This window comes from Alteromonas sp. KUL106 (genome assembly GCF_009811415.1).
In the GTDB taxonomy this organism is placed as follows: domain Bacteria; phylum Pseudomonadota; class Gammaproteobacteria; order Enterobacterales; family Alteromonadaceae; genus Alteromonas.
Genome location: NZ_BLIG01000008.1, coordinates 1 through 57,671 on the forward strand (window position 1 = coordinate 1; position 57,671 = coordinate 57,671).

The following is a 57,671-nucleotide window of genomic DNA, read 5'->3' on the forward strand; positions in this document are numbered from 1 at the left end:
TCTTATCGGCTAGTGGTAGCAGCAAAGCTGCGTACGTTCATTTGTACGCCTAACAAAACGCTGTTGGCACTCCCTTCGGTCGCTGGGACACATTCATGCGGGGCGGCTTCGCCATTATGCCCCACATGCCTGCGCCCCTTATTTAAAAGTTAAGTCTCACGGAGGAGTAATATGAAAAATTTATATCTCATTGTCTTTATATGCCTAACAAGTAACTTTTCATTTGCTAAAGATGATTACTTCAGTCTGCGTCAAGAACTAAATCAGATGATGGAACTGGATCAAAGTACATTACACGGAAAAACTGATAGGGATTTCGAAAAACTTCGCATAGAGCAAGCTAATAGAATCGAAGAAATTGTTACTGAATTTGGCTGGCCCACTATCGATATGGTCGGAAAAGATGCTTCGCAGGCGGCATGGATAATTGTTCAACATGCCGACTACAACAAAGAGTTTCAAGACAAAATGCTTAAAATCATGCGCCCTTTAGCGTTAGAAGGAAAGATTAATCCTGCTAACTACGCATACCTTTATGATAGGACTCATCGCCCACAGCTTTACGGAACCCAAGGCAAATGTGATGGCACTGATTTCACACCATTTCCTATTCAGGACATTGAAGATATTGATAATAGAAGGCGTGAAATGAAAATGACTACAGCTCAAGCCTATTGGAATATGGCATCAGAGAGAATGTGTGGTCGTAAGTGAGACTTAACAACGCGCTTAAGTCACTCCCTGCCGTCGCTGGGACACATACGCGGGGCCGCTTCGCGATTATAGCACCACATATGTGCCCCATAGCTTAATTTTAGGCCTATAGAGGTAAAACATGATTTCAGAGGCAGATTGGAAACACTTCAAACAAGTTAAGGCAGATGCATTAGATAAATGCTGCCAGCAAGTTTTGGACGATGTGCGTAAAGGAATCGATGATCCCGAACTTTCAAATCATGCAAAATATCTTTATTTGTATAAATTGATGGAAAACAGCGACAAACGTATCGTCAACATATTCGATTACAATGCAAGGTCTAAAGCTATGCTGCAACTTGCATTAATGAAATCAGACGGCCTTCTAGAAGCTAAACAAATTAGTGGCTTCTCAGATGAGTTACAAAGTTTTATTAATAGCCGTGACTAACTTATCAGCACGGCCTAACAAACAAATTATGGCACTCGCTGTCGCTCGCTGGGACGCAAACACGTGCGCGGCTTCGCCATATTAGTAAGTTATGTGCTATTTGTAGCAAGAAATTTCGTAAAAAGCGCTTAATCAAAAAAAACTTATTTTTAGATGAGTAAAACAAGGATATTAACTCAATGAAAAAGAAAATTTTTATAATTTCAATGTTGTGCTCTTCGAGCGCTTTAGCAAAAAATGCTGTAATAGAGGAAGTACTAGCACTTGAGGATGAGTCAGTTTCTACAGTGTTACTTCAATCGTGCGACGTTGAAATAGCTAGCGCCAATAATGACGAACTTAGAAACAAATCTAAAACGAAAAGATTATTACAAGTAAAAGCCGCTAATAATGTCTATTATGCTCCAAGTATTGCATTATTTGAAAGAGATCAAGGTAACTGCGAATTAGTAATTAAAGGCTTGTTACATAAAGAGACTTCGTGACAACCTAACAATGTCAAATTTTGTAAAACGCTGGTCATTTGGGGAAGCACATGACAATCGCAAGCAGCGGACGAATGTCTTCGAAAAGCAATTTCATATTAATGGCTGAATACAATAAATGGATGAACGCATCTATTTATTCTGCTGCGTCGAATTTAGGCTCAGAGGAACTTGCCAAGGATAGAGGGGCTTTCTTTGATTCTATCATTGGTACACTCAATCATATTTTGGTGGCAGATATAATTTGGCTTAAACGTTTTGCCACTCATTCTAAAACTTTTACTGCATTAGATTCGTTAGCATCGAAGCCTAAGCCTGAAAAACTAGACTCACTTTTGTTCTCAGAGCTCGCCCTGCTTAAACAAGAAAGAGTAAGTCTGGACAACACAATCTTGAATTTTGTTAATCAGCTTTCCGAGGGCATTTTAGCAAGTAACCTAAACTATCAAAATATGAGAGGCGTCTCGCATTCAAAATGCTTCGCACATCTACTGCTGCACTTCTTTAACCATCAAACTCATCATCGTGGACAGGTTTCTACACTGTTGTCACAACTTAGTGTAGATTTAGGCGTCACGGATTTGCTGGTTAAAATACCCAACGCTTAAAGGGTATAACAAGCCACTAAAGGCGCTCGCGCTGATCGCTGGGGCGCTAATACATGGGCTGCGTCACTTCGATCCTAATTTAAGCCCATGTATTATCGCCGCTTAGTGGGGTGTTACCACCGTCCGCTTATGGCACAACTCGGTCGTTTGTAGCCCAAACAATGAAGTTCCGTTCCTCGTCTTTTACTGCATTTAAAGTTAGATATGAGCCAGTGACTTAACTCCAACTCATTTTATTGATTTGGCAAGGTTTCTTTCAAGGTCTCTTTTATCATTGATAAATACTTGATTGCCTTTTTGGGAGTAGTTTCTTCGGCTTTAAACCCCTGTTTATCTCTACCACATGACTTGCAAAAAGAATCATCTACGTCATTTTCTTTTTGGCTACACATGCATTCCCAAAGCTCTTTTTCCTTACCTAACAGACCTTTTTTCTTTCTAAAGACAGCGATTGTAGGAAACGACGCTTCAACAGTACCTATTAAATCATTGAGGGTATTAATATCGTCACTCGAATAAAGCCGTTTGGGCTTAATGATAGTGTTGAGCACGGCTTTTTTATGCGTAAGACTGTCTGACTTGGATTTCAACAGACTAATTGAGCGGTGGTAATCTACGAGAACCATCTTATTGATCACCTTTTGAATTGTCCTAAGCTCACTCTCCTTGCTTGCTTTCTCAAAAAGTTGGTACCCCAGCGCAACACTATCGTCGAAGTCTATTGAGGCTGCATAGGCAAATAAGCGCTCTTCTTTTAGACCACTACTTATCATTTCCCATTCAATAAAATCACCCATTTCAGGCACTTTGAGTTCGAGAAGTCTACACCATTCATCATTAGTCATCTCAAGTGGTGCTGACTTGTGTTGTTCGATAAGTATTCTTTTCTCTATTACATCAGCTACGACGTTACCTGTCACTAGGTCAGTCTTCGTATCCTCGGAGTTTTCAATGTACACTCTGTCTAGCGTTACTGCGGTGCCATAAGCAGTGATCATGAACATTGATTTTCCGCCGCCAGATACTTCATCGACGTCTATCGACACACTGATAACAGCATTGGCTCCAAGTTCAATAGCTTCATATTTGAGGTCAGTCAGCGCCTGTGCTTTTATCCTACTTATTTGGTCAGCGTAAGTTGCAGAGCGTCCACCGAAAAAGTCACTTAACCCAGCAGTAAAATCTGAAAAAACGTTTGTCCCCGCAACAACGTGCGCACTAACTATTCCGAAATATTGTTTTATTTTTGCGCCGTCTAGCGTGCTACTAGTTGTAATAAGTACATCCATATAATTATTCACTATTCGAATTTTCCTTTTTTCGCTTAACTTTAACCATAAAACAATAACATAAGTTAGGAATAAACTTGCTAGCTTTGTAGAAGCAAACTACGTTTGTCGCTCTAATCTGCCTTTAAAAATGATTCTCCCCAAGGATGCTTCACACTTACTTTTGATAGTGAAATAGAGTCCAGTTTCTTCAACGAGACTTTAAGTTGAAATTTAAGCTATACTACTTTTGAGGTTGTGTATTATCGCGATACACAGGGGGAGAAACGCTACCTACGTTTCTCTCCCTCTTTATTTGTGTTCGTCTTAAATGACACTACAGCTTCGCCAGTCATTAATTGTAATTGCTCTTGGCCTGTCAGTTGACGCTCGACTATCATTCCGACATAGGCCCACTGCTCTATTTGCTCACTGGGTGTTTTCGGGTAACTAGCTATCGCTTGCTTTGCGTCATCTATCAAAGAGCTATCAAGTTGCAACTTAACATTCCTCTGACTCGCTCTATTACTTTCAGATTTTTTTGTCATTCGCTCTTCCCTTCATTGCTCTGTGTTATTTTGAACTTGACCATGTCATACATGCGCTTGCACCTCGAAAGCTTAGTAAAATTGCATGTAAACCAGCGATGATTACCAAATGCTTTGTCTAACGCATATTTACTAGGCAATTTATTGGTTGTTTCTAATTGTTGTTTAAGGAACTCTTTGAATTTTGGAAAAAGAGATGTGTCTCGCTTCTCCCAAATTTTTGCACTGTGATTGGCATGGTTGCCTTGGATGGGAAAGGTAACATCAAGCCACGTTTTGTCGTATTGATATGCCCAGTTCAAAGCGTTTCCTTGATGCTCTTTTAACTCTGACCGATTAAGTAGGCCACGGCGTTTTCTCTCCTCGATTAAAGTCGCTCTTACGGCATCCCGCTTTTCATACATTCTTAAATATTGACGCCATAGGCTTAGCCCATCAACAGACTGAACTACTCCAGTAATCGATGGTTCTGACACACCAAGTTTGGCTGCAATATCTTTACAACTCACATTTTCGATTGCCATTTTTATTGCTTGTCGCTCTATGTCAGCGGTGACAACTTGTTTTCGCTCTGTTGTCTTTACGCCAATTCGGTTGGCTAATTGTTTTACGTAGCCATGACTCACTTTCAAGCGTCTGCTTATCTCCGCAACGTTAAATTGATAACTTTGTAATAGCGCTATTGCTTGTGACTCAATGGTCTCAGACATTTTAAGGGGTTTAGGAGCAGGTATTGGGGGAGGCGCTGATTCTTCGCGCAGTCCTTTTACTACAAATTCAAGCAAAATAGGTTTCAATGGATGAATGCTTAAATCGTGTTCGAAAACTATTCGACGAATACTTCTGGTATTCAACACACTGGGGAGACAAAGCGCTTCAGCTACCTCGTTATAGCGCACTAACACCGTAGACATCCGAATATGCATTTGCGATGTGAACAGCCCTCGTGAGTGAAATAGACTTTTAAAGTATTGCTGACCAACATTTTCATTATTGTTGCTACGTAACTTTTGCACAATATGCTTTGCGAATTCTATCTGCTGTGCATTAGCGTCTGAAGGAATAACAGAGTGTATTGACTTAAAATAACGTGGGAGCCGATATTTTCGATGGTTAAAAGGAACACTGGTTAATTCACACCCATGTTTGAAGCATGCATTCACTCCCCACAATTGGTGTGACAAATGCCAATAAGCGATACCTATTTTAGTCATATCTTCTTTAGCACATTCTGGGCAGTAATTGCTTTGCACTAAAGAGCCAAATGCCAACTGAGGTGAGCATGAAAGGTTTGCTATGTTCATATCACCAGCTCCACACATTGCCGCCTTCAGTGCTTCATGGCGGGCATTATAAAGAACATGCAAAGGGTAAGCTGTGTGGTTATGTAAGAGATAGTCTATACCGTATTCAGAGTGACAAGAGATATCCTGAATATGGCTAGGAAGAAGCTGATTTAAACACCCCCCTTCATAGCCGAACCATTCCAACGAAGTAGCCGTGTATGAGATATCACCCCATAGCCAATGACACCGAGCAACATACGAAAACAAAGTTTCATCAGGTTGAATTCGAGGTGTGTACAAGATTCTACTCATGGTCGATATTCATGCAGGTAGAAAAACTTGAATAACAAAAACATTAAAGGATGAATGCTGCCATTTTCAGCCATCATAGCACTGGCTTTGAATGCAGTGTTGTTAGCTGTGACTTCAGCAAAACGTTGTAAATTTGGAAACAATACAGTGAAGTATCTTTGGAGCGCACTTTGCCATTGCTTGTTGAGAGTAACGCTCACTTTACTTGGAGAATGGGAATAGAAGCTGCTCTCCATAAACACACGCTTGTGAAGTTCGACTTGCTCCCGCTGATATTCAACACCTCTTCTCATCAGCAGCTTGGTTTCCCAATCAAGCCAACGATGAAAAAGTGTAATATGAGGAGTGCTAAAAAAAGATTTATCAAAAAAATCGCCTGAGCATTCAAACCCATTAAACTCGCTCACTAAACGTTGCCTCAGCGCGGTATTATGCTGATGACAAATAAAAGCAGTCATTGCTTGATGATCTGCTCTCCAAATAGCAAAGCCCTTGGCTCTTATTTCTTCATCATGGCACTTTGAGCAGTATTTTAGAGACTGATAAGGCATTAGTAGCTTTTCAGCATTAAACAGTACGCGTCCCGTTGCCTTGTCATTCAATTGAGTTTTCACATGTGCATTTAATACATCACGAGAGATGAATCCTTGCCAATATTTGCCCACCATATTATCAGTCAATACATCCTCGAATCTTTTTCTTCCATAGGCTTGTACGGCAAACTTCACTGCCCACCTTGGCATGGTCTCTCCTATCAAACGGGGACTTGATATTTGAAAAAGGCTTAAAAATTCCTTTGGAGCGAAAAAGTCTGCATACTCCTTGAGTCGATAGAAATAGGTCGGAAGATACTCACCGGGTTTGATGTTAATATTCTCTAGTATTATGGATGAAAGACTGGTGTTCAACATGAGTTCACTCGTCCCCCATATCTAGGGCTTGAAGTCGTTTTATCCGATCAATGCGTTCTTGCTTTTTTGAGTCCTTTTTCTGCGTATTTTTATCAACTATTTGCGCTGTTTTTTCCGCAGAATAGGCGGGCGTGACATCAACTTTAGGTAGCTTCGGTTTAATCGATTCTTTGCGTATGTGAGTGGCCACATGCGCTGTATACAAAGAGTTAAATCGATTACTTTTGGTCATACTCAAATTCGCACTTAGTATATGATTTACTAGTCGCTTCAACTTGCTTATGTTTCCTTCACAATAATAAAAAATTGCATGTTCAAACTCCTTATCAACTAACTTCTCGCCCATACCTAAAAAGTTCGTACTTAAGGCTTTAACCATTGTCTTCCATGTTATGTGTTCAATAGAGTGATCACTTAGAATAAACTTACCATCACTGATTAAACGCCGCTCAGACTGCTCGCTCTGTTCAGGAGCACTGAAAAGGTCGCCAGCTTCAGGCGTACCAATGAAAATCATTGGCACGCCTAAGTCGTTGAAAAACTCTTCTAAAAAAACATTAGTAACAACCTTGTTATCCTTCGTGGTTTTAGAGTTTAAAACCCATTGGACATCATCTATTACAAGTAAACCAAGGCCAACCATTCGACATATTTTAATGACATAAATAACCTGCTCACCAACAGTGTCTCTGCTTGGAAGCTTTGCAGTGAAATGACTATTGAGCTTTTTATCGATGGCATTAAGAATTGAAACTAAGAAAGCTTTTTTACTTGTCGCACTTTTAATATAAGTTTTTACAAACATGACCTGCGGTAGTCGTCTAAATCCAGTGTTTTCAGAAGGGGGATGAAAGTTATCAACAGGATTAAACGTTTCTAACAACTTATCATGAACGGTAGTTTTACCATGCCCAGAGCGCCCCATACAAAGCATGGCAGTTCCAGCGTCTATTAGAGTATTTGGTGCAGGCAAGTCTTTTACCGAAACCTCGCCGTTTTCAACTAAGTTGAGATATTTATCGTAATCGTCTGTCTTAGGGTGGCGATTGAGATAACCAATAAGGATCATGTGATGAATTTGATTATACAAATCAAATGTATACTCTGGCGGAACATAAAATCGTTTAGCCAAACCAATACGTTTGATACCGTTTGATAATGTAGAATAATTGGGAGTAATATCGTCCCTTGCCGATAGTCGAGATATCAATTCAGATTCAGTTAGCTTCAGCATCTGAAGCGATGTAATAAATGGATTATCATCAATCCATTGTTCAAGCAGAAGGGTCGCTTCAGTCATCACTGCCTCCTTCACTATTTAACGATGGAGTATCAAAGTAATCTGCGGATGAATCAATTGCACTAGTGCCAAACACATTTCGAGTTTCAATAACATCTCTGGCGTTTTCTGATATCTGTGCTTGCCTGAAGTTGTCCTGTATTCCGGCAACGATGCCTTTGCGGTCTGGAGGTCTGGTAGAAGTGTTTTCGTTTGATAACTCACGTTCTTTAGCTATCGATGCTTGCAAGGCAACGTTTGCCATTCTTCGGTCTTTACGATTGATAGACATCCTTTGCTTTTCGATTTGTTTTTGCTGCTTAATTTCTTCAGCAGTTAAATCTTCAAACCTTTCATCATGCGACGCCAGTGTGAATTCGATGATTTCCGTACCAAACTGTTTTGATAAGTACCATGCGTAACGCGGGTCATCCTTGTTTACACGCACTTTTATTAAAGGCTTCTCCTGACCACTAAAGCTGATCTTTTGTTGCCAATCTTGGAAACCTTTGTGGGATGTTCTATATGTAAGCTCACTCGATAAAATGAGTATACCGTCGATGGATACTTTTGCTTCCTCTTGTTCCAACATCGCGTACATCACTAGTTTTTTGGGGCGACGATTTCCAGAAGCCATTCTTTTAGAAATGTGCTTATTCCATAGCGCTAAAGGCGTCGGCTTAACACCTTCAAACACATCAAAAGATTGTAACCGTGTGTGGTTCATTCTTTGACGATTAAACGACAAAATCGATTCAATAATTAGTCGATTTAACGAGTCAATATCATGTATGGCGAAGTTTGAAGGGTGAACGGCATCTTTTGCAGGATTCGGCTTTACACTCCCGTCCAATCGCTGAAACAGAATTTTGTCTTGAGAATCAAAATTTACCTCTACAGTCCCCTTTTTTTTACTTAAGTAAGAAGTTGCAAAGGTAATGGTTTCTAATTTCAAGTCTGCTGCCAGCATGTCATCATAAAGACTAGTGGTATATTCTCCCCCTCTATCGCAGAACAACCTTACGCATACGTGTTGGCAAGGCCAATCATCTTCGTCGATTTGAATTCCGTACCTTGCACAAAAATCAACTTTATTCGTAAAAGCATTGTAAAGTGCTTTTTTGACTGCGGAAACGCCGCGCTGATAAGTAATGCAATAGCCTACGATAACCCCCGAAAAGGTATCAACTACGAAGTACAAGTACGGGCGACCAATCACCTCTTTCGCTGTATAATCGCCCCTGCTGTTGATTCTCGATACCACGTAAATATTCAGTGTAGTGGCATCAATTTCATAGGTGTCACTTGGCCCAATAGAGTTTTCTTGTGCTTTACCACGTGTAATGTCTTGATTATTTTGAACTGCCTTTACACTCGTTTTAAGCTCTTCCCACTTCTTCCAATCTACATGCTTTTGAAAGTGAGCCGTAAATTGATCAATAGAAATATACTTACGAAAGTCAAGGTAGCGCTCTTTACGTCCATATACGTCAGCCGATGAATAACAAAGGCGTTGGCAAAACTCGCTATGTAACGAAGTATATTTGTGGTCAGAAACTTTAGATAAATGCTTTTTTATGAATTGTTTAATTCGCTTTATGTCTTCTTGCGTAGCATCTCGTCTTAAATATTCGTCGGAATCGCCTTTTGCGCCAATAAACGTTCCACCTCGTTTAGCTCTCTTCGCTTCAGCCTCTTCACTATTTAAAGGTAACTTTCGATTAGTTCCACAAAGATACGTTAGTGGTAATAGCGCTAAAGGGTGAGAACCAAATGCTAAGTATTGATTGAGATAGTTATACAACGACTGAGGGGTTATATTGGCTTGCTTGGCGTAAGCATCAAAAGATTTTCTGGATAAATCGCCTTTGATATATAATTCTATGTCATTAGATTCGATTAGTGGTCTTATTTTTGAGTATCTCTCATACGCCGTGGCTACACGACTTTCTGTGGCAGACAAATAATGTCTAGACGAACTAAATGTATTAGGCGTTCTTTCAAACATATCCCATGCTCGCCCTTCGATATCATCGCCAACTTTAACTAGAATAGGCTTAATAGGTTTTTTACGTTGTAGAGATAGCGCAACTACTTTTGATTCAGGAAAAGTATACGCAACGGTATATTCGAGTTCTTTCTCATCTGTATTTTTAGCTTTTATGATTTCGTTAATTGAATAATCAAATGCCTCTTCTGTCGGAAGACCTACCATTCCCATGCGTAGTCCTCCTTAGCATTAAAGACAAAACTTGCATCAGCGAGCGGACGAAATAGGTCTACCTGTAAGCCTTTATGCCAGATGAGATACCAAAATACGCCGTATGTTTTTTCAAACGAGATAGACATTTTTTTGGATACCAAAAAAACCAAATCTGCCAATCGATGACGCTTTCTACCAGTAAGGAATTCTAAAAAATGAACTTGAAAAGACTTAAGAATAATATGGGGAACATCAAGGTTACGATGCCTTCTAGCTATTGCAAGATTTTTGACCAAGTTCGGACTCAACGTCCAATGTGAAGATGTAATTAAACGATACTCTTGCTGCTTTTCATCTTCCCAATAAGCTTGTTCGATTTTCAGCTTATCTTGTGTGCGGCCAGTAACAGCATCACCACTATCTACTATAAGCACTTCATCATTGTATTTTAACGAGACAGCAATCTTTTTTGTTTCACCTGTCATAATATCGACATATTGAAAACAGAAATCTGTAGTCATGATAGATGCTTGATACCCTTGATTAGCATCTTTTACCAATCCACGTTTTGGTGCAAAACGGGGATGGGCGATATTAAGACGAGTCGCAACCGCTAATGTTGTATCAACATCTATTAAAGGATATTGCGTCTTTACCTTAGAGACGTTTTTTAAATAACTGAGTGTCAATCCAAAATGCCGTTCCATGTCTGAAAAGTATTCATGACGTTGTGTTTCTTGGCCTAGTTGCTCAGTGGAGGCATTTCCCATGCTTGAGAACTGACGAGCGGTTTTATACGGAATGTACTTACCTTCGAATTCTCTCCGGGTTAAGTAATCGTCAATTTTATTTTCAGTTAACTCAGTAACTGTTGGCTGTTTAATTTTAGGTGAGTTTGCATTTTTCATAACTTACTTTCCAATGGCTACAAGTCGGAAAATAGTCTTGAATATTGAAATTGACAAGGAAAAGCACAAAAACCACGAAAAGTTATTGGTAAAGTCAATAAATTCGTTGAAAACAAAAAAAATAACTAACCACAAACAGCTAGAATATGTAACTATTAAAGGTTTTTATTTATAAAAATGAGAGGCTGAACTGAATTTCACTTCGAAACTCACTTTATCGTAACAAATAAATCAACTTTGTCAACAAAGGCCTTACTTGACGGGGAACTCATGCATTACTAAAATTTTAAAATTTACAAATTACTCAACATTTGCATAATGAGAATCACAGAAGAAAAATTGATTGAATTTGAGTTATTTCTGAAGTCATTTAACAAAAGCAACAAACTAGCGTTTGAGCACTTCGTAAAGCAACGTCAATTCGCTGAAAATGAGACTAGAAAAATATCAAAAAGCTCAAAAAAAAGTTCGTCTCAAGAGTAAATATAAAACTTCCGCGTTTAGTAAGGGCTACTTTAGTTAACTAATTGCTATCAATGCGATAAGCATTCTTGTTCGAAATGTCCTTTTACAATATCCTCATTGTTAGCCTACTCAAAAATCGTTATAGCTGTCTTTTACAGAGCCAGTTAAACTCGCTGATTTTTCTGCAAAAACTAGATAAGAATAAAATCAAGGACAAGGAATGATCCCAAATTATCAGCAATTCATGCGGCCGTTTTTAGAGGTTGTACAAGCAAACAATGGCAATGAAGTTAAACTTCGAGACGTTATCAATCAGCTTGCTGATACATTTGACTTAACTGACGAAGAGCGTAACGAAACTCTGCCAAGTGGACGGCAAAGCGTTTTAGATAATCGTATTGGCTGGGCACGAACCTACCTCACAAAAGCTGGCCTTTTAAAAGCCACCAAAAGAGCACACTTTGTCATCACTGAACGTGGTATCAAGGCATTGCAAGATACAAATGCAACTATTAATAACGATTACCTCAAGCAATTTGATGAATTTGTGGCCTTTAAAGAGCAAAAGAACGACAGCAGCGCCCCTCAGCCGCTAAATACAGAAGAATCTAGTAAACCATTAGCATCAAATGAAATAACGCCTGACGAAGCGTTACTGGACGCTTATAAAGCCATTAACGACGCACTGGCGTTAGAGCTTATTTCTCGCACACGTGAGGTAACGCCAGCTTTTTTTGAAGACTTGCTTATCGAATTGTTGCTAGCAATGGGCTATGGCGGCACAGGCGAAGGCGCGGCACACGCACTCGGGAAATCGGGTGATAACGGTATAGACGGTGTTATTGACCAAGATCCATTAGGCGTTGACCAAATTTATATTCAAGCTAAACGCTACTCAGAGGGCAATAACGTCGGCTCTGGTGATATCCGTGATTTCTTTGGTGCACTCAATTTAAAGAAAGCGCAAAAAGGTATTTTCATTACCACATCGGATTTTACGCCATCAGCTATACAAACAGCTAAAGACCTTGGCATGAGAATAGTCCTAATTAACGGTAAAGAATTAGCCAAACTCATGCTGCGTTACAACATCGGCAGCAGAGACGAACAGGTCTTGCACCTGAAGAAGATCGACGAAGAATTTTTTGACGTGAATTAAAGTTAGCTTGGAATCATTTATGGATATTGACGGATTAAAACCAGAAACAAAGGCTCGCTTATCAATAGACGAGCAATTGAAGCTCGCTGGTTGGACAGTACAAACTTGGCCTAACGCAAACCTTGGCGAAAGCTTAGGTGTTGTAATACGTGAATATCCTACCGATACTGGCCCTGCGGATTATCTACTATTTGTAAATCGCGAAGCAGTAGGCGTGATTGAAGCCAAAAAAGACGAAACCATTTTATCCAATGTTGAAGATCAAACACTTCGTTACGCCACCAGTAAGATCAAATTTCGCAAAGACAAAGCGCCGCTATCGTTTCTGTTTGAAGCAACCAGTAAAGTCATTCAGTTTACCGACTTAAGAGATCCTGCCCCTAGGTCTAGAGAAATTTTCCATTTTTTTAAGCCCGAAACACTGCAAGAATGGATGAAGCAAGATAGTTCACTGCGCAGCAACCTTAAAAACAACATTCCAGCACTACCAAAAGCTAACTTACGAGATTGTCAAATAAGCGCAATTACAGGTTTAGAAACATCCCTTGCCGATAGCAGACCTCGCTCATTAATTCATATGGCTACAGGTGCTGGCAAAACGTTTACAGCAATTAACTCAGTATACCGATTACTAAATAATGGTGGCGCTAAACGAATCTTGTTTTTGGTTGATACCAGAAACCTTGGTAAGCAGGCACAACAAGAGTTTCATGCTTTTAAACCGCATGGTAAAGAAACCTTTTTTCATGAAAATCACATAGTACAGCGACTCAATAGCGGCACCATAGATGATGCCGCTGAAGTTTGTATTTGCACTATACAAAGGATGTATTCGATTCTAAGTGGTAAACCAATAGATGAAAGCGCAGAAGATTTATCACTACATGAAGTAAAGCAAAATAAACAACAAGCAAAGTTGGTGAAGTATAACCCAGAAGTTCCAATTGAAACCTTTGACTTTATTATTGTTGATGAATGTCACCGCTCTATTTATAACCTTTGGAAACAAGTTCTCGATTATTTCGATGCTTTCATTATTGGTCTTACTGCCACACCTGATAAACGCACATTAGGCTTTTTCAACGAAAACATCGTTGCAGAATACAGTTATGAAGATTCAGTACTTGATGGCGTAAATGTGGGTTACGATGTTTATGAAATTGAAACTGAGATCGGCAACAAAGGCGCTAAACTAAAAGCCAAAGAATGGCTAGATCACCGAGACAAATTAACTCGCAAAAAACGCTGGGCACAAGCAGAAGAAGATAACACATACACTAGCAAAGAGCTTGACCGCTCAGTGGTCAATAAAAGCCAAATCCGCCAAGTCATTAGAGCAATGAAAAAGGCGGTAGAAACTGAAATATTTCCTAACCGCAAAGAAGTGCCAAAAACACTTATATTCGCCAAAACAGACAGCCACGCTGATGACATTATTCAAATTGTTCGTGAAGAGTACGGGCAAGGAAATGAGTTTTGTAAAAAGGTTACATACAGTGCCAAAGACCCTGATGGCATATTGAATGATTTTCGTAATGACTTTAACCCTCGCATCACGGTAACTGTTGACATGATCGCGACAGGAACAGACGTAAAACCATTAGAAGTTCTACTTTTTATGCGCGATGTTCGTAGCAAAGGCTATTACGAACAAATGAAAGGCCGTGGGGTAAGAAGTTTGGGGTTTGAAGATCTTCGCAATGTCAGTAAAAGTGCAACGAGTGCCAAAGATAGATTTGTACTAATCGATGCAGTAGGGGTTGAAAAGTCTCAAAAAACAGAGAGCCGGCCGTTAGAACGCAACCCTAACCTTTCAATGAAAGACTTACTTCAAGGCGTGGCTATGGGTCATCGAGATGATGACACAATACAAAGTTTGGCAAACCGCTTAACCCGTCTAGGTAAACAAATTGATACTCGCGGTCACAAGAAAATAGAGAAACTTACGGGTAAACCCGTTGCTCAATTAGCAAGAGAACTATTAACCTCGATAGATCCTGACGCAATCAATCAAAAAGCATTAGAAAATGCCAAGGCGAAAGGTATTACACGAAGTGAAGAAACACTTACCGATAATGAGCGCGAAACCGCAAAACAACAACTCATTGATAAAGCATGTGAAAGTTTTGATAACCCTGATGCGAGAGATGTGATCGAGTCTGCCAGAAGAGAACGCGAACAAGTTATCGACCACATCAACTTAGATACGGTGACTTACTCCGGCTACAGTGCCCAAGCAGAAGAAGAAGCAGAAAAGGTTATACAAAGCTTCAAAGAGTTTATTGAGCAGCATAAAGACGATATTCAAGCGCTCAGCTTTTTCTACCAGCAACCTTACCAGCGCAGACCATTAACCTTTTCTATGCTAGAAGAACTGCACAAAGCGTTAAATAATCCCCCGTTGTTATTAACAACGGAAAAACTATGGACTGCTTATGAGCGCATAAATTCAGCAAACCCTCTCAATAAAAGCAGCAGTAAAGGTAAAAAGGTCAACACCCAAAGGCAACTAACCGATATAATTTCGCTAGTAAAATATGCTATTGGTTTAGAGGCAGAGCTTAGGCCCTTTGCAGATCAAGTAGACGCTAAATTTAAAAAATGGATCTTCCGCCATAATGCCCAAAGAAAAACTGCATTTACCGAAGAACAAACCACATGGCTAAGATTAATAAAAGACCATATTGCAGCTAGCTGTTCTATTGAACGCGATGACTTTGACTATAGCCCTTTCTCAGATCGCGGTGGCTTACAAAAAGCATGGGGCTTGTTTAACACCGAAGCTAAGAACGAATTAGATAGCCTTATGGCTGAAATGAATCAGGAATTAATTGCGTGAACCAGAATTTAGAGTTACCTGAATCTTGGAAAAGAGTGAAGTTGATTGAAATTTCACAAATTTTCATGGGGCAGTCGCCTAAAGCGTCCGAGATCAACAGTGAGGGTAAAGGTTTACCTTTTTTTCAAGGGAAAACCGAATTCACAGACGTCTACCCAGTCATTAATAAACACTGTGAGCAGCCGAGTAGAATTGCTGAGCAAAATGATATTCTTTTGTCTGTAAGAGCGCCTGTCGGCCCTGTAAATTTAGCAAGCGAAAAAAGTGGCTTCGGTCGTGGCCTTTGTGCTATCAGAGCTTTTTCTGGAGTATCATTTAAATATCTGTTTTACCAGTTAAAAGGATTAGAAAATTACATTGCGTCATTTGGCACGGGTTCTACTTTTGCAGGAATAAATAGAGATAAAGTCGAAAGTTTAAGTATCAATATAGCTCCAGAAAAAGAACAACAAAGAATAGTCGAAAAGTTAGATGAGCTACTTTCAGAATTAGACTTTGGTGTCCAAGAATTAAAAACAGCTCAAGTTAAACTTAAACATTATCGTCAGTCCTTACTTAAAAGTGCGGTAGAAGGCGCACTTACCCAAAAGTGGCGAGATGATAATAAACATCAAATTGAAGAAACAGGCGAAGCGCTTTTAAAGCGAATTCTTGTTGAGCGTAAGCAGCGCTGGGAACAGAATAAACTCGAAGAGTTTAAAGAAAAAGGCAAAACCCCTCCTAAAAACTGGCAAGACAAATATCCAGAACCAGTCCAGCCGGATATAACTGATTTACCTGAACTACCTGAAGGGTGGGTGTGGGCCAGTTTGGATATGCTAGGTGAGATAGTTTCTGGCGTTACTAAGGGCACAAAACGCAAGATTGAAGTGAAAAAAAGGCTAGTTCCTTATTTACGCGTAGCAAATGTTCAGAGAGGCTACCTCGACTTGTCTGAAGTCAAAACTATTGAAGCAACTGAAACTGATATTAAAAAATATACCCTTGAATATGGTGATATTTTGTTTAATGAAGGTGGTGATCGGGATAAGTTGGGAAGAGGTTGGGTTTGGTACGGTGAAGTCGATAATTGCATTCATCAAAACCATGTTTTCCGTATGAGGTCATTTATAAAAGATTTAGTCCCTGAATTTATTTCCCATCATGGAAATACATTTGGCAAATTATGGTTTCAACATGCGGGAAAGCAAACTACAAATTTAGCTTCGATAAATAAAGGAATACTGCAATCCTTTCCAGTTCCTTTAGCACCAATTGAAGAACAAAAGGTTGTCATTGAGTTGCTTGATGAAGAATTAGCGCTATTAGATAAACAAGAAGAGTATTCACTTAATGCGCTAATTTCAGCAGAAGCTCAGCGTAAAAACATCTTAAAAAGTGCATTTTCAGGGGAGCTTGTTCCACAGGAAGAGAATGACGTGCCAGCCTCTGTATTGTTAGAAAAAATCAAAAAAGAACGTGAAGAATTGGCGAAGCAAGCTAAGCCTAAGAAGAAACGCCAACCTAAAAAAAAAGTTGATGTGATGAGTACATTATTAGAAGTGTTAACAGCCGAAGATAGATGGATTGATGCTCAAGAAGCATTTAAAAAATGCGGCATTGTAGATGGTACATCCATAGACCGCGTTGAAGAAATTTATGCTGAATTACGAAAGCTTGAAAAGTCTGGTCAAATTGAAATTGATCGCAATGGTAGTTATGACCAGATAAGGTTTATCAAGCAAGAAGTTAAGGAAGATTAATGCGATTAGCCTCATTTACCATTGGCTCGGAGCGAGGTGGTATTCGACAACAGTTTAAAAATCTTAAAAACGTTACCATCGACTTTGAAGAAGAAGAATGGATCACGCTAGTTATTGGTTGGAATGGCACAGGTAAATCAAATGTACTTGAAGCATTAGCAGTTTTATTTCGCGATCTTATTATGGGTAAGAATGAGAGAGGAGAAAAAGATAAACCAACGTTTTCTTACGTCCTTCGTTATTTTTGCCATGAAAAAGAGATCGAAATAGACGCTGACCCTGAGCGCGTTAAAGAAGCCTATAAAATCAGTTACAGAGATTTAGGAGAAGATAAATCAGAGGAGTCTGCCCAAGCAGATTTATTGAGTGTGCTAACGGGAAAGAAAGAGTTAGCTGAAATTACATTTAGTAAGTTCAAAAAACGACAAGATGATTTTTTACCTAAATATGTGTTTGGTTATTATTCTGGTCATAGCGATAGGATGCAGTCCGTTTTTAGGCCGTACCTTCAGCAATATGATAAAAAGCTTCGAAGTGCAAAATCTGAAGATCCGGGTTTAAGGCGTTTATTTTATGCGTTACCTGTACATAGCCAATTTGTATTGCTCGCCTTTGTATTAAGACAAGATGACTTAGTCAGGCATTTTCTAGACACTCAATTAGGTTTAGAAACTGATGAAAATGCGGAAAGTATTGATTCTGTCTTATTAGAGTTGAACGAGCCTTCTTGGAACCTAAATAAAAGTAAAACACCTAAAGGTAGCTACGATGCGTGCCAAGATACTCCAGATATATTCTGGGGAGCGGAAGGGATTGTTCGTGACTTTTTAGATCGTGTCCATGAAGTTTCTACTGCACCTATAAAAATTAAGCGCAAAGATGAAGCAACTTTATGGAATAAAAAAGAGCGTGAATATCTTTATATGTTTATCAAAGATATTCACAAGCTAGAGGATCTGGTTGGAGAGCAAGAGCCAAGAGAATTTTTCCGTGATCTTGAAAGTACCTACGTTTCAGAGTTAATTAGCGAAGTTCGCATCAGAGTTAAGCTTAAAAAGAATGATGGCAGCGTTACGTTCAGAGAGTTAAGTGAAGGCGAGCAACAATTGCTCACAGTGTTAGGTCTATTAAGGTTTACCGCTGAAGAAGAAAGCCTATTTTTACTTGATGAACCAGACACTCACTTAAACCCTAAATGGAGTGTTGACTACATTGATTACCTGAACAAATTCGTGACCTCTGGTTCTAAAGGTGAAAACAATAGTCATATTGTTCTCACTACACATAATCCAATTGCAATTGCTGAACTAACACGCGATCAAGTACAAATCTTAAATCGCGATGAAGAAACCAGAGTTATAGAGTCACATAAGCCGCATTACGATCCTCAAGGAATGGGATATGCGGGAATAATCACAAGTGATATGTTCGGATTAGGCTCTTCTCTTGACAAGAGAACTCAGAGAAGGCTTGAAAAATATAGAGCACTAGCGAGTATAGAAAACAAAAGTAAGTTTGAAGAATTGCGTTTACAGGTCATTTCGGAGTGGTTGGAGAATGACAGGTTTACGATGACACAAAGAGATGATGATTACGAAAGATATATAAAAATCCGAAATGCGTTACTGAAAGAAAGGTCAGGCTCCGAAAATATAAAAGAGCTTGTAGATTATGCACTAAGCCTATCACAACAAGAGCGTGATCAAGTTGCGGCTGACGCGATTAAAGCGTTGCTTGATGAGGACGAGTGATGAGGTTCGTTGACAATACTTTTATTGATTTACCTGATGGATGGGAAGATCGTGCAGAGGCTGCAACGCAAGACCTGATGAATGGTAATATTGTGGCAGATGATAGAAGTACTATATGGAAGGAGCTTAAAGAAAGCTTAGAATTACTTTCGAATGGTCGATGCTGGTATTGCGAAACAAATATACCGAGAACAGATAACGCGGTTGATCACTATAGACCTAAAGGCACCGTCAAAGGCGTTTCTATAGATGAAGAAGGTAAGAATATTACCAGATATGATATCGCTCCCGAGCATTCTGGTTACAAATGGGCAGCTTTTAAAGAAGAAAACTTTAGATTTTCTTGTCAACATTGCAACGAATTTAGAAAAGATTTGCAAGGAACTGCGGGGGGGAAATGGAACTACTTTCCGCTAATAGAGGAAGCGGAAAGAGCTTATAACGAACTTGATGAAGACAACGAAAACCCCAGTTTATTAGATCCCTGCAAAAGACTTGACTGGAGGATGCTGTCATATGACAAAAGTGGGGCACCATTTTCTCGTTATGCAGAAGGTTCAGAGGAAGATCTAAAAGTTAAATATTCAATTCGACTTTATCACTTAGATCAAAAACGTCTAAATGAGGGACGCCTCGCCCAATGGAATTTATTTAAACCTTTAATCAGTGACGCTAAGAAGTGGTATTTGAAAAAGTTAAGACGAGACCAAGGAGCTGAAGCTTGTTTTCAAAAGGAGCTTCGTAAAATAGGAAAATGGTTTAACCCCAAAAGCAAAAACACTTACTTGGGCTATCTTGTTTACCAATTAGAACAAGACAAAGAAAAAGACACTCTGCACCCTTGGATTAGCGAATTAATAAGAACAGTTGGCTAATTAGCTAATTACAAAATGAGATTGATGAATGAATGCTCCTGCATTAGTACAAAAAGTTTGGAATTACTGTCATACATTACGTGATGATGGTGTAGGTTATGGCGACTACTTAGAACAGTTAACCTATCTATTATTTTTAAAAATGGCGCATGAATATGCGCAGCCGCCTTACGTCAGAGATACTAAAGTTCCGGCTGAATATAATTGGGAATCTCTACGTGGGTTAACAGGCGAAAAACTAGAAGAACAATATAGAAAGATCTTAAAAAACCTAGCAAAAGCTAGCGGCATGTTAGGCGCTATATTTTATAAAGCTGAAAATAAGATCCCTGACCCTGCAAAGTTATCTCGTATTGTTACCATGATAGATAACGAAAACTGGATAAGTTTAGATGCTGATGCAAAAGGTGACTTATATGAAGGGCTTCTGCAAAAAAATGCGGAAGATACGAAAAGCGGTGCAGGTCAATACTTTACGCCTAGACCGTTGATTGATGCCATATTGGCGTGTGTTCAGCCTGAACCAGAGAAAACCATTGCAGATCCGGCTTGTGGAACAGGTGGCTTCTTTTTAAGTGCTAGTGATTGGATTGCTTATGGCGATCCGCAGTGGATTCAAAAAGGCATGAGCCATTGGAATCCATCAAAGCATGATGAAAGCATCGTTCCAAAGTCGAAGTTAAATAAGGCACAAGCACAATCGTTGAGAGACAAAACATTTAGAGGTAACGAGATTGTCTCTTCAACAAGACGTATGTGCTTAATGAACTTGTTTTTGCATAATATTGGTAGCATTGACGGGCAACCTGAAGTTGAAAGAGCTGACGCATTATTAACACCAATAACTGGCGATAATAAGGTTGATTATGTTCTGGCGAATCCACCTTTCGGAAAAAAGAGCAGTGTAACCATCACCAATGCTGAAGGCGGTGAAGATAAAGATGCGCTAACCTATGAGCGCCAAGATTTTTGGGCAACCACAACCAACAAACAGTTAAACTTTTTACAGCACATTGTTTCAAGCTTAAAAGACACTGGTAAAGCTGCTGTTGTATTACCTGACAATGTATTGTTTGAAGGTGGTGCAGGTGAGCGTATACGTAGAAAGTGGTTAAATAACTGTGATGTACATACCATCTTAAGATTACCAACAGGTATCTTTTACGCCAATGGTGTGAAAGCGAATGTTGTGTTTTTTGATAATGCTGACCGTGATGAAAAAATTCATACCAAAGGTATTTGGTTTTACGACCTAAGAACCAATACACATTTCACACTAAAACAACGACCAATGACACTGAATGACTTAAAAGACTTCATCAAGTGTTATAACCCTGAGAACCGTCATGAACGTGAAGAGACTGAGAGGTTCAAATATTACAGTTATGATGAGCTAATCAATCGAGAAAAAGCGAGTTTGGATATATTCTGGCTAAAAGATGACAGCTTAGATAATTTAGATAACCTGCCACCACCTGACGTTTTACAGCAAGAAATCATCGACCATTTGGAAGCTGCCTTAGCTGCATTTAAAGATGTAGCAGTAGGATTGCCAGATAGCACTGTTGAATAAAGACTAATCCATCTTACAATGAAAGGATTGGCTTTTTTGGTATCCGCAAAAAGCCCACTTTAAAGTGGGCTTTAGCTGTCTATTAAACGCTTTATTTACTGTAAACGACTTATTTAATCCCAGTAAACGTTTTATTTACTCAAATCAATTAGCTCGGCGTAACAGCGTTGTGGTAAACATCCTGGACATCATCGCAGTCATTGAGCATGTCCATGAATTTTTCGAACATAGGCATGTCTTCTTCGCTGATTTCAGTCTCAGTTTGAGGCATCCAGCTTATTTCTTCTGCGATGAAGTTAATCTCTGGATACGCTTCAGTTAACGCTGTTTTCACTTGATAGAATTCGGTGTGAGGCGCATACACCGTCACTTTACCGTCTTCTACTTCAACTTCGGTGACGTCTACGTCAGCTTCCATAAGCACTTCTAACACCGCATCTTCATCATCACCTTCAAACTGAAAAACAGCTTGATGGTCAAACATGTGCGATACCGCGCCTTGTGCACCTAGCTTAGCATTCGTCTTAGTAAAGCAGTTACGTACTTCTGTTATTGTGCGGTTCGCGTTGTCAGACAAGCAGTCAACAATTACCATACAGTTACCCGGACCAAAGCCTTCGTAACGCATAGGCTGGAAATCTTCACCCGCACCACCTGCGGCTTTATCGATTGCTTTTTCGATAACATGGCTTGGAACCTGATCTTTTTTCGCTTTCTCCATCAAGCGGCGAAGTGACAGATTGGTGTCTGGATCGGCACCACCGTTTTTCGCACATACGTAAATCTCTTTACCGTATTTAGAATAAACTTTAGTTTTTTGGCCGGCAGTTTTTGCCATGGCGTTTTTACGTACTTCGAATGCTCTTCCCATCTTAAAATTCTCTTTCTCGCAATTAATGCGTTGGGTTTCATCGGGATACCGCGCCGCTTTGGCGAACAATGATGCTCGGCCATGCGACACAGAAAAAATTGTGCGAAATTCTACCTTAATTTTCCTGCAATACCAATGCGATCCCATTTATCAGTACGACGAAAAGAATGACGCGCTCCACTGAGTAAAATCACAGCACGACGAAAACCAATAGTGCACTTGCTTTTAGCTTAGGGTAGATGTTCTGTGGCTAAATAATCATGCGACTGCATTTCCTTTAACCGACTAAGACAACGCCTGAACTCAAAATTTAGCAAACCTTCCGTGTACAAGTTTTCAAGGGCAACCTCTGCGGAAATAATAAGCTTCACATTTCGCTCGTAAAACTCATCTACCATGGCAATAAAGCGTCTAGCAACATCATCGTTGTGCTGCCCCATCTCTTTAACATTGGCAACCAAAACCGAGTGATAGCAGCGACTCAATTCGATGTAATCACTTTGACTTCGCGGTCCACCGCACAAGCTCTTAAAATCGATCATTAGGACACCATCAGCGTTGCGCAGGGTAGTGATCTTTCGGTTATTGACTTCAATATCTTCACCTTGCGACCCTTCTTCAGGTGCAAGTTGCAAAAAGTAGCTATGCAAGTTTTCAGTCGCGTCGTCATCTAACGGATAGTGATAGATTTCGGCTTGTTCCAATGTACGTAGGCGATAATCAATACCGCTGTCCACATTAACGACTCGGGTATTTTGATTCAATAAATCGATAGCAGGCAAAAAGCGGGCGCGCTGAAGACCATTTTTGTATAAGTCGTCCGGTACAATGTTGGATGTCGCTACCAAAACAATACCGTGCCCAAAAAGTTCTTCCATCAGCGTGCCAAGGATCATGGCATCAGTAATATCAGACACGAAAAACTCGTCAAAGCAAATGACTCGCGCTTCTTTTGCTAACTTAGCAGCAACTAATTTCAAGGGATCTTGAGCGTTTTTTAACTGCTTAAGTTCATCGTGAACACGATACATAAACCGGTGAAAATGCACCCGCATTTTCTTTTCAAACGGCAGGCATTCAAAAAAGGTATCAACGAGATAGGTTTTCCCCCGCCCTACGCCGCCATAAAAATAAATGCCTTGAATTCCCGGCTTGGCATGGCCTTTCCCAAAAGCGGCTTTCAGCTTTACCCGCCATGTTGTTTTCTTTTCAGGCTGAGTAAGTTCATCAAATAAACGTTGTAACTCTTTAACTGCATTTTCTTGCGCTGCATCGTAATGAAAGTCAGACGACTGAAGATCTAGCTGATATTTTTCCCATGGCGTCATCGCCGAAACCACTCCGTAAAAATGTCAATAGCGGCGCTTGCTGCACCGACCTGCTTGAATTTCTCAATTATGACCTTAATTTTAATGGAAATCACGGTAGAATCTCACATTGAAATTCGACATACACTGAATAACTGTCACTATGTATGCGCGTTTCGGGCTTGACCTTGCTATATTTAGTGTATGGTCGAAAGCAGCTTTTAGATCGTATAAGTAGGATCGGCTGCACGATGTAGATTGATTCGGAGAATATAATGGAATTGTTAGTATCTCTTGCTTTGTTAGTTGTTGGTTTAGTTATCGGCTTTTTCGTAGGTCGCTTTTTTCAACAAAAGCAGGGTGCAGGCAGTGCTGCGCAAACTGAGAAGCAGGTTAAAGAGATCCTTGCACAGCAAGCACAGCATCACATTCATCAAACTCGCCAAAGCTTAGAAAGCATTGAAAGTCAGTGTGAAACACTGAAGCAACAAATTGACGAGTATGAAACACTGCTTGAACAAAGCAGTGATGAAGAAGGCATCAAAGTCCCTTTCTATGGGGAGCAAGCCACAACCTATTTACGTAATAATCTAAAAGGTTCAGATAAGTCTAAAGTTAACCGTGTTTCTGACACACAGCCGAGAGACTTCGCAAACTCAGGTTCTGGGTTGTTCGTCGGTGGTTCTGAGCAGAATAACGCAGAAAAACAGTAACATCGGGAACTTTATTACGACCTCGGACTCTTTTAGTGAAACTATGCTATGTCGCATATAACATGAAGGAGTGTAAGCGAACATGAAAATGTCTTTCCGCCATTGTTTATTGGCGTCTGCCGTTGTTGTAAGTTCACTGGGCTTTACTGCTAGCACGCAGGCGGCGTTACCGTTCTTTTCAGATAAAAAAGATGAAGTTCCCTCTTTAGCGCCAATGCTTGAAGAGGCGACTCCCGCAGTAGTGAGTATTGCCGTAGAAGGCACGCAAACTTCAACGCAGCGTGTACCAGAAATGTTTCGTTACTTTTTCGGTGCGCCGCAGGAACAAGTTCAAGAACGTCCTTTCCGAGGTCTTGGTTCAGGCGTCATTATCGATGCGGAAAAAGGCTACGTTGTTACCAATAACCACGTCGTTGATAACGCAGACGAAATTACCGTTAAATTAACGGATGGCCGCGAGTTCAAAGCGAAGAAACTAGGTTCTGATGAACAAAGTGATATCGCTTTACTAAAAATAGACCCTGACGATTTGAAAGCGCTGCCGCTAGCAGACTCTGACGGCTTGCGTGTAGGCGACTTCGTTGTTGCTATAGGCAACCCTTTTGGCCTGTCACAAACCGTGACATCGGGTATCGTAAGTGCCTTGGGCCGCTCAGGGCTAAACATTGGTGGTTACGAAGACTTCATTCAGACTGATGCCGCAATCAACCGCGGTAACTCTGGGGGAGCACTGGTTAACCTTCGCGGTGAACTTGTGGGTATTAACACCGCTATCTTTGGCCCTAACGGCGGAAACGTCGGTATTGGTTTTGCTATTCCAGCGAACATGATGAAGAGTTTAGTGGACCAGATTGCCGAATTTGGTGAGGTACGACGCGGTCTATTGGGCATTCTCGGCAGTGATATCGATGCAGGTCTTGCTGAGGCAATGAATGCAGAGGTTAATATCGGTGCATTCGTCAGTGAAGTACAACCTGACTCAGCTGCAGAGAAAGGCGGTATTCAAGCGGGTGACATTATTACCGCTATTAACGGACGTAAACTTCACAGTTTCCAAGAACTGCGCGCTAAAATTGCGAGTATGGGAGCAGGTGCTGAAGTTGAGCTTACCGTTATGCGCAAAGGTAAGAAAATGAAGGTAGATGTTGTCTTAGATGATGCTGCTGACACCACGGTTACTGCGGCTCAAATTCATCCGGCACTGGAAGGTGCAACGCTAGCTAACGGTTCAGATAGCGCGGGCAATGCCGGTGTTATTGTGTCCGATATAGAACGCGGCGCACCAGCGGCTCGAATTGGCTTACAAGCTGAAGACGTAATAATTGGCGTCAACCGCGTTCGCACATCGACCGTCGCTGAGTTTAGAAATGCCTTAGATGAAGCGAAAGGTGTTATCGCCCTTAACGTTAAACGCGGCAATTCAACGCTATATTTGGTCATTAGGCAATAGCATGAAACCTAGATTGAAGGTCTAATTTGATTAAAACGGCGCATTTCAAAGGCGCCGTTTTTTTATGAGCGTTATTTATTCGTTAAGCACGTAGCCAGTTAACACTGAGAGAAAAATAGCGATGCCAACCTACCTGCACAAAATTTGTTTTTCATTACGGTAGTTTATTCAATAAAGTGATATCCTTGACATTAAGAATGATAATTTATGAATGTTGCGCTTTAAATTTATAATGGCGCGCTGCAATAGTAGTGCTCATTGAGTAAGTGCGACAAAAAACAATAAGTGTGACTTGTGACTGGCCGCTCAATAATAAATTTCTTACTAAAATCTGTCCTTCTCGGCGTTGCTGTTGCAGCGTTGCTCTTGATTTTTGTTCCTGAACTTCGCCAAGGAAAAGGCCTAGCACAAGGCTTTTTCACAACCCCTTCCGTCAGTGCCACGCGCGAAACCTATTTCAGTGCGATAAGTCGCTCTGCTCCAGCAGTGGTTAATATTTATAGTGTCAGCATTGAAAATGGTTCAGGTCTATTTAGAAACCAATCTCGGGGGCGAACTAACCTCGGCTCTGGCGTTATAATGACTGAGAACGGCTATCTGCTCACGTGTCATCACGTAGTTGCAGACGCCGACAGTATTTACGTAGCAGTACAAGATGGCCGTATCCTAGAAGCGCAAATTATCGGTACAGATCCCCTCACGGACCTTGCAGTCTTAAAAGTGACTGCCGACAACTTACATATTATCCCTCAAGTTTCAGAGCCTGACACACATGTCGGCGATGTGGTAATGGCTATCGGCAACCCTTTCGATTTAGGTCAGACGATAACGCAAGGAATTGTAAGTAGAGCCGGACGTAACGGGCTTTCTAACTATGTAGACTTTATCCAGACTGATGCGGTGTTAAACCAAGGTAATTCCGGTGGAGCATTAGTAGATAGCAACGGTATTTTGCTGGGCATTACCAACGCTAACTTCCAGGTTTTAGATTCAAATAACCGCGTTCGCAACGTGGACGGTATTAACTTTGCTGTACCATACGAACTGGCTAAGCGGGTTATGGACGAAATTATTAGCAATGGTCGCGTAATACGCGGTCAGCTTGGCTTTGTAGGCGGAGAGAACCGTAACCGCCCCGGTATTGATGTTTCGGCAGTCGCAAAGGGAAGCCCCGCCGATATCGCCGGTATTCGCCCAGGTGACATTATCGTTGCGATTGACGGGGTTCGATTGGAAAGTGCGTCTAAAACGTTAGATATGATTGCTGAAACCGAGCCTGGTACAGAGCTTGAAATTGAACTCAGTCGAGATGGTACGTCGTTGACACTCAAAGCCACAGTGGGAGAGCTTCGAGCAGGTCAATAGACGCCTATTACTTGGCCTTTATCATTTAAGACCATTAACTGATCAACCTCGCACAGCTTATCAGTGTCAAAAACAAGAAAAGCGCCTATCTTAGGCGCTTTTCTGTCAGCTATAATTCGACACGACCTACTCTTTAACTCGCTCAATGTTCGCGCCTAAGCCTCGCAGCTTTTCTTCAATAGCCTCGTAACCACGGTCAAGGTGGTAAATACGATTCACATGAGTTTCCCCTTCTGCGATAAGGCCTGCTATCACTAAGCTCGCTGACGCACGAAGGTCGGTTGCCATGACTGGCGCACCTTTTAACTTTGAACTGCCTTTCGATACTGCAGAATTAGCTTCAAGTGCAATTTCCGCTCCCATACGCTGCAATTCAGGTACATGCATAAAGCGGTTTTCGAAGATGGTCTCGGTAATAACACCCGTCCCTTCCGCAACGCTGTTTAGAGTAACAAACTGCGCCTGCATATCAGTAGGAAACGCTGGGTGTGGCGCCGTTTTTACTCTGACGGCCTGTGGCTTTCGCCCTTCCATATCGAGTTCAATCCAGTCTTCGCCGAGGGTGATTTTCGCTCCGGCTTGCTCAAGCTTATCAAGCACGGCGTCTAAGGTATCAGGTGCGGCATGAGTACAGCGAATTTTTCCGCCTGTAACAGCGGCAGCCACGAGAAAAGTCCCCGTTTCAATGCGATCAGGTAATACTGCATAATCACAACCGCTTAGTGTTTCCACACCTTCAATCGTAATCTTGTCGGTTCCGGCACCGCTGATTTTTGCCCCCATCTGAATAAGGCAGTTGGCTAAATCTACGATTTCAGGCTCGCGGGCGGCGTTCTCCAACACCGTTGTGCCGTCAGCGAGTGCTGCAGCCATAAGTAAGTTTTCTGTCGCCCCCACGCTTACCATATCCATGAAGATTCGGGCGCCTTTTAAGCGACCATTAACCTCTGCACGAATATAGCCTTCATCAACTTCAATATTTGCGCCCATTTTCTCAAGGCCCGTTAAATGAAGGTTCACCGGACGAGCACCGATAGCACAGCCCCCAGGTAAAGACACATTCGCCTTGCCCTGCTTGGCAAGCAGTGGACCTAAAACCAAGATAGACGCTCTCATTGTGCGCACTAAGTCGTACGATGCCGTCACGCTTTCTAGCGTGCTTGCATCTATAAGGATATCGTTAGGTGCAGGTTGGGCAACCTCGACGCCCAGTTCGCGCAACAACGCTATGGTCGTGTTGATATCACGAAGGCGAGGAACATTCGTATAACGACAAGGAGAGTCGGTAAGCAGGCTTGTCATCAGCAATGGTAAAGCGGCATTTTTAGCGCCAGAAATACGAACGGAGCCGTTAAGCGCTGGGCCTTTTTTAATTACAAGTTTATCCACGAGCGGCGCCTATTATTGAGGAATATTAAACTGGCGCTCACGCTCCCAGTCTTTCACCGAAAACGTCTTGATGGTAATTGCATGCATACTGCCATCTGCAATCTTATCGGCTAGGGGCGCATAAACAGCCTGCTGACGCTTTACGCGACTCATTTCGTTAAACGCGTCGCTAACAGCAATAATATTATAATGCGAGCCCTCACCTTTCACGTGAACTTCGTGAAGATCTAAGGCATCTTTCAAGATTTTTTCAATTTCAGACAATTCCATAACTTACTTCTTAATTCGCTAAGTGGTGTTTATTCTACAGGCAAAAAGCTATCTGCATTGCTTATTTTTGCAAGCTTTTTAAGCTTTTCAGGCATCTTATTGAGGACTATGCTAACACCATTTTGCTCTGCGTCCCTAACCGCATTAATAAGCCATGCTAAACCGGCACTGTCTGCGCGTTCAACATCACTTAAATCTACACAACAACGTTTGTTCTGCTGTAATACACTTCGCTCGCCGTTGCTTAACGTTTCCCAAAAATTTTTTGACAAGGTATCACGGTCAAGTTGACCGTGAACTATGACATTACCCTTGTCGTTGATTTCAAAAAGGCTCACTCAGCCTCTCCCTCAATCTCAATCGGCTCACCTTTCTTCAATTCAACCGGCTTACCTATTTTATCGCGCATTAACGCAATCACTGAATCGATGCCTTCTTGACGAAGAATTGACTCGAACTCGCTGCGCTTGCTGTTCAACATACTAATGCCTTCGGCAACCATGTCGTAGGCTTTCCACTCGTTCGTTTTACTATCTTTGCGCACTTTAAAAGCAATCTTTATTTCTGGGCGGCTAGGGTCTTGAACGACGGCGCGAACCGTTACTGATTTTTTATCATCAAACGATGATTCAGGTTCAAAAATCACCTCTTGATTATCGTAATACCCCATAGCAACCGCATAAGACGTAATCAGATACTGTCTAAATACACTGATGTATTCACCCATTTTCTCTTGAGGCACTGATTTAAAATGTTTACCTAACACCATAAATGCCGCGAATTTATAATCGATATGAGGCACCAGTTCCTCTTCCATGATAGTGCGAAGCATTTCTGGATCGGCTTTGATGGCCTCCTGATTAGCTTTAATTCGCTCGAACGTACGATTCGCTACATCCTGCACTAGCTCATACGGGTTTTGCTCGTTCACTTCTTGTGCATGAACCATCCCCGTTACCGACATCATAAAGATGCCAATTGCTACCATAATTTTTTTCAAAACATTATCTCCTAACTTCACATTCTTTGTAGCAGACCTGATTACTGTCTAATTAGTTTCATCAAGTTGCTGTAATTCAACGGTAACTCTCTACTCAGTGCCTAAAAACACGATGTGTTTTTAGTTTTCGTCGCTGCCGCGATTGAATAGGAACTGTCCGATCAGATCTTCGAGAACCAGCGCTGACTTAGTATCTTGAAGGTAATCGCCATCTTTTAGGTTCGCGACACCGTCAAAAGAGAAACCTGGCTGAAAACCTACGTATTGCTCACCCAATAAACCTGAGGTCAAAATAGATACCGAACTTGTCTCGGGAAAACCGTTATATTCGTTAAGAATGGAAAGCTCCACCACAGGCGTAAAGTCTTCTTGATCCAGAGAAATTGATGACACGCGGCCAACAGTAACACCACCCACTTTCACAGCCGATCGCGGTTTCAACCCGCCAATGTTGTCAAACTTTGCGTATAGTGTGTAGGTGTCACCTTCGGTCGCTACTGTTTGGTTCGCCACTTTAAGTGCCAATAACAACAACGCACCTATGGTAAGCATGACAAACACACCAACCATCACTTCCGTTTTATACTTACTCATTCCTAACCCCTACTCGATACCAAACATAAGGGCGGTGAGCACGAAGTCCAGCCCTAATACTGCTAATGATGAATAGACCACTGTTTCAGTAGTCGCTTTGCTGATCCCTTCCGATGTTGGAACAGAATCGTAACCTTTAAATATGGCAATCCACGTCACAACCAAGGCAAACACGAGGCTTTTTATTACGCCATTTATGACATCCTGGTTCCAATCTACGGTAGATTGCATAATCGACCAGTAGCTACCTGCATCTACGCCTAGCCAATCTACGCCGACTACATGACCGCCTAGGATACCAATAGCGCTGAAAATAACGGCAAGCATTGGCATGGCAATCATCCCTGCCCAAAAGCGCGGTGCCACAATGCGCCTAAGCGGGTCGACCGCCATCATTTCTAAACTACTCAACTGCTCGGTGGCTTTCATTAACCCAATTTCGGCGGTTAATGCTGACCCAGCCCGCCCCGCAAACAACAACGCGGTAACAACAGGGCCTAATTCTCTCAGTAACGACAACGCCACCATTGGACCTAGGCTACCCTCAGCGCCATAGTCAACCAAAATGGTGTAGCCTTGTAGGGCCATGACCATACCAATAAACAAGCCAGACACCATGATAATCAATAGCGACTGCACACCAACCACGTAGAGCTGCTTAATGATCAACGGAATGTTTTTAACGCGAGGGACTGCAATTAGCGCTCCAAAGAGCATTAGCGCAGCGCGTCCAATTGACGTTATTTTAGCGATAGTTTTTGCACCGACTGACTGGAAGAATGTCATTTAACTCCCCCCAAAAAGCTCTTTTTCAAATCAGGCGCGGGATAGTGAAATGGCACTGGACCATCTGCTTTACCTTTCAAAAACTGTTGTACCAGCTCAGAATCACTGTCTTTTATTTCTTGCGCCGTACCTTCACCGATTACGCGCTTATCCGCCAAAATATAAATATAGTCAGCAATTGAGAGTACTTCAGTGACATCGTGAGTAACAACAATACTTGTCAAACTTAGTGCATCATTCAGTTCACGAATAAGCTTTACCAAGACACCCATTGATATCGGATCCTGGCCTGCAAATGGCTCGTCGTACATGATTAAATCGGGGTCGAGCGCTATTGCTCTTGCTAACGCTGCCCGGCGCGCCATGCCACCAGATAATTCGCTTGGCATGAGCTTAGCGGCACCGCGCAAGCCTACAGCCTGTAGCTTTAAAGCGACAATGGTCGCGATAATATCTTCAGATAACTTGGTGTGCTCGCGAAGGGGAAACGCCACGTTGTCAAAAACGCTCATATCTGTAAAAAGCGCGCCACTTTGAAACAGCATGCTCATTCTTCGGCGCGTTTCGTAAAGTGTTTTTCTCGACATGGAGACAATCGAGTCACCATCGAATCTGATGTCACCTTCATCTGGCGTTAACTGCCCGCCAATAAGACGTAGCAGCGTGGTTTTACCTATACCGCTAGGCCCCATTACCGCAGTAATTTTGCCTTTGGGCACTTTTAGCGAAATCCCGTCATATATGACGCGATCAGCTCGCTTAAAAGTAAGGTTATCTACTTCAACTAAATGATCCATAGTTACTAAAATGTCGACCCCTGACGCTAGAATGTGGCAGCAATAATTCCACCCACACTCTACTTTTAAATTAATAAATGATTGAGAGCACATAGTGAGTATTCAATTTCCATGCCTGAGGAACGGCACAGAGTGAAGTTTACTCTACAGTGTACTTTATGAACACATTAAACCAATAAAGTTTACTCGGCAGTGTAGTTTGTTAACTTGATTTGCAAAAATCCGTTTATTGGGCGGTGTAATCTAATGTCATTGTACGCTTTTTCAAGCCCCTCGCAAAAGTCAAAAAGTTACAAGTTATGTTCGATTAAGACGAATGTAATGTCATACGAGCTCAAGCGCTCAACTGTGCGTCTGACTTGCTCGGTAATAGCTCAGATCACATAGAATATTTGACCTTTTATTAACGAGCACTGAACGCAAGTAGTTGCAGTGCATAATACCAATCCGCATAGGCGTTACAGGTATCAGCGCTGTAGTAACACGTCGATTAACCTGTCGATTTAACCAGAATTTAAATGAATTCACGGCATTTGATGAAAATAAAGCGCTGCGAGCATAGGCAAATGGCACTCTTTTTGCGACAATCTAAAGAAATACTCTTTATTACAGGTTGTTGTGCTTTTAAACATTGTCATTTTTCTCGTTGGGCTGATTGTACTTAGTTGGAGCGCTGACCGTTTTGTTTATGGTGCCTCAGCGTTAGCAAAGAACATCGGCATCTCTCCCATGATGATCGGTTTAACGATTGTCGCTATGGGCTCTTCAGCGCCTGAAATAGTGGTTTCTGCTATTGCGTCTGTAAATGGCAATATGAATACCGCTGTAGGTAACGCCTTAGGCTCAAACATTACCAATGTGGCGCTTGTCCTCGGTATAACCGCGTTAGTAAAGCCGCTGCTTGTCTCATCAACAACGTTGAAGCGTGAACTTCCTGCGCTTCTCGTTATTTCGCTTATCGCGATCGGCTTTCTATTTGATGGCGAACTTAAGTCTTACGAAGGCATAATCTTACTTGGGTTGTTCATTTTTGTATTAGCCATGATGGCATGGCTATCGCTCCAAGTAGACAAAGAAGACCCTCTCATCGCAGAGACGGCAGATGAGATACCAAAGGGTGTCTCAAACACATCAGCGCTTATATGGATTGGAGTGGGCCTTATTGTCTTGCCTCTTAGTGCGCATTTCTTGGTAAATTCTGCGGTAGAAATTGCACGATATATGGGTATTTCTGACTTGGTTATTGGTTTAACCATCATTGCCTTTGGCACCAGCCTGCCAGAACTGGCCGCAAGCGTTGCCGGTGTACTCAAAGGTGAAGACGATTTAGCCCTAGGTAATATCATTGGCTCAAATATTTTTAACCTACTTGCCGTACTCGGTATGCCGGGTTTGATTGCACCCGGTTTGCTAGACCCAGATGTTTACAACCGAGACATGTATGTGATGCTTGGCTTAACACTGCTTCTGTTCTTGTTCAGTTTCGATTTAATAGGTAAGCGTACCATATCAAGAACGAACGGATTTATACTTCTCGCTTGCTTCATTGGCTATCAATTCTGGCTGTTCGGATAATCATGAATACACAAACTCAGATGAACTATATCGACTCCGCGAAGCGCGTAATTGACATTGAAACGCACGCGATTGCTAATCTTGCTGACCGCTTAGACGACAGTTTTACTGCGGCATGCAATATTTTGTTTCATTGCAAGGGAAAAGTCGTGGTAAGTGGAATGGGAAAATCTGGGCACATTGGAAATAAAATTGCCGCCACGCTTGCAAGTACAGGTACACCGGCCTTTTTCATGCACCCCGGCGAGGCTAACCACGGAGACTTGGGAATGCTTAGCAAGGGAGATGTTCTGCTAGCTATTTCTAACTCTGGTGAGACAAACGAGCTCGTTAACTTGCTGCCTGTGGTAAAGCGCTTGGGTATTCAAGTTGTTGCGATGACAAACAGCGCGTCAAGCTCGCTAGGGCAGCACGCTGACGTTGTGCTCAATATTAGCGTTGATAAAGAAGCCTGCTCACTAGGACTTGCTCCCACTTCAAGCACCACGGCTACTCTAGTCATGGGTGACGCGTTGGCAGTGGCACTTCTTGATCAAAAAGGGTTTACGTCAGATGATTTTGCGCTGTCACATCCCGGCGGCAGCCTTGGCAGAAAACTGCTGCTTAAAGTGAGCGATATTATGCTGACTGGTAGCGATATTCCGCTTATCAATTTAGACGCTTCTGTTGCCGAGGCGCTTCTTGAAATTTCTAAGAAGGGACTTGGGATGACGGGGGTAATCGCCCCCGACGGTACGCTGACTGGGGTCTTCACAGACGGTGATTTACGTCGAATTTTAGATGCTCGCATTGACGTACATAGCGCCACCGTTGAAAGCGTAATGACGAAAGGTGGAAAAACTACGTCGTCAGAGCAACTTGCCGTAGAAGCGCTTAACTTAATGGAAACCCATAAAATAAGCGCGCTAATGGTAACAGACTCTCAGCGCAAGCCCGTAGGGGCTTTCAACATGCATATGCTTCTAAAAGCAGGAGTGCTATAAATGCCAGCAACCTTATACACGAACATGGATGATACCCTTTTTAATCAGTTGTCGAAGATAAAATTATTGGTATGTGATGTCGACGGTGTATTTTCAGACGGACGTATTTACCTAGGCAATGAGGGTGAAGAGCTTAAAGCATTTCACACCCGAGATGGCTATGGCGTTAAGGCTTTGGTGAGTAACAATGTAAATGTGGCGGTTATAACCGGACGTCGCTCAGCAATCGTTGAAAACAGAATGAAAGCGTTAAATGTTGCACATATTATTCAGGGTGAGGAAAACAAAGCTGACGCACTAAGCGCACTGATGACAAGTCTCCAATTACATGCTGATGAAGTGGCTGCGGTAGGTGATGACATGCCTGACACAGGAATGTTCAAGCACGTCGCAATAAAAATTGCGGTTGCCGATGCTCATCCTTACGTGGCTAACCAAGCGAACTGGATTACCACACTGCCCGGTGGGTTTGGTGCAGTTCGAGAGATATCGGACACTATTTTGCAGGCTAAAAGTGTGGCAAATGAGATTTTCGGAGCAAGTGTATGAGCCTGTTCGGCTTTAATCGCTTAGGGTTGAGTATATCGGCGTTATTTATTCTCGCGTTACTGATGTACATACCAACATGGATGGAAGAGCAGCCAGAAACGCAAGGCAGTAGCGAAAATAATGCGCTAAAACCTGCTTATAAAGCGAAAAATTTAACCACGACGCTATACAATCAAGAGGGTGAACTCAATCACAAGGTGTTTGCTGAATCGATGGAACATTACGATCAACTGGGTTTTGTCTTGTTTCAGCAGCCCAAATACACACTTTACACTGAAAACGCGACGTCACCCTGGGTCGTTACAGCGAAAGAAGGCACGCTCTACAACAACGAACTTATTCAATTGGAAAATCGCGTTGTTATCGAGAACCAAACCAGCGATGATTTTGTCCAAAGCTTATCAACTGAATATATTCAAATAAATTTGGACACCAAACAAATGACATCTGATCAACCTGTTGAAATACAAGGTACTCAATATGTCATTTTGAGTAATGGGTTTAACGCGAATTTACGCACACAAGAATACGAGCTTTTAGATCATGTACAAACCACTTATTCCCCTAGCAACTAGCCTTTTTCTAGCCGTAGCTAGCGGTGCGGTCTGCGCAAGCGAAGATGATTTTTCGCAGCCCATTAAAATAGGTTCAAATACCCAATTCATTGATGGGAAAAATAAAACTGCGCTTTACAAGGAAAATGTCCTCATCACGCAGGGCTCGCTACTTATTGAAGCTGACGAAGTTGAAGTTATTGCAAGCGAAGGTAGTGGTCGCGAAATTTTCATCGCCAGAGGAAAACCAGCGAGCTATTCTCAAACACTAGAAGACGGTACGCCGGTATCGGCAAAAGCCAATGAGATTCGTTATGAAGTGATTAATCGCACCATCTCTCTTGCGGGTAATGCGGAATTACAGCAAGACACCAGTAAAGTGCAAGGTGATAAGATTACGTTTGATATGATTACTGAACAATTACTAGCCACTGGGGGCGCTGGGAAAGATGGAGAAGGCCGCGTAACCACCGTATTTACGCCGGAAACCATTCGTAAAACGTCGCCGAAGAAAGATAACAAGGGTAACGAATAGTCATGGCAACGTTAAGAGCAACTAACCTTGCAAAGGCTTACAAATCCCGTCAAGTCGTAACAGACGTGAGTCTTGCTGTTTCAACTGGACAAATTGTTGGCCTGCTTGGTCCAAACGGCGCTGGTAAGACCACTACATTTTATATGATCGTAGGCTTAGTCGCGTTAGACAAAGGCAAGATAGAAATTGACGATAATGAATTAACTCATCAACCCATGCATGAGCGCGCACGCCGCGGAATTGGCTATCTTCCACAAGAAGCGTCGATTTTTAGAAAATTAACCGTCCATGAAAATATCATGGCGATTTTGCAAACCCGTAAAGATTTAAATTCACAACAGCAAGAAGAAGAAGCCGACGCGCTACTTGATGAATTTAATATCAACCATATACGTAATAGTACGGGGATGAGTTTATCAGGTGGTGAGCGGCGCCGAGTTGAAATAGCCCGGGCCTTAGCGGCAAATCCACAGTTTATTTTATTAGATGAGCCGTTCGCTGGTGTTGATCCAATATCAGTTAATGATATAAAGAAGATAATACAACATCTTCGTGATAGAGGAATTGGTATCCTTATCACTGACCATAACGTACGAGAAACACTGGATGTTTGCGAAAAAGCGTACATTGTGAGTCATGGCGAGCTTATTGCGCAAGGAACGGCGGAACAGGTTTTAAGTAATCAAAAAGTAAGGGATGTATACCTAGGCGAGCAATTCAGGCTATAGTTAATGTAACCTGATTGTCATTTTTCAATTTCGCTCTGGTATATTCAATTTAGAGCATTTAAATAAGACGTAGATGAAACCATCTTTACAGCTAAAATTTAGCCAACAACTTACCATGACACCTCAGCTGCAGCAGGCTATTAAACTGCTGCAGCTCTCTACTCTTGATCTTCAACAGGAGATTCAAGAGGCGCTCGACTCTAATCCTTTGTTAGAAATTGAAGAAGGTAATGACGAGCATCAACTAGAAAAAAACAATATTGATAACGATGACAGTGCGTCAGAAGCATCGGCAACGGCGTCTAGCGATACACTGGAAGCAGGTGATGCATTAGAGAAGAACGATCTTCCAGACGAACTGCCAATAGACAGCACGTGGGATGAGTATTATTCAGCGTCTTCAGCGCCTGCCCCCGGTCCTTCCAATGACGATGAGCAAATTTTTCAAGGCGAGACAACCGACGATATTCAAGAACATCTCTCTTGGCAGATGCGCCTGACTCACTTCTCGGATACAGACCGTGCAATTGCAACGGCCATTATTGATTCGATTGACGAGTCTGGCTATCTAACTGTTTCACTCGAGGAAATTCTCGAGGCGGTCAACGATGATGATTTAGAAGAACCTATTGAAATGGATGAAGTGGAATGCGTGCTAAAGCGTATTCAGATGTTCGATCCTATCGGTTCTGGTTCACGCACGCCTCAAGAATGTCTAATGGTTCAGCTTCGCCAATTTTCAGAAGATACGCCATGGCTAACTGAAGCAAAACAGCTTATTGAAGAGTACTCTGATCTCCTCAGCAGCAAAGATTACCGCACATTAATGCGTAAAAGTCGCTTGAAGGAAGATCAACTTCGTGAAGCGATGCGTTTACTGCAAACCTTGAATCCTCGTCCAGGTAGTGCTTTAGTTACTAAAGAGCCTGAATACGTTATTCCTGATGTTTCGGTAACAAAAAAGAATGGCCGTTGGGTGGTTGAGCTGAACCCTGACAGTCTGCCAAAGTTAAGCGTTAATCAACAGTACGCTGCAATGAGTCGCCGTGCCAAGAACAGCAGCGATTCGCAGTTCATCCGCTCACACATGCAAGAGGCCAAATGGTTTATAAAGAGCCTTGAATCACGTAACGAAACCTTAATGAAGGTGGCTAACTGTATTGTGCAGCAGCAAATGGGCTTTTTCGAACATGGCCCTGAAATGATGAAACCAATGGTGCTAAACGATGTCGCAGAAATGGTAGATATGCACGAATCGACAATTTCTCGCGTGACAACACAAAAGTATATGCACACACCCCGTGGCATTTTTGAATTGAAGTATTTCTTTTCAAGCCACGTTGCAACAGAGTCTGGTGGAGAGTGTTCATCTACCGCGATTCGGGCATTGATCAAAAAGTTGGTGGCAGCTGAAAACGTCAGCAAACCACTAAGCGATAGCAAGATTGCTTCATTGTTGGCCGAGCAAGGTATAAAAGTCGCTCGGCGAACAATAGCAAAGTACCGGGAATCGTTATCGATCCCGCCGTCGAACCAACGCAAAAGCCTTATTTAAACGGGCTTAATAATATAAGGAAGACGAAATATGCAAATCAACCTAACTGGTCATCATGTCGAAATCACCGACTCTTTGCGTAATTATGTCGATACGAAGTTCAGCAAACTTGAACGTCACTTTGATCACATTTCTAATGTGCATGTCATCCTGAACGTTGAAAAATTAAATCAAAAAGCCGAAGCGACCGTTCATTTAAGTGGCGCTGAAGTGTTCGCATCCTCAGAAAATACCGACATGTATGCGGCGATTGACAGCATGGTTGATAAACTCGACCGGCAGGTAATCAAGCATAAGGAAAAACTGAAAAAACATTAGTAGTTAATTAAGTATGGATATACAAGCCATCGTAAGTCTGGACCGCACCGAGTGTGCGGTTCAGTGTAATAGTAAAAAGCGAATTCTTGAGATAATCGCTGATATCGCAGCTAAAAATAATGAAAGCATCGATCAAGCGACAGTTCTCAGTAGCTTAATGTCTCGAGAGCGCATGGGAAGTACGGGCATTGGTAATGGTATTGCCTTGCCACACGGACGTTTAGCTGGTCTAGAGAAAGTGATAGCAATTATAGTCACATGCACACCTGCTATCGATTTCGACGCGTTAGACGAAAAACCCGTAGATATATTTTTTGCTCTACTTGTCCCTGAAGAGCAAACTGAAGGGCATTTGCAAACGCTAGCAACCGTTGCCGGTAAACTTAGCGACAAAGAGACAATTAAAGCAATACGTCGCGCCACCACAAGCGACGATATTCTCTCTGCACTTTGTTAATGTTGAGCCCATTCATATCTTGGTGATTGGAAGAACTCAACGGTCAACGCGTATAAGATAAAACCAGTATATTAGGGAGAAATTAGGTGAAGCTGATTATAATCAGTGGTCGTTCGGGCTCTGGTAAATCTGTGGCGCTGCGCGCATTGGAAGATTTGGGCTACTACTGTGTTGATAACATACCGGTAAATCTACTCCCCACTCTCACACATACAGTGGTTGATGAGTACGACCAAGTGGCAGTGAGTATTGATGTTAGAAATTTACCTAAAAATCCTCACGACTTGGTGGAGATACTCGACTATCTTCCTTCATCTTGGTCAATGACCATCGTTTATATCGACGCTAGCGACGACGTACTGGTCAAACGCTTTAGCGAAACCCGTCGTCTTCACCCTCTCGCTAAGCTTAACAAGTCACTTTCTGAGGCAATTAAAGCCGAATCTGCACTGCTTGCTCCTATTGTAGAAAGAGCTGACCTTTATTTAGATACCGATAAGCTGACGATACACCAGCTCGCTGAGTTAATTCGAGAGCGTATACTTGGCAAGAAGAGCTCTCGCCTTGTATTAGTATTTGAATCGTTCGGCTTTAAACATGGTATTCCCAAGGATGCAGACTATGTTTTTGACGCGCGCTTTCTGCCAAATCCTCATTGGGAGCCCGATCTGAAACACCTCACTGGTCTTGATGCTCCCGTCGAAGTATTCTTGGGCTCGCAACCAGTGGTAACCAAGTTTATTTGGCAAATTCAGAACTTAATAACGACATGGCTACCTCATCTGGAGCGAAACAACAGAAGCTATGTGACAGTGGCAATCGGCTGTACTGGTGGGCAGCATCGTTCGGTTTATATTGCTCAAACATTATCAAAAACCTTCAGCGAAATTCACCCTGATGTTCAAATTCGCCATCGAGAGTTGAATCAATAATGACGATTAGAAAAACGCTAACTATTGTCAACAAGCTTGGCCTTCATGCTAGGGCAGCAACGCAGCTTGTTAAGCTTGCGAATCAATTTGATGCCAAAATCATTTTAAAGAAAGGAGACAAGGAAGCTGATGCTAGCAGTGTCCTTGGACTTATGATGCTTGAAAGCCACCAAGGGGAACAAGTTGATGTGATTGTCGACGGCAGCGATGCCGCAGATGCACTTAACGCCATTGAACAACTCATTGAAGGTAAGTTTAACGAAGACGAGTAACCACGCGGTCAATTGGTTACTTTATATACTTTCATTCCAGTATTCTTGGCATCTTGTGCTAAAGCAACGCAATTGTCATGACAGATTCATTATAATTGCGATATTCTACGGCTACTTAGGCTTTAACGCCTACCCCGTTTATTTTCATTCTGTAGGAATCAACGCCTTATGGCAGAAGCGCTTGTTTCTAAATACGTACAAACCCAACTGCGCGCACTTAACGCGGCGCTAGCTAACGGTCAGTTTGTATCTGTACGTAAGCTTCTGCTTGAATTACCCCCTTCTGATGTTGCCCATATCTTGGAATCAAGCCCCAGTAGGACCCGTGACGAACTCTGGGAACTTATTGATAGCGACTTTCATGGCGATATTTTAGAAGAACTGTCGGACGATGTCCGAAACGGTATCATTTCCAAGATGCTTCCAGCCTCTGTGGTAGACGCACTTGAAGAGATGGACACTGATGACTTAGCCGAAACGCTAAGCAGCCTTCCTGAACCCGTACTTGCAGACATTCTCGACTCAATGGATGCACAAGACAGATTGCGCGCAGAGCAAGCGCTGTCTTACGGTGAAGAAACCGCTGGCTTCATCATGAACACGGATACCATTACCTTGCGTCCTGACGTCACCATTGATGTTGTCCTACGCTATATCCGTTTAAAGGGTGAGCTTCCTGAAAATACGGATACCTTCTACGTGGTGAATAGAACCGATAATTTAGTGGGTATTATTCCAGTAGCTCGCCTACTGACAGCTGATACTGACGACAAAGTATCAGATGTGATGGACGAAGAATCAGAGGCCATCCCGGTAAACATGCCCGACGATGAAGTGGCGAGTTTATTTGAGCGTTATAACTGGCTGTCAGCACCTGTAGTTGATGAAAAAAATCGTCTTGTAGGACGAATTACCATTGATGATGTAGTCGATATTATTCGTGAGGACGCCGAGCACTCAATGATGAGTATGGCCGGTCTTGATGACGACGAAGATACTTTTGCGCCTGTTATGCAAAGTACAAAACGTCGCTCAGTATGGCTAGCAGTTAACCTCATCACAGCACTTATGGCCGCTATGGTGAGTGATTTATTTGAAGCCACGCTTAGCCAAATGGCTGTACTTGCTATTTTAAATACTATTGTACCTAGTATGGGTGGTGTGGCAGGTAATCAAACGTTAACCCTTGTAATTCGTGGTATGGCGCTAGGTCATGTCAACGCTAATAACTCTCGATGGTTGATAAGCAAAGAAATCTCAATTGGTTTCTTAAATGGCGCGATATGGGCTGTATTAATCGCTTCAGTCATTGCTTTGTGGAAACAAGATTATATGTTGGGGGTTATTATTGCCTTTGCAATGATGGTAAACATGATTGCCGCTGCTCTGGCTGGGGCAACCTTACCTATGATCATGAAACGCTTAAAAATAGATCCTGCATTAGCAGGTAGCGTTATCCTGACTACCATCACTGATGTTGTAGGTATTTTTGCCTTCTTGGGTACCGCTACCCTTTTCCTTATCTAACCTTTCAGCGAAATACACATTACGCACTGAGTGCTTTGTCGACGTAGCCGGTTAAATTTAACTTATATCCTACACCCCACACAGTTTCAACGAGCTGTGCGCCGTTATCTATACTGGCTACATTATCTAACTTATTACGCAATCGATTGATGTGGGTGTTAACGGTATGCTCATACCCTTCATGGTTATATCCCCATACGTCACTCAATAACTGATTGCGCGAGAAAACCTGATTTGGGTGACGGCAGAGGTAGTTAATAAGGGTAAACTCTCTAGCAGTTAACGATAGGGTTTGTCCGTTTAACGTAACGCTGTGATAGCGTAAATCAACTTTAAAGGGCCCAGCTTGAATGCTGTTGTCTGCGTTTTTTTGAAGGCTTGTGTCAAGGCTTGGCATACTCCTTCTCATATGCGAACGAATTCGAGCAACAAACACACGCTCGTTGAATGCGCCTCCAAGGTAATCATCGACGCCCACCTCAAAATAATCCGCTTCATCAGCACTCACGTTAGTTACTTGCTGACCGTCAACGGCCATAATCCAACTGTCTGGGTTTTGTAATACCAAACGTTCAATACGGTCTAAGCAAGACTGTTGCGCGTGGGACTGTACGATGACGAGTGAATAGTGCTGAGCATCAAGTAATGACAGTGCAGCTTGATAATTTGAAACCACGTCATGCAAGAATCCGTGCTTGCTCAAGCTTTGCGTAATGATTTGCTGAAACTGATTGTCACTATAGATTACAAGGATCATAGCTAGCTCCTATTTTGCCCTTGATAATCAAGACCGGAGGTTGCTTAAAATTATTCCACTTTCTATTAAAAAATTGTTCATTCTACTTTAATACTTCGTTTTTAAGACGACAGAGATCTGTGTCCTTTTTGTAATACTTCTGTGATGAATTGCGCATTTTGCTGACCTACATTTCTATGCGCTTTTAAGTCAAAACAAGGACAAAAAAATGAAATTCACCAAACTTGCTAGCGCTACCCTGCTATCGTTAGCCTCGGCTTCATTCAGCCACGCAGTGACTGTCGATGTTGAAATTACCAATTTAACGCAGGCACAAAGTTTTACCCCTCGTCTGGTTATTGCCCATGACGACACGGTAGATGCGTTTGAAGTGGGTCAGCCTGCATCAACTGCATTAGCTTGGCTTGCAGAGGCCGGCGTTATCGACGATGAACAAAATGCAGATTCAAGTGGCGCTAACTTTGAAGCGCTTCTTGGCCCTGTAGACACGGATAATGGCTCTAATACATGGCACCGTTTTGGTGGTCTTCTTGCGCCTAGTGCGACACTTAGCTATCCATTCGATACTATGGACAAGCCATACCTTTCGTTATTGGCGATGTTGATCCCAACTAACGATGCATTTGTTGGTATGGACAGTATAGAAATCCCCACAGAGCCTGGCACTTATACTTATTATCTTAATGCCTATGATGCAGGTACAGAGTTAAATGATGAGTTAAATAGTGCACGCACTGATGTAGTTGAAGCGGGTACAGGAAACGCATTAGGTGGCTATGGTCTACCTGGAGTAGCAGGTGGTGGTGCCCCAACTCGCATCGTTGATTTGGGTACCGGTGGTACAGGTGTAGGTGCACAAGTTGTTAACGGGGAAGTTGAAGATGGTGAAGACGGCCCGGTTCATATTCACAGAAACGCGCTAGGTGATACTGATAACGCTGGCGGCGCTAGCGACCTTGATTCAACGGTACACCGCTGGTTGAACCCTGTTGCACGTGTTGTTATTACGGTTCCTGCGTCGTAAGGAGCGTTAGAATGAAAAATCCAATTGTAAAACTCAGTACGCTGCTAATCCTCTCTGCGCTAGTCAGTGCGTGTGGCGATGATGGCGATACAGGACCCCAAGGGCCTGCTGGTCCGCAAGGCGAAGCGGGTGTCGATGGCACAGATGGACAAGACGGCGCAGATGGCCAAGACGGTGTTAACGGTAATTCCGCAGTATATACCGTCCAAATTACCAACCTTACCTATGCACAGCCGTTTGCCCCAGCAGCCATAATTCTTCATGAATCAGGCTACCACGCTTTTGCAGAGGGCGAAGCGGCGAGCATGGGCATAGAAGTCATGGCCGAAGGCGGCAACCCAGCTATGGTTATTGAAGAGGCTATGGACTCTACCGACTTCTTGGATGCGCTGAACTCGGGTGGAATTTTAGGACCTAAAACGAGCAGTGACATGTTCACCTTAGTGGTTCCTGAACTCGATGCTGACGATTTACGTTTAACAGTAACCACAATGCTGGTAAACACCAACGATGCCTTCACAGGGCTAAATGCAGCCGATGTTAGCAATATGTCGGTGGGTGACGTTAAAACCTTTATGACAGTAACATGGGATGCTGGAACAGAGGCAAATACTGAAACCGCAGCAACCATGCCTGGGCCAGCAGCGGGGGCAGCAGGTGGCGGCGGAGAGGCCGCGGGTTATGATCCAGTAAGAGACGATTTAGCGGATGTTGTGCGTTTGCATACAGGTGTTACAACCAACGCTAATGCAACCGATCCCAGCCGTGAAGGTTTAACGACTTCGGTATTAGCTGAAGGGCATCGTTTTGATTTTCCGACAAGCAGAGTTGTGATCACACGAACACGCTAAGTGTCATTAGTTTGCTTAGCAGATTATGACATTTGTGTATGACAAGGGCACCCTCGCACTACGTGCTATGGGTGCTTTTCTATAGATAGACATTGCGAAACAGAAAAGTAACGATGCAATGAGCTGGCTTCAACATAATATTGAAACCAGGCTACATCGATTTATTTGATCACCTTCAGAGTAGGTTTACCCTTTTTAGGTGGTACTGGCGCATCTCTTACGTCGCTTGCATCAGCATCTTCAAGTGATGTTGGGCCGCTAGGTTGAGATGCATCTTCAGATGTTTCAGCGCGCTCTTGCTGCGCACGGGCGATGTCTTCTTCAGTGGCAAATACCGTACCTGCACCATTCTCACGAGCATATATCGCCATTACCGCTTCGCTGGGCATGCTTAAACGGCGTGGTTGCCCACCAAATCGAGCTTGAAATGACAGCCCTTCCACATCGAGAGAAAAATTAACACACGCACTAGGTGATACGTTTAAGACGATCTGGCCGTCTTTAACGAATTCCTGCGGCACTTCCACCAACTCGTTGGTTGCATCTACCACAATGTACGGCGTTAAATCGTTATCAACAATCCACTCATAGAAAGCCCTAAGCAAATAGGGCTGGTTTGACGTCATAGATGTCATAGCGGGTTGTGGATCTCACGCTCTTGGTCAGTCAAAGACGCTTTAAATGAGCTACGCGAGAATATGCGGTTCATATACGCGTTAATTTCTTTGCTGCCCGCACCATTCAACTCGATACCTAGTGCAGGTAAACGCCACAATAGCGGAGCAAGGTAGCAATCAACTAAGCTGAACTCTTCGCTCATGAAGTAAGGCATTTCTCCAAATACCGGCGCTAACGATAACAGCGCTTCACGAAGTTCATTACGCGCTGCTTCTACATCGCCTTCACCGCGGAAAATTCGGGCTGCTAGCGAGTACCAGTCTTGCTCAATGCGATGCATCATAAGACGGCTTTGTCCACGTGAAACTGGGTAAACCGGCATAAGTGGTGGATGAGGGAAACGCTCATCAAGGTATTCCATGATGATGTGCGACTTGTAAAGTACAAGCTCGCGATCAACAAGAGTTGGAACAGTACCGTAAGGGTTAAGCTCCAACAGATCTTCAGACAGGTTGCTAGGATCTGTGAAGCTGATTTCAACACCCACACCTTTTTCTGCCAACACAATACGTGCCTGGTGGCTGTAAATATCAATTGTGTCAGAGAACAACGTCATAATAGAACGTTTATTCGCGGCTACGGCCATTCAATTTCCTCCGTCGAGAAACAAGTTTATGCTTACAAACGGTAAGCTTATTACGTTAATTCGTGCTACCTGAAAGCGCTTGTCTTAGACGCTTTCAGGTAGCACGAATAAATACCAAAAAAGGGGGCGAGACGCCCCCTTTTCATATTATACATAAATCTGCGCGATTAGTGCACTTCTCGCCAGTATTCTTTCTTCAGTAAGTAAACAAATACGAACAATACTGCGATAAAAATAAGTACCCACTTTCCAATCTTGTAAGATTCAAGTTTTGAAGGCTCACCTGTGTACTCAAGGAAGTTCACAATGTCAGCAACCGCTTGGTCGTACTCGTCTGGAGACATAGCGCCAGTACCGTCTGACTTGATACCTACATAACGTTTAACCATTTCACCATCAACCATTTGCTCTTCATAGGTGCGCGTTGGCGTACCTTGAAGTGGTTGAAGTACGTGTGGCATACCCACTTCTGGGAACACTGTGTTGTTTACACCAAACGGACGGCTCTCGTCTACATAGAAAGAGCGAAGGTAAGTGTAAATCCAATCTTCACCACGAACACGCGCGACAAGCGTAAGGTCTGGTGGCGCAGCACCAAACCATGTAGCAGCAGCCTCTTCAGGCATTGCACGCGTGATATAGTCAGAAACCTTATCACCCGTGAACTGCAGGTACTCTTGTCCAAGTTCATCAGGAATACCCAAGTCTTGGAATGAACGCTGATAGCGCTGATACTTCATTGAGTGACAGCCTAAACAGTAGTTCATGAATAATTGTGCACCGCGCTGTAAAGACGCCTTATCGGTTAAATCGATAGGCGCTTTATCTAGGTGTACGTTCCCGCCTGCCGCAAGCGCTACGCCAGGTAGGAAGAAGGCTAAAAAGCACATCATTTTTTTCATTTAGAAATCCTCTCTGGCACAGGTTTAGTGTTTTCATTTTTGCTGTACAAGAACAGTGCAATGAAGAAACCGAAGTACATGATGGTCGCAACTTGCGACGCAACAATTTTCCAGTTTTCTTGCGGAGTACCACCTAAGTAGCCTAGGAAAATAAACACAATGGCAAACACGATAAGGTTCACTTTGTGCAGACCACAACGATAGCGCCATGACTTAACGCGACCACGGTCAACCCAAGGTAGCGCAAATAGCGCAGCAATCGCACCAAACATTGCTAGTACACCGAATAGTTTGTCAGGTACCGCTTTCAAAATTGCATAGAACGGCGTGAAGTACCACACTGGGAAGATATGCTCAGGTGTCTTAAGCGGGTTAGCAATTTCAAAGTTAGGGTGCTCTAGGAACTTACCGCCCATTTCTGGCGCAAAGAACAACACATAGGTGAACAGCGCTAGGAATACACAGAACGCCACAAGATCTTTCAACACAATGTGCGGGAAGAACGGCAATACATCGTCAGCGATATCGTACTTGCTTGTGTAGTACTCGTGGATTTCATATTTCGTCTTTTCAGACTCAGGCAGTGAACCCTTCTTGTGCTTGATAGCGATACCGTCAGGGTTGTTAGAACCCACTTCGTGAAGCGCAATGATATGAAGAAACACAAGAATAACAATAACCAACGGCAACGCAATAACGTGTAGAGCGAAGAAGCGATTAAGCGTAGCACCAGAAATAACGTAGTCACCCTGTAACCAAACAACAAGGTCAGGTCCAACAACAGGAATGGCACCAAATAGCGATACGATTACCTGTGCACCCCAGTAAGACATTTGTCCCCAAGGTAGTACGTAACCCATGAAAGCTTCAGCCATAAGTGCAAGGTAAATGAACATACCAAACACCCAAAGAAGCTCACGTGGCTTTTGATATGAACCGTAAATCATGCCGCGGAACATGTGCATATATACGACAATAAAGAATGCCGATGCGCCTGTGCTGTGCATGTAGCGAATAATCCAACCGTAGTCGATTTCGCGCATGATGTACTCAACAGAAGCAAATGCGCCTTCTGCTGATGGAACAAAGTTCATGGTAAGCCAGATGCCAGTAACAATCTGGTTAACCAAAACAATGGTAGCGAGGAATCCGAACACGTACCAAAAGTTCATGTTCTTCGGCGCTGGGTATTGAATAGCGTGCATATTTGCAACGCGCATCAATGGGATGCGGTCTTCAATCCAACCTAGAAAAGCGTTCATAATAATTAAGCCTCCGCTTCTGAACCAATGATGATGTTTGTATCATCAACGAACTGATAAGGCGGCACGACTAGGTTTAAAGGTGCCGGCACGTTTTGGAATACACGTCCCGCCATATCAAACTTAGAACCGTGGCATGGGCAGAAGAAACCGTCAGGAACACCCTCAACATACTCTTCAAATGCACCATCTTTAAGATGCTGTGGAGAGCAACCTAAGTGTGTACAAATACCTACTAGGATCAGGTACTCTTCTTTCATTGAACGAAAACGGTTTTGAGCAAAAGTTGGTTGCTGCTCAGCTTCAGAGTTAGGATCTTTCAGCTTATCTTCGTGTGCACCCAATTCTTCAAGAATTTCTGGCGTACGACGAACAATCCATACCGGCTTGCTTCGCCACATCACACGTACTAACTGTCCAGGCTCAATCCCGCTGATATCTACTTCAACGTCAGCACCAGCGGCTTTCGCTTTGGCACTAGGATTCCAGGACGCAATAAAAGGCACAGCAGCACCAACGACACCTACACCACCAACGACCGACGTGGCAACGGTCAAAAACCGACGACGAGTGTTGTTTTCTGGCTGGTTTTCATTGTGTGCAGACTCTGTTGCATCTACAGATACATTGCTCATCCACATTTCTCCAGGTTTGGATAATTATGATGTGTAACCCAAGCTTATACTGGTTTTATCACGCTTGAGTCATGCATCATATGGCTTGTCATGATAGCGACGCTACAGCAAAATTTTGCTGGTTTACGAAGTCACGAAAGTTTTCAAAATTTTCGACCGCAAATGATAAAAGAAAAGCCCTTATAAACACAAGGTTTTACTGATATTTAAGCGATAATTTAATTCAAAAGGTGTGTTTAGGTTTAGCGAGGTAAATCGCTAAAATCAAGGTTTTGAAGGATATTTGATAGGATAGGCTGTGGAAATTAAACCTTTGTTATAAAAATACCTTTGGATGTAGAAATAAAAAACCCGGCATAAGCCGGGTTTTTGCAAAACAAAAAGCGTGAAAATTAACGCTTTGAGAATTGTGGACGCTTACGCGCTTTGTGAAGACCCACTTTCTTACGTTCAACGCGACGTGCGTCACGAGTAACGAAGCCAGCTTTACGAAGAGCTGGACGTAGTGCTTCATCATACTCCATAAGAGCACGAGTAAGACCGTGACGGATTGCGCCCGCTTGACCGTTAGAACCACCACCTTTTACAGTGACGTAAACGTCAAACTTTTCAGTCATCTCAACAAGTTCAAGTGGCTGACGAACAACCATGCACTCTGTTTCGCGACCAAAGTACTCGTCAAGAGCGCGTTGGTTTACTTTAATGCTACCTGTGCCTGGACGTAGGAACACACGAGCAGTAGAACTTTTGCGGCGGCCTGTGCCGTAGTATTGAGTATCTGCCATGTTAATAGCTCCTTAAATGTCCAAAACTTGTGGTTGCTGTGCTGCGTGAGAGTGTTCTCCACCAGCGTAAACTTTCATTTTACGGAACATTGCGCGACCTAGAGGGCCTTTTGGCAACATGCCCTTAACTGCTTTTTCAAGAACCATTTCTGGCTTGTGAGCAATTAGTTTTTCAAAGTTTGTCTCTTTAAGACCACCTGGGTAACCAGAATGCGCATAGTACATTTTGTCTTGCGCTTTACGGCCTGTTACCGCAATTTTTTCAGCGTTGATTACGATGATGTAATCACCAGTGTCCACGTGAGGTGTGTACTCTGGCTTGTGCTTGCCACGAAGGCGTAGTGCGATTTCAGAAGCCAAACGGCCTAGAGTTTTGTCTGTGGCGTCTACCACATACCAGTCACGTTGTACCGTTTCTGGCTTAGCAACAAAAGTTTTCATTTTTCAAATTCACCCGAATAATATCGTCGTTACTGATTTCTGAACACCAGAAATCACCTTAAAATCAACACAAAGACCCCTTCGAGCCGGCTGATTCTTCCACCTTCCCAAAGGTGGGCGTAACTGGGCAGGGCGCGAATTATACAGGAATTGACATAAATGCGAACCCCTAAGAATAAAAAATATGGATAAAATTTAGTCATAGAAAAATTGCTTAAAAATTCGTGAGCACCCCTACCTATTAATAGGCCATTAAAACATCGAGGCCACAGCTCAACGCAGTGCGGGCATTTACTATAGGGAGAACAAAGAATGTTACCCAAAAATAAAACTGAAATTATCCCTATTAAACCAACAGTTGTTCTGCTGACATCCGTGTTCTTAAGGTTTTCTTAAGGATTCTGATGTACACTTTTGCGGGTAAGAGATTGTCGAGTTTTTTGAATGCGAATATTACTTGTTGAGGACGACAGGCCTCTTTCAGATGCGCTAGCCTTATCGCTGAGAAATGCTAATTATACCGTTGACTGCACCTATACTGGTGCAGATGCGCTTGCGACCCTGATTATCGGTCAAACCGACATTGTGGTTCTTGATTTAGGCCTACCCGACACAGATGGCTTAAATGTGCTTAAATCAATACGTAAAAAGAATACGTCGCTTCCCGTATTAATACTCACTGCGCGGGATAAAACGTCTGATAAGATCTCTGGGCTTGATGCAGGGGCGGATGATTATTTACCAAAACCCTTTGAAATTGACGAGCTATTAGCCAGACTGCGTGTATTAGAGCGCCGTCTCGGCACTGCATCACAAACGGTTATCACCATTAGAAATGTTAGTCTTGATACTGCCCATCACACGCTCTTAATTGATAACGAGACTCTTCATTTACCAAGGCGAGAACTCATGCTACTGAAAGCACTTATCGAAAATGCCGGTCGGGTATTGAGTAAAACTCAGCTTGAAAACAAGCTTTATGAATGGGGTGAAGAAGTTGCAAGCAACACAATAGAAGTGCATATCAGCCATTTACGTAAAAAAATGCCTGACAATTTCATCAAAACGATTCGCGGTGTGGGTTACTGTATATCTAAATCAGGGGAATGAATTGTCGTCAATTCGCCGTTTTCTCATCCTTACATTAATCAGCGCGCTCGTCTTGGTTATTTTCAGCGCAGCGCTGCATGGTTATCGGGCCACCCTTGATATCTCAAGCACACTGTTAGACGACGAATTACTTGCCCTTTCTAACGCTATTTCTTACTTCGACAGTAATACACAAGAAAACGAACAAACGCTGCTTTTTCAGATCTGGAAAAAAGGCGAGCTAGTGAGTAGTTCTACTGATCAACTCTCTACCCCCATCGCCCCTTTCAAACCTGGTTTTGCGGAAGTGAACGCGCTAGGCACACGGTGGAGAGTTCTAGCCACCTACAAGAAAGAAACCGAGACCTGGTATATGGTAGCTCAACCGGTAAGTAATCGCTTTATCCTTACCGATTCACTCACCGTAGCCGCCATTACGCCTTTCATATTAAGTGTTCCTTTGCTCGCTCTTATACTTTTTTTCGGTATCACATGGGGCTTGTCGCCCTTAAAGCATTTGTCAAAATTGCTAGCAAAGCGAAAAGGCAACGACTTTTCCACCATTGCGCTGTCTAGAGAACCAAGTGAACTTACGCCTGTGGTTTCTACCATAAATACGATGTTCACACGACTCAGTGCAGCTTTCGAACGTGAACAACAGTTTGCCTCCAATGCTGCACATGAGTTGAGAACGCCATTAAGCGTAATGAAAATCAACATTCACAACATTGCCAATGAATTGGGCGAAAAAGGTCAAGCACTTAAAACCCTTAAGGCAGATACCGACAGGATGATCCATGCAGTAAATCAATTCCTCTTATTAACGCGGACCAGTCCTGAGACCTTTATCGAGCAGCGAGAGCCGATTAATGTTCATCATGTGGCTCAAGAAGTGATCAGCGACCTCTATGGCAAAATAGAGGATAAAGGGCAAGACATTGCACTTGAGGGAGAAGATGCATGGCTGCAAAGCTCACAGTTTATGTTGTACACGCTGCTTCAAAATCTGGTGAGCAATGCGAGTAATTATTCCCCGTACGGGGCGCAAATTGTTATTAATGTGGAACGACATAGCGGCGGTGTGTCGTTAAGTGTATGCGATTCAGGCCCGGGCATTCCGGCTGACCAACGTGCTGACGTTATAAAACGATTTCAACGAGTCTCAAACAGTAAACCTACAACTGGAAGCGGGTTGGGTTTGGCAATTGTTGCTCAGATTGTTGATTTGCATGGTGCCGAGCTTACGCTGCATGAAAGCAAACTAGGTGGTTTAGAAGTACGAGTGGAGTTTTCAAATGACCACGTACTTTAGGTCGCCCATGACTTTACTTTTTGGTTTTTTTGCTTGCTACATGCCAAGTGCATGGGCGTTACCTGAGGTTGTGGTTGAGATAAAGTCACATCTATTTTATCCACAAGAAGTCATTGTTCCAGAGGGACAAAAAATAAAACTCACCTTTATCAACTTCGACAATACCCCCGAGGAAATAGATAGCTTTTCCTTAAATAGAGAGAAGGTGATATTCGCAAACAGTAAAGGCACTATATTTATTGGGCCATTAGCCCCTGGAGAGTACCCATTCTTTGGCGAATTTCACCCCAATAGCGCTATAGGAAAAGTCGTCGTCAAAAGCGAGGGGGTTAACTAACATGCTGATAAACACTGTCGTTCTTTTTCTGCGCGATACCTTACCTATTTTTCTACTCTTTAGTGTACTTCTTGCCCTACCGCGAGTTTCCACAGTCACTATTCTATGGCGTTTGCTGGCGCTTGCACTCATCGCTACATTGGCTTATCCAAAGCTTGGTGTGGTGTCTGAATTTCACGAGGGTGCTGGGTTCGAACTTCTCAAATCGATATTGTTTTTTATTGCGTGGCTTGGCATGTGCTGCCTTGCGTTGTTGCCTCCCGCAAGATCTATAGCGTTTAGCGTCGGCGTCTCTTTTTTAGTATTGGGAATTGGGTTGCCAAATTCTTTACATTTTTTAGTCTATTTCATCTCAGAATTATCGAGAAGCAGCGACAGTACGTTGCTACTGTTAGGCACTACTATTGGTCTGGGCATAAGTATCAGCATTGCCATCTTACTGAACGTTTTTCTCACCCATTTTGTCAATTTGAAAACAACCTATATCTTTATCTCCGTGTTTGTTGCAGCACAAGCTGCCAATATCGCTTTATTGTTGGAACAAACCGACACATTTCCCTCACCGACGCAATTATGGGATAGCAGCGGAATTATTAGCGACAACAGCGAGTATGGACATTTGCTTAACGCCCTTGTTGGCTATGAAGCCACCCCCTCTTTAAGTTATATGATTGTTTTTTTTATTGCGTTGGTCGTTCCCAATGTCATCGCCTTATTTTGCGTAAGACAAAGATCGATCTCTTTCAAGGAGGCCGCATGCTAAATCGTGCTTTTTTCTCCTTTATCACGTTCTTATTACTGCTCACCGGTCACGCGCATGCAGACAACTTTAACGTAGATAGAGTGTATCACCCCTACGTACTGCCATTTGAACGCGAGTTTGAATGGCGCCTAACGTCAAGGCAAAACGACAATAGAAACGTGCTGATGCAGCGTTTTTCATTCGGCCATGCTCTTTCCGAATTTTTAATTTTAGAGGCCTATGTGGTAGGAGCGCGTGACCAGAACGAAGATTTTGGCGTAGAGGGTTACGAATTAGAATTGCGCTGGATGATGACCGAACAAGGACAATATTGGGCTGACTGGGGCACATTATTTGAACTTGAAAAAAAGCATAATACGGATGACTGGGAAGTGAAAGCTGGCTTACTTACTGAAAAAGAGTTTGGCCAATTCAGCCTCACTACAAACATCAGTCTCGTTTATGAATGGGGCGAAACGGTAGCAAATGAATGGGAAAGCGAATTTAAAGCCAAGTTTAGGTATCGCTGGATCCCTGAAGTACAACCTGGATTGGAAGTATATGTAGCAGAGGACTTTATCGGGGTTGGTCCAGCATTCATGGGTATAAAACGCTTTGACCGACAGAAACAGTTAAAATGGGAACTGGGCTTCATTGCTGGACTAAATGGTGACAGTAAAGATCACACACTTCGCATGTCGTTGGAATACGAATTTTAATGCAAGTTTGTACTTTAGCGCCCAACTTAAGCTTCCCTTAAGGTTCGACTTATAAAGTGCACGTCATTCGATGATTTACCAAATATTCTTATGCACCAGTTTGACGTCAGTGTTGTTTTACCTGCTAAAAATGAAGCCAAAAACCTTTCTGCTTTGTTACGAGAAATTGCAGAAGTGGTTCCAAGTACAACAACAGAAATTATTGTTGTTGATGACGGTAGCAGCGACGACTCCCTATCCTTGCTGCATAACCTTTCAAGCACCTTGCCGGTAAGTTGTCGTGTCATCGTCCACCCTATGAGCTGCGGTCAAAGCACTTCGGTTTTTCACGGCGTTTTACAGGCAAAAGGAAAGTGGATCATCACCCTTGATGCTGATGGGCAAAACGATCCTGCTGATATACCGCGACTTATTCGCGCAGCTAAAGAGACTAATGCAGCGCACTTCTGCGTTATCGGACATCGTAAAAAGCGAAAAGATACCTCGTGGAAGCGATTTCAGTCTAAAGTTGCCAATCGTGTTCGCCAGTGGGTCCTACAAGACGACACACCAGACACGGGCTGTGGCTTGAAGCTCCTCCCAAGAAGTACCTTTTTACTTTTGCCCTACTTCGACCATATGCACCGATATATTCCCGCTTTAACTAAAAGGCTTGGGGGAGAAGTGGTATGTGTATCGGTCAATCATCGCGCGCGCTTAGAAGGTAAATCAAATTACACAGCGTGGAATCGTGGCTGGGCAGGGATCATCGATATGCTTGGCGTCAGATGGCTAATGTACAGAAGCAAGCTTAATCACATTGCCAACGGAATGGGTCATGAAGACTAATGTTCGCCGCCTCAAAAGCGTCATACAGTTTTTCATCGGGGCAGCAAGCATCGCGCTTGTCTGCTATGTGTCGCTTGAGGTCACTGGTGAAGTATGGAAGCACGGTGATGATACAGATTGGTTGAATGCCTATATTTCAAATTTAAATTGGCAATCGCTGTGCATGATACTGAGTGGTTGTGTTGTACTTTTAACCATGGGTTTTCCCCGTCAGGCTGTCAGTTTTTTTTGCGGAGTGGGCTTTGGCGCATGGCAGGGAGGATTAATTGCTTTGTTGCTAACGGTATTGTCTGCATGTATAGCCTATGCATTAGCAAATGGCCCTCTGCGCTCACTTGCCGTCCGTCTTTTAGGTACAAAATTGAAGCCTGTTGAAAACAAACTGGCCAAGCGAAGTTTTCGCAATGTGCTAATTGTTCGTTTATTCCCTGTTGGCTCTAACTTAATCACAAACGCCGTCGCAGGTGTGCTAAGCGTTCCGTTTGTCCCGTTTATTGTTGCAAGTGCAATCGGCTTTGCGCCTCAAACTTTTTTGTTTACCTTGCTTGGAAGCGGTTCTCGCTTTGTCAGCTCCCTCGAACAGCCTTTACAAATTGGTGGCTTAATCATTAGCCTTCTTCTACTTCTATCCTTATCAGGCATTGCTCGTAGGAGTGAGCCGTCGTGAGGCTTGTGCTTAATTCAAATAGCCATGCATCTACCCTGTTCTTTTTTGCCTGTGCTCTGATATTTGTTGGTCTGGGTTTAAGAGACGCTTGGCCCCCCGATGAGCCTCGATTTGCCTTAGTCGCAAAAGAGATGGTGAACAGCGGACAGTGGCTTGTGCCCATGCGCGGTGGCGAAATTTATCCAGACAAGCCCCCTGTGTTTATGTGGTGTATTGCCTTCTTTTACCTTATAACGGGTAGCCTGAAGGTGGCTATGCTCCTGCCTAACGCTATCGCAAGCCTTGTCACGTTGGGGTTAACCTACAAGCTATCGCTAAGACTTGCCAATAAAAAAGCGGCAATGTTGAGTATGCTCGTACTTCTATTGAGCCCTCAGTTTCTTATTCAAGCCAAATTCGCTCAAATAGATGCCCTTGTCGCCTGCCTTATCTGGATTGGCGTCTACGGACTCATTCAGCACTTTTATGTGCATGTTAATTGGCGGTGGTACTTTGCAGCATGGTTCTTTATGGGGCTTGGGATCATAACCAAAGGCGTTGGCTTTTTACCTGTCCTTTTATTTATCCCCATTGCATTTTTCGCATTTACCAACGGCTCACATCGCGGCAAGTGGTCATTGCGCATGTTGTTTGGCCCCTTAATCATGCTATCAGTTGTGGCGATGTGGCTTGCACCTCTGCTTTATCTTGGTTTGATAAAACAAGAGCCTCAAATACAACAATACTTGTCGAACATTTTGTTTAAACAAACGGCTGAGCGATATGCCAATGCCTGGCACCACATAGAGCCCTGGTATTACTATATTGTTGAAGTTATTCCTGTATTTTGGATAACTCCAATTGCCATACTTGTATCAAAAGCTAAGTCGTTAAAAAATGTACTTACTCACAACCCCGCTTACTCATCCTTGTTGATATGGGTAATATTGGTTGTCATTTTCTTTAGTATCAGCCCAGGTAAACGTGGTGTTTATGTTTTACCGGCACTGCCTGCGTTGAGTATGGTTGCAGGTCTGGTACTTGCGAATTCGACTGTATCAAGAGGGTTGGTGCTTTTTGCGCGCGCAGTGACTTCGTTAATCTCTGCCGTTTTATTGATTGCTGGCTTAGCACTGCTTTTTCACGAGCCCACCGCTTTTAAGCTGATGACGCGCTTTGACAGCGACAGCGAAACCCTTGTTCGTTTAAGCATTGTATTACTTGTAATCGGTTTCGCTGGGCTTTGTACTCATATTGTCTACTATGTTTACAATAAAAAGCGCAACGCAGGGGATGGAGAATTACTCGCCCGCCAATTACTGGCATGGCTTTTCATTTTAACTGTAATTCCTTCCACATTCGGTGCATGGCTGCTAAACGACTACCGTACTCCCCGTATAGTCCTTCAAAATGCAGAAAGCCAAATAAGCAATATGTTGACGAAGGAATCAACTGCCTTCGAGGTAGGGATAGTCAGCTTTAAAGAACAGTATTTGCTTTATTTACCCTTTAAAATGTCTCATTTTGGTTACCATACTCCGAAAGAAGTAGAAAACGGTACAGCGTGGGCTTGGTTGACCGATACTTCCGAGCCTTCCCGCGAGCAGACAAATATTTCAGGCCGGCGGGTTAGACCGCCAATACATCAACGCTTTTTGTTAGTTCCAAGTGACTACAAATTTCAATGTGTAGACTTATCACAAGCCACCTCAATGGGTGTAGCCCACCGTGACGAATGGTTATTGCTTCCTGCCACTGCAGCGAACGCTACCTGTGATTTACCGGCTAATGGCCCCGTTTTTAATAGCTATGACGGCTCAAGCGATTAATTAGCTTGGGCGTTCTTAACATTTTGGACTGACATTTATAAAAGTTTTTCCCCCTTAAGGTTCTCTTAAGGTCTCGCGTAAATACTCATAACATCGCAAAACCAATGAGCATGTTTATGAGTCACGTTTTAGCTTCTGTTCCAACCCAGGTTGCTAGTCAGCAACCTGCGATTGTCTCAAAGGAAAAGCCCGCTATAACCTTTATCGCGGCAAAACATGGACATAATGCCCGCCGCCGTATTGAAGCGTTTATAGCGAGTGGTTTTAAAGCTCGCTACAACGCACGAGTGACTTCCTTTATGCCTATGCTGTTTGCTCTTGACGCTAAGGGAGTTAAAGCCGCCGCAGGCGCAAGATTTGCC

60 protein-coding genes (1 of these 60 running past the window's edge) are annotated in these 57,671 nt (G+C 42.8%); 36 read left to right on the plus strand and 24 right to left on the minus strand.

Annotated elements, in window-relative coordinates; all coding sequences use genetic code 11:
* Positions 1 to 171: 171 nt before the first annotated feature.
* The 4 genes from GVO63_RS03250 (at position 172) to GVO63_RS03265 (ending at position 2,240) form a co-directional block, all read left to right on the plus strand.
* A complete protein-coding gene (locus GVO63_RS03250; protein ID WP_071959937.1) occupies positions 172 to 714 on the plus strand; it encodes a DUF6624 domain-containing protein in 543 nt (180 codons plus the stop codon).
* A 121-nt stretch (positions 715 to 835) separates the two neighbouring features.
* Positions 836 to 1,147: a hypothetical protein gene (locus GVO63_RS03255; RefSeq protein WP_159578111.1), complete on the plus strand. Its 312-nt coding sequence runs from the start codon at positions 836 to 838 to the stop codon at positions 1,145 to 1,147.
* Between the two features lie 179 nt (positions 1,148 to 1,326).
* Positions 1,327 to 1,632 (plus strand): hypothetical protein, encoded by a 306-nt coding sequence (locus GVO63_RS03260; protein ID WP_159578112.1) that lies wholly within the window; start codon positions 1,327 to 1,329, stop codon positions 1,630 to 1,632.
* Between the two features lie 50 nt (positions 1,633 to 1,682).
* Complete coding sequence (locus tag GVO63_RS03265) at positions 1,683 to 2,240, plus strand: DinB family protein (protein ID WP_236552046.1); 558 nt, start codon at positions 1,683 to 1,685, stop codon at positions 2,238 to 2,240.
* A 233-nt stretch (positions 2,241 to 2,473) separates the two neighbouring features.
* Here the strand turns inward: GVO63_RS03265 and GVO63_RS03270 are convergent, their stop codons facing one another.
* From GVO63_RS03270 to GVO63_RS03300, 7 genes are all read right to left on the minus strand, one after another.
* The gene (locus GVO63_RS03270) at positions 2,474 to 3,541 is read right to left on the minus strand and encodes a YbjQ family protein (RefSeq protein ID WP_159578113.1); all 1,068 of its coding nucleotides are present in this window, start codon (positions 3,539 to 3,541) and stop codon (positions 2,474 to 2,476) included.
* 257 nt (positions 3,542 to 3,798) lie between these two features.
* Positions 3,799 to 4,056, minus strand: a complete 258-nt coding sequence (locus tag GVO63_RS03275) for a hypothetical protein (RefSeq protein ID WP_159578114.1) — start codon at positions 4,054 to 4,056, stop codon at positions 3,799 to 3,801.
* Positions 4,053 to 5,654, minus strand: coding sequence for a TnsD family Tn7-like transposition protein (locus tag GVO63_RS03280; RefSeq protein ID WP_159578115.1), 1,602 nt, complete (start codon positions 5,652 to 5,654; stop codon positions 4,053 to 4,055). The genes GVO63_RS03275 and GVO63_RS03280 overlap by 4 nt, the downstream gene beginning before the upstream one ends.
* Positions 5,651 to 6,565 carry a TniQ family protein gene (locus tag GVO63_RS03285; protein ID WP_159578116.1) on the minus strand — a complete coding sequence of 305 codons (915 nt, stop codon included), beginning with the start codon at positions 6,563 to 6,565 and terminating at the stop codon, positions 5,651 to 5,653. The genes GVO63_RS03280 and GVO63_RS03285 overlap by 4 nt, the downstream gene beginning before the upstream one ends.
* A gap of 4 nt (positions 6,566 to 6,569) precedes the next feature.
* Positions 6,570 to 7,865 carry an AAA family ATPase gene (locus GVO63_RS03290; RefSeq protein WP_159578117.1) on the minus strand — a complete coding sequence of 432 codons (1,296 nt, stop codon included), beginning with the start codon at positions 7,863 to 7,865 and terminating at the stop codon, positions 6,570 to 6,572.
* Positions 7,858 to 10,065: a hypothetical protein gene (locus tag GVO63_RS03295; protein ID WP_159578118.1), complete on the minus strand. Its 2,208-nt coding sequence runs from the start codon at positions 10,063 to 10,065 to the stop codon at positions 7,858 to 7,860. The genes GVO63_RS03290 and GVO63_RS03295 overlap by 8 nt, the downstream gene beginning before the upstream one ends.
* Complete coding sequence (locus GVO63_RS03300) at positions 10,053 to 10,955, minus strand: TnsA endonuclease N-terminal domain-containing protein (RefSeq protein WP_159578119.1); 903 nt, start codon at positions 10,953 to 10,955, stop codon at positions 10,053 to 10,055. The genes GVO63_RS03295 and GVO63_RS03300 overlap by 13 nt, the downstream gene beginning before the upstream one ends.
* A gap of 685 nt (positions 10,956 to 11,640) precedes the next feature.
* Between GVO63_RS03300 and GVO63_RS03305 the strand changes: the two genes are divergently transcribed.
* The 6 genes from GVO63_RS03305 to GVO63_RS03330 are packed head-to-tail and all read left to right on the plus strand — an operon-like array spanning position 11,641 to position 21,359.
* Complete coding sequence (locus tag GVO63_RS03305; protein WP_159578120.1) at positions 11,641 to 12,579, plus strand: restriction endonuclease; 939 nt, start codon at positions 11,641 to 11,643, stop codon at positions 12,577 to 12,579.
* Between the two features lie 19 nt (positions 12,580 to 12,598).
* On the plus strand, positions 12,599 to 15,418 hold the full coding sequence (locus tag GVO63_RS03310; protein ID WP_159578121.1) for a type I restriction-modification enzyme R subunit C-terminal domain-containing protein: 2,820 nt from the start codon (positions 12,599 to 12,601) through the stop codon (positions 15,416 to 15,418).
* Positions 15,415 to 17,160 carry a restriction endonuclease subunit S gene (locus GVO63_RS03315; protein WP_159578122.1) on the plus strand — a complete coding sequence of 582 codons (1,746 nt, stop codon included), beginning with the start codon at positions 15,415 to 15,417 and terminating at the stop codon, positions 17,158 to 17,160. Before GVO63_RS03310 ends, GVO63_RS03315 begins: the two co-directional genes overlap by 4 nt.
* On the plus strand, positions 17,160 to 18,911 hold the full coding sequence (locus GVO63_RS03320) for an AAA family ATPase (protein WP_159578123.1): 1,752 nt from the start codon (positions 17,160 to 17,162) through the stop codon (positions 18,909 to 18,911). Before GVO63_RS03315 ends, GVO63_RS03320 begins: the two co-directional genes overlap by 1 nt.
* Positions 18,908 to 19,786, plus strand: coding sequence for a hypothetical protein (locus GVO63_RS03325; RefSeq protein ID WP_201281872.1), 879 nt, complete (start codon positions 18,908 to 18,910; stop codon positions 19,784 to 19,786). The genes GVO63_RS03320 and GVO63_RS03325 overlap by 4 nt, the downstream gene beginning before the upstream one ends.
* A gap of 28 nt (positions 19,787 to 19,814) precedes the next feature.
* Positions 19,815 to 21,359: a class I SAM-dependent DNA methyltransferase gene (locus GVO63_RS03330; RefSeq protein ID WP_159578124.1), complete on the plus strand. Its 1,545-nt coding sequence runs from the start codon at positions 19,815 to 19,817 to the stop codon at positions 21,357 to 21,359.
* Between the two features lie 148 nt (positions 21,360 to 21,507).
* Here GVO63_RS03330 and GVO63_RS03335 read toward each other — a convergent pair whose 3' ends face one another.
* Positions 21,508 to 22,230 (minus strand): YebC/PmpR family DNA-binding transcriptional regulator, encoded by a 723-nt coding sequence (locus GVO63_RS03335; protein ID WP_159490491.1) that lies wholly within the window; start codon positions 22,228 to 22,230, stop codon positions 21,508 to 21,510.
* 230 nt (positions 22,231 to 22,460) lie between these two features.
* Positions 22,461 to 23,558 carry a cell division protein ZapE gene (gene zapE / locus GVO63_RS03340; protein WP_159578125.1) on the minus strand — a complete coding sequence of 366 codons (1,098 nt, stop codon included), beginning with the start codon at positions 23,556 to 23,558 and terminating at the stop codon, positions 22,461 to 22,463.
* Between the two features lie 254 nt (positions 23,559 to 23,812).
* Here zapE and GVO63_RS03345 point away from each other — a divergent pair, with 254 nt between their 5' ends.
* The 3 genes from GVO63_RS03345 to GVO63_RS03355 all read left to right on the plus strand — a co-directional run bounded on the left by GVO63_RS03345 (position 23,813) and on the right by GVO63_RS03355 (position 27,065).
* Positions 23,813 to 24,250, plus strand: coding sequence for a DUF1043 family protein (locus GVO63_RS03345; RefSeq protein ID WP_159490487.1), 438 nt, complete (start codon positions 23,813 to 23,815; stop codon positions 24,248 to 24,250).
* A gap of 88 nt (positions 24,251 to 24,338) precedes the next feature.
* The gene (locus GVO63_RS03350; protein WP_159490509.1) at positions 24,339 to 25,700 is read left to right on the plus strand and encodes a DegQ family serine endoprotease; all 1,362 of its coding nucleotides are present in this window, start codon (positions 24,339 to 24,341) and stop codon (positions 25,698 to 25,700) included.
* Positions 25,701 to 25,994: 294 nt separating this feature from the next.
* A complete protein-coding gene (locus GVO63_RS03355; RefSeq protein ID WP_159490485.1) occupies positions 25,995 to 27,065 on the plus strand; it encodes a trypsin-like peptidase domain-containing protein in 1,071 nt (356 codons plus the stop codon).
* Positions 27,066 to 27,191: 126 nt separating this feature from the next.
* On the opposite strand, the gene murA is transcribed toward GVO63_RS03355, so the two are convergent.
* The 7 genes from murA to mlaF form a co-directional block, all read right to left on the minus strand.
* Positions 27,192 to 28,454: a UDP-N-acetylglucosamine 1-carboxyvinyltransferase gene (murA, locus tag GVO63_RS03360; protein WP_159578126.1), complete on the minus strand. Its 1,263-nt coding sequence runs from the start codon at positions 28,452 to 28,454 to the stop codon at positions 27,192 to 27,194.
* Between the two features lie 12 nt (positions 28,455 to 28,466).
* Complete coding sequence (locus tag GVO63_RS03365) at positions 28,467 to 28,724, minus strand: BolA family protein (RefSeq protein WP_159490481.1); 258 nt, start codon at positions 28,722 to 28,724, stop codon at positions 28,467 to 28,469.
* A 29-nt stretch (positions 28,725 to 28,753) separates the two neighbouring features.
* Complete coding sequence (locus GVO63_RS03370; protein WP_159490479.1) at positions 28,754 to 29,062, minus strand: lipid asymmetry maintenance protein MlaB; 309 nt, start codon at positions 29,060 to 29,062, stop codon at positions 28,754 to 28,756.
* A complete protein-coding gene (locus GVO63_RS03375) occupies positions 29,059 to 29,724 on the minus strand; it encodes a phospholipid-binding protein MlaC (RefSeq protein ID WP_159490477.1) in 666 nt (221 codons plus the stop codon). The genes GVO63_RS03370 and GVO63_RS03375 overlap by 4 nt, the downstream gene beginning before the upstream one ends.
* Before the next feature lie 120 nt (positions 29,725 to 29,844).
* Complete coding sequence (gene mlaD / locus GVO63_RS03380; RefSeq protein WP_159490475.1) at positions 29,845 to 30,318, minus strand: outer membrane lipid asymmetry maintenance protein MlaD; 474 nt, start codon at positions 30,316 to 30,318, stop codon at positions 29,845 to 29,847.
* Between the two features lie 9 nt (positions 30,319 to 30,327).
* Positions 30,328 to 31,104: a lipid asymmetry maintenance ABC transporter permease subunit MlaE gene (gene mlaE / locus GVO63_RS03385; RefSeq protein ID WP_159490473.1), complete on the minus strand. Its 777-nt coding sequence runs from the start codon at positions 31,102 to 31,104 to the stop codon at positions 30,328 to 30,330.
* The gene (gene mlaF / locus GVO63_RS03390) at positions 31,101 to 31,901 is read right to left on the minus strand and encodes a phospholipid ABC transporter ATP-binding protein MlaF (protein ID WP_159578127.1); all 801 of its coding nucleotides are present in this window, start codon (positions 31,899 to 31,901) and stop codon (positions 31,101 to 31,103) included. Before mlaF ends, mlaE begins: the two co-directional genes overlap by 4 nt.
* Before the next feature lie 618 nt (positions 31,902 to 32,519).
* Between mlaF and GVO63_RS03395 the strand changes: the two genes are divergently transcribed.
* From GVO63_RS03395 to mgtE, 12 genes are all read left to right on the plus strand, one after another.
* Positions 32,520 to 33,476, plus strand: a complete 957-nt coding sequence (locus tag GVO63_RS03395) for a calcium/sodium antiporter (RefSeq protein ID WP_159578128.1) — start codon at positions 32,520 to 32,522, stop codon at positions 33,474 to 33,476.
* A gap of 2 nt (positions 33,477 to 33,478) precedes the next feature.
* Positions 33,479 to 34,459 carry a KpsF/GutQ family sugar-phosphate isomerase gene (locus tag GVO63_RS03400; protein ID WP_159490467.1) on the plus strand — a complete coding sequence of 327 codons (981 nt, stop codon included), beginning with the start codon at positions 33,479 to 33,481 and terminating at the stop codon, positions 34,457 to 34,459.
* A complete protein-coding gene (gene kdsC, locus GVO63_RS03405) occupies positions 34,460 to 35,008 on the plus strand; it encodes a 3-deoxy-manno-octulosonate-8-phosphatase KdsC (RefSeq protein ID WP_159578129.1) in 549 nt (182 codons plus the stop codon).
* Complete coding sequence (lptC, locus tag GVO63_RS03410; RefSeq protein WP_159490463.1) at positions 35,005 to 35,583, plus strand: LPS export ABC transporter periplasmic protein LptC; 579 nt, start codon at positions 35,005 to 35,007, stop codon at positions 35,581 to 35,583. The genes kdsC and lptC overlap by 4 nt, the downstream gene beginning before the upstream one ends.
* Entirely contained in the window at positions 35,552 to 36,097 is a 546-nt protein-coding gene (gene lptA, locus GVO63_RS03415; RefSeq protein WP_159490462.1) for a lipopolysaccharide transport periplasmic protein LptA, read from the plus strand. The genes lptC and lptA overlap by 32 nt, the downstream gene beginning before the upstream one ends.
* A gap of 2 nt (positions 36,098 to 36,099) precedes the next feature.
* Positions 36,100 to 36,825, plus strand: coding sequence for an LPS export ABC transporter ATP-binding protein (gene lptB, locus GVO63_RS03420; RefSeq protein ID WP_159578130.1), 726 nt, complete (start codon positions 36,100 to 36,102; stop codon positions 36,823 to 36,825).
* A gap of 73 nt (positions 36,826 to 36,898) precedes the next feature.
* Positions 36,899 to 38,380, plus strand: a complete 1,482-nt coding sequence (locus GVO63_RS03425) for an RNA polymerase factor sigma-54 (RefSeq protein WP_159490460.1) — start codon at positions 36,899 to 36,901, stop codon at positions 38,378 to 38,380.
* Positions 38,381 to 38,410: 30 nt separating this feature from the next.
* Positions 38,411 to 38,698: a ribosome hibernation promoting factor gene (gene hpf, locus GVO63_RS03430; protein WP_012517338.1), complete on the plus strand. Its 288-nt coding sequence runs from the start codon at positions 38,411 to 38,413 to the stop codon at positions 38,696 to 38,698.
* 13 nt (positions 38,699 to 38,711) lie between these two features.
* The gene (gene ptsN / locus GVO63_RS03435) at positions 38,712 to 39,155 is read left to right on the plus strand and encodes a PTS IIA-like nitrogen regulatory protein PtsN (protein WP_159578131.1); all 444 of its coding nucleotides are present in this window, start codon (positions 38,712 to 38,714) and stop codon (positions 39,153 to 39,155) included.
* A gap of 86 nt (positions 39,156 to 39,241) precedes the next feature.
* Complete coding sequence (gene rapZ, locus GVO63_RS03440) at positions 39,242 to 40,087, plus strand: RNase adapter RapZ (protein ID WP_159490458.1); 846 nt, start codon at positions 39,242 to 39,244, stop codon at positions 40,085 to 40,087.
* Positions 40,087 to 40,359, plus strand: coding sequence for an HPr family phosphocarrier protein (locus tag GVO63_RS03445; protein WP_159490457.1), 273 nt, complete (start codon positions 40,087 to 40,089; stop codon positions 40,357 to 40,359). Before rapZ ends, GVO63_RS03445 begins: the two co-directional genes overlap by 1 nt.
* 168 nt (positions 40,360 to 40,527) lie before the next feature.
* Entirely contained in the window at positions 40,528 to 41,886 is a 1,359-nt protein-coding gene (mgtE, locus tag GVO63_RS03450; protein WP_159490456.1) for a magnesium transporter, read from the plus strand.
* A 19-nt stretch (positions 41,887 to 41,905) separates the two neighbouring features.
* Here the strand turns inward: mgtE and GVO63_RS03455 are convergent, their stop codons facing one another.
* Complete coding sequence (locus tag GVO63_RS03455) at positions 41,906 to 42,643, minus strand: response regulator transcription factor (protein WP_159490455.1); 738 nt, start codon at positions 42,641 to 42,643, stop codon at positions 41,906 to 41,908.
* 208 nt (positions 42,644 to 42,851) lie between these two features.
* On the opposite strand from GVO63_RS03455, the gene GVO63_RS03460 reads away from it, so the two are divergent.
* Together GVO63_RS03460 and GVO63_RS03465 are read left to right on the plus strand one after the other, a co-directional pair.
* Positions 42,852 to 43,667 carry a spondin domain-containing protein gene (locus tag GVO63_RS03460; RefSeq protein WP_159578132.1) on the plus strand — a complete coding sequence of 272 codons (816 nt, stop codon included), beginning with the start codon at positions 42,852 to 42,854 and terminating at the stop codon, positions 43,665 to 43,667.
* An 11-nt stretch (positions 43,668 to 43,678) separates the two neighbouring features.
* A complete protein-coding gene (locus GVO63_RS03465) occupies positions 43,679 to 44,518 on the plus strand; it encodes a spondin domain-containing protein (RefSeq protein WP_159578133.1) in 840 nt (279 codons plus the stop codon).
* A 161-nt stretch (positions 44,519 to 44,679) separates the two neighbouring features.
* Here the strand turns inward: GVO63_RS03465 and GVO63_RS03470 are convergent, their stop codons facing one another.
* From GVO63_RS03470 to rplM, 7 genes are all read right to left on the minus strand, one after another.
* Positions 44,680 to 45,153: a ClpXP protease specificity-enhancing factor gene (locus GVO63_RS03470; protein WP_159490452.1), complete on the minus strand. Its 474-nt coding sequence runs from the start codon at positions 45,151 to 45,153 to the stop codon at positions 44,680 to 44,682.
* Entirely contained in the window at positions 45,150 to 45,782 is a 633-nt protein-coding gene (gene sspA, locus GVO63_RS03475; RefSeq protein ID WP_159118410.1) for a stringent starvation protein SspA, read from the minus strand. Before sspA ends, GVO63_RS03470 begins: the two co-directional genes overlap by 4 nt.
* 167 nt (positions 45,783 to 45,949) lie before the next feature.
* Positions 45,950 to 46,684, minus strand: a complete 735-nt coding sequence (locus tag GVO63_RS03480) for a cytochrome c1 (protein WP_159578134.1) — start codon at positions 46,682 to 46,684, stop codon at positions 45,950 to 45,952.
* Positions 46,681 to 47,946, minus strand: coding sequence for a cytochrome bc complex cytochrome b subunit (locus tag GVO63_RS03485; RefSeq protein ID WP_159490450.1), 1,266 nt, complete (start codon positions 47,944 to 47,946; stop codon positions 46,681 to 46,683). Before GVO63_RS03485 ends, GVO63_RS03480 begins: the two co-directional genes overlap by 4 nt.
* A gap of 5 nt (positions 47,947 to 47,951) precedes the next feature.
* A complete protein-coding gene (gene petA / locus GVO63_RS03490; protein WP_105930682.1) occupies positions 47,952 to 48,581 on the minus strand; it encodes a ubiquinol-cytochrome c reductase iron-sulfur subunit in 630 nt (209 codons plus the stop codon).
* Positions 48,582 to 48,973: 392 nt separating this feature from the next.
* Entirely contained in the window at positions 48,974 to 49,366 is a 393-nt protein-coding gene (gene rpsI / locus GVO63_RS03495; RefSeq protein ID WP_025256473.1) for a 30S ribosomal protein S9, read from the minus strand.
* Between the two features lie 12 nt (positions 49,367 to 49,378).
* Positions 49,379 to 49,807 carry a 50S ribosomal protein L13 gene (gene rplM / locus GVO63_RS03500; protein ID WP_159490449.1) on the minus strand — a complete coding sequence of 143 codons (429 nt, stop codon included), beginning with the start codon at positions 49,805 to 49,807 and terminating at the stop codon, positions 49,379 to 49,381.
* 444 nt (positions 49,808 to 50,251) lie between these two features.
* Here rplM and GVO63_RS03505 point away from each other — a divergent pair, with 444 nt between their 5' ends.
* The 9 genes from GVO63_RS03505 to GVO63_RS03545 all read left to right on the plus strand — a co-directional run.
* Positions 50,252 to 50,917, plus strand: a complete 666-nt coding sequence (locus GVO63_RS03505) for a response regulator transcription factor (RefSeq protein WP_159490448.1) — start codon at positions 50,252 to 50,254, stop codon at positions 50,915 to 50,917.
* Between the two features lies 1 nt (position 50,918).
* Entirely contained in the window at positions 50,919 to 52,208 is a 1,290-nt protein-coding gene (locus tag GVO63_RS03510) for a HAMP domain-containing sensor histidine kinase (RefSeq protein WP_159578135.1), read from the plus strand.
* Positions 52,192 to 52,545, plus strand: coding sequence for a cupredoxin domain-containing protein (locus GVO63_RS03515; RefSeq protein WP_159490446.1), 354 nt, complete (start codon positions 52,192 to 52,194; stop codon positions 52,543 to 52,545). Before GVO63_RS03510 ends, GVO63_RS03515 begins: the two co-directional genes overlap by 17 nt.
* Before the next feature lies 1 nt (position 52,546).
* On the plus strand, positions 52,547 to 53,308 hold the full coding sequence (locus GVO63_RS03520) for an FTR1 family iron permease (protein WP_159578136.1): 762 nt from the start codon (positions 52,547 to 52,549) through the stop codon (positions 53,306 to 53,308).
* On the plus strand, positions 53,302 to 54,006 hold the full coding sequence (locus GVO63_RS03525; protein WP_159578137.1) for a hypothetical protein: 705 nt from the start codon (positions 53,302 to 53,304) through the stop codon (positions 54,004 to 54,006). The genes GVO63_RS03520 and GVO63_RS03525 overlap by 7 nt, the downstream gene beginning before the upstream one ends.
* Before the next feature lie 90 nt (positions 54,007 to 54,096).
* Positions 54,097 to 54,834, plus strand: a complete 738-nt coding sequence (locus GVO63_RS03530) for a glycosyltransferase family 2 protein (RefSeq protein WP_159578138.1) — start codon at positions 54,097 to 54,099, stop codon at positions 54,832 to 54,834.
* A complete protein-coding gene (locus GVO63_RS03535) occupies positions 54,824 to 55,501 on the plus strand; it encodes a TVP38/TMEM64 family protein (protein WP_159578139.1) in 678 nt (225 codons plus the stop codon). The genes GVO63_RS03530 and GVO63_RS03535 overlap by 11 nt, the downstream gene beginning before the upstream one ends.
* Positions 55,498 to 57,309 carry a glycosyltransferase family 39 protein gene (locus GVO63_RS03540; protein ID WP_159578140.1) on the plus strand — a complete coding sequence of 604 codons (1,812 nt, stop codon included), beginning with the start codon at positions 55,498 to 55,500 and terminating at the stop codon, positions 57,307 to 57,309. Before GVO63_RS03535 ends, GVO63_RS03540 begins: the two co-directional genes overlap by 4 nt.
* 116 nt (positions 57,310 to 57,425) lie before the next feature.
* Positions 57,426 to 57,671: the 5' portion of a thermostable hemolysin gene (locus GVO63_RS03545; protein WP_159578141.1), read on the plus strand. Its footprint extends 498 nt past the window's final position; the window shows 246 of its 744 coding nt (coding positions 1-246); the start codon lies at positions 57,426 to 57,428; the stop codon falls past the right edge of the window.

Excerpts from the sequence above, each read along its gene's own strand:
- GVO63_RS03525 (WP_159578137.1), top strand. The coding sequence starts at position 53,302 with ATGCTAAATCGTGCTTTTTTCTCCTTTATCACGTTCTTATTACTGCTC.
- GVO63_RS03445 (WP_159490457.1), top strand. The coding sequence starts at position 40,087 with ATGACGATTAGAAAAACGCTAACTATTGTCAACAAGCTTGGCCTTCAT.
- GVO63_RS03320 (WP_159578123.1), top strand. The coding sequence starts at position 17,160 with ATGCGATTAGCCTCATTTACCATTGGCTCGGAGCGAGGTGGTATTCGA.
- GVO63_RS03425 (WP_159490460.1), top strand. The coding sequence starts at position 36,899 with ATGAAACCATCTTTACAGCTAAAATTTAGCCAACAACTTACCATGACA.
- GVO63_RS03350 (WP_159490509.1), top strand. The coding sequence starts at position 24,339 with ATGTCTTTCCGCCATTGTTTATTGGCGTCTGCCGTTGTTGTAAGTTCA.
- GVO63_RS03345 (WP_159490487.1), top strand. The coding sequence starts at position 23,813 with ATGGAATTGTTAGTATCTCTTGCTTTGTTAGTTGTTGGTTTAGTTATC.
- GVO63_RS03485 (WP_159490450.1), bottom strand. The coding sequence starts at position 47,946 with ATGAACGCTTTTCTAGGTTGGATTGAAGACCGCATCCCATTGATGCGC.
- GVO63_RS03275 (WP_159578114.1), bottom strand. The coding sequence starts at position 4,056 with ATGACAAAAAAATCTGAAAGTAATAGAGCGAGTCAGAGGAATGTTAAG.
- GVO63_RS03305 (WP_159578120.1), top strand. The coding sequence starts at position 11,641 with ATGATCCCAAATTATCAGCAATTCATGCGGCCGTTTTTAGAGGTTGTA.
- mlaE (WP_159490473.1), bottom strand. The coding sequence starts at position 31,104 with ATGACATTCTTCCAGTCAGTCGGTGCAAAAACTATCGCTAAAATAACG.
- ptsN (WP_159578131.1), top strand. The coding sequence starts at position 38,712 with ATGGATATACAAGCCATCGTAAGTCTGGACCGCACCGAGTGTGCGGTT.
- GVO63_RS03310 (WP_159578121.1), top strand. The coding sequence starts at position 12,599 with ATGGATATTGACGGATTAAAACCAGAAACAAAGGCTCGCTTATCAATA.
- GVO63_RS03290 (WP_159578117.1), bottom strand. The coding sequence starts at position 7,865 with ATGACTGAAGCGACCCTTCTGCTTGAACAATGGATTGATGATAATCCA.
- GVO63_RS03250 (WP_071959937.1), top strand. The coding sequence starts at position 172 with ATGAAAAATTTATATCTCATTGTCTTTATATGCCTAACAAGTAACTTT.
- GVO63_RS03460 (WP_159578132.1), top strand. The coding sequence starts at position 42,852 with ATGAAATTCACCAAACTTGCTAGCGCTACCCTGCTATCGTTAGCCTCG.
- GVO63_RS03535 (WP_159578139.1), top strand. The coding sequence starts at position 54,824 with ATGAAGACTAATGTTCGCCGCCTCAAAAGCGTCATACAGTTTTTCATC.
- GVO63_RS03260 (WP_159578112.1), top strand. The coding sequence starts at position 1,327 with ATGAAAAAGAAAATTTTTATAATTTCAATGTTGTGCTCTTCGAGCGCT.
- GVO63_RS03530 (WP_159578138.1), top strand. The coding sequence starts at position 54,097 with ATGCACCAGTTTGACGTCAGTGTTGTTTTACCTGCTAAAAATGAAGCC.
- GVO63_RS03470 (WP_159490452.1), bottom strand. The coding sequence starts at position 45,153 with ATGACATCTATGACGTCAAACCAGCCCTATTTGCTTAGGGCTTTCTAT.
- petA (WP_105930682.1), bottom strand. The coding sequence starts at position 48,581 with ATGAGCAATGTATCTGTAGATGCAACAGAGTCTGCACACAATGAAAAC.
- GVO63_RS03480 (WP_159578134.1), bottom strand. The coding sequence starts at position 46,684 with ATGAAAAAAATGATGTGCTTTTTAGCCTTCTTCCTACCTGGCGTAGCG.
- GVO63_RS03280 (WP_159578115.1), bottom strand. The coding sequence starts at position 5,654 with ATGAGTAGAATCTTGTACACACCTCGAATTCAACCTGATGAAACTTTG.
- GVO63_RS03365 (WP_159490481.1), bottom strand. The coding sequence starts at position 28,724 with ATGGAATTGTCTGAAATTGAAAAAATCTTGAAAGATGCCTTAGATCTT.
- GVO63_RS03255 (WP_159578111.1), top strand. The coding sequence starts at position 836 with ATGATTTCAGAGGCAGATTGGAAACACTTCAAACAAGTTAAGGCAGAT.
- GVO63_RS03520 (WP_159578136.1), top strand. The coding sequence starts at position 52,547 with ATGCTGATAAACACTGTCGTTCTTTTTCTGCGCGATACCTTACCTATT.
- rpsI (WP_025256473.1), bottom strand. The coding sequence starts at position 49,366 with ATGGCAGATACTCAATACTACGGCACAGGCCGCCGCAAAAGTTCTACT.
- GVO63_RS03400 (WP_159490467.1), top strand. The coding sequence starts at position 33,479 with ATGAATACACAAACTCAGATGAACTATATCGACTCCGCGAAGCGCGTA.
- sspA (WP_159118410.1), bottom strand. The coding sequence starts at position 45,782 with ATGGCCGTAGCCGCGAATAAACGTTCTATTATGACGTTGTTCTCTGAC.
- GVO63_RS03505 (WP_159490448.1), top strand. The coding sequence starts at position 50,252 with ATGCGAATATTACTTGTTGAGGACGACAGGCCTCTTTCAGATGCGCTA.
- mgtE (WP_159490456.1), top strand. The coding sequence starts at position 40,528 with ATGGCAGAAGCGCTTGTTTCTAAATACGTACAAACCCAACTGCGCGCA.
- GVO63_RS03465 (WP_159578133.1), top strand. The coding sequence starts at position 43,679 with ATGAAAAATCCAATTGTAAAACTCAGTACGCTGCTAATCCTCTCTGCG.
- GVO63_RS03515 (WP_159490446.1), top strand. The coding sequence starts at position 52,192 with ATGACCACGTACTTTAGGTCGCCCATGACTTTACTTTTTGGTTTTTTT.
- lptB (WP_159578130.1), top strand. The coding sequence starts at position 36,100 with ATGGCAACGTTAAGAGCAACTAACCTTGCAAAGGCTTACAAATCCCGT.
- GVO63_RS03300 (WP_159578119.1), bottom strand. The coding sequence starts at position 10,955 with ATGAAAAATGCAAACTCACCTAAAATTAAACAGCCAACAGTTACTGAG.
- GVO63_RS03285 (WP_159578116.1), bottom strand. The coding sequence starts at position 6,565 with ATGTTGAACACCAGTCTTTCATCCATAATACTAGAGAATATTAACATC.
- hpf (WP_012517338.1), top strand. The coding sequence starts at position 38,411 with ATGCAAATCAACCTAACTGGTCATCATGTCGAAATCACCGACTCTTTG.
- GVO63_RS03335 (WP_159490491.1), bottom strand. The coding sequence starts at position 22,230 with ATGGGAAGAGCATTCGAAGTACGTAAAAACGCCATGGCAAAAACTGCC.
- GVO63_RS03330 (WP_159578124.1), top strand. The coding sequence starts at position 19,815 with ATGAATGCTCCTGCATTAGTACAAAAAGTTTGGAATTACTGTCATACA.
- zapE (WP_159578125.1), bottom strand. The coding sequence starts at position 23,558 with ATGACGCCATGGGAAAAATATCAGCTAGATCTTCAGTCGTCTGACTTT.
- mlaF (WP_159578127.1), bottom strand. The coding sequence starts at position 31,901 with ATGGATCATTTAGTTGAAGTAGATAACCTTACTTTTAAGCGAGCTGAT.
- GVO63_RS03265 (WP_236552046.1), top strand. The coding sequence starts at position 1,683 with ATGACAATCGCAAGCAGCGGACGAATGTCTTCGAAAAGCAATTTCATA.
- GVO63_RS03295 (WP_159578118.1), bottom strand. The coding sequence starts at position 10,065 with ATGGGAATGGTAGGTCTTCCGACAGAAGAGGCATTTGATTATTCAATT.
- lptA (WP_159490462.1), top strand. The coding sequence starts at position 35,552 with ATGTACAAACCACTTATTCCCCTAGCAACTAGCCTTTTTCTAGCCGTA.
- GVO63_RS03455 (WP_159490455.1), bottom strand. The coding sequence starts at position 42,643 with ATGATCCTTGTAATCTATAGTGACAATCAGTTTCAGCAAATCATTACG.
- rplM (WP_159490449.1), bottom strand. The coding sequence starts at position 49,807 with ATGAAAACTTTTGTTGCTAAGCCAGAAACGGTACAACGTGACTGGTAT.
- mlaD (WP_159490475.1), bottom strand. The coding sequence starts at position 30,318 with ATGAGTAAGTATAAAACGGAAGTGATGGTTGGTGTGTTTGTCATGCTT.
- lptC (WP_159490463.1), top strand. The coding sequence starts at position 35,005 with ATGAGCCTGTTCGGCTTTAATCGCTTAGGGTTGAGTATATCGGCGTTA.
- kdsC (WP_159578129.1), top strand. The coding sequence starts at position 34,460 with ATGCCAGCAACCTTATACACGAACATGGATGATACCCTTTTTAATCAG.